The organism is Streptomyces sp. NPDC001868 (assembly GCF_040297125.1).
Classification (GTDB): Bacteria; Actinomycetota; Actinomycetes; order Streptomycetales; family Streptomycetaceae; genus Streptomyces.
Genome location: NZ_JBEOYO010000013.1, coordinates 1 through 56,769, shown reverse-complemented (window position 1 = coordinate 56,769; position 56,769 = coordinate 1). Strand labels below are relative to the sequence as shown.

Below are 56,769 nucleotides of genomic sequence, written 5' to 3'. Positions count from 1 at the left end.
GTGGCCCCTTCGGCGGTCACTTCGGCCTGTCCACCCGTGTAGGTGCGAAGGATGGTGGGGATACGGACGGAAACGCTCACGATGGGACCTCCGGTCAGGTGGTGTTTTTAGGGGCGCGGGGAACTGCGCGACCAGCCCCCACGGACCCGCAGACGAACGACTACCAGGCCTTACGCCAGACCGGCCGCACGGAACGAATCAAGGCTGGGCCGAATGGTCGCGGTCAGCCCGGTCCCGGCCACCGCGTCCAACGTCTTGAGCCCGTCCCCGGTGTTGAGAACAACCGTGGTCAGCGTGGGATCAAGAACCCCGTCCTCGATCAGCTTCTTCGCGACCCCGACGGTCACCCCACCCGCGGTCTCGGCGAAGATCCCCTCCGTCCGCGCGAGCAACTTGATCGCCTCGACGACCTGCTCGTCGTTCACGTCCTCCACGGCCCCACCGGTCCGCCGCGCGATGTCGAGCACATACGGCCCGTCCGCCGGGTTGCCGATGGCGAGCGACTTGGCGATCGTGTTGGGCTTCTGCGGCCGTACGACGTCGTGGCCCGCCTTGAAGGCCACCGACACCGGCGAACACCCCTCCGCCTGCGCACCGAAGATCTTGTACGGCTTGTCCTCGACGAGCCCGAGCTTGATCAGCTCCTGGAGCCCCTTGTCGATCTTCGTGAGCTGCGACCCGGAGGCGATGGGCACGACGAGCTGGTCGGGCAGCTGCCAGCCGAGCTGCTCGCAGATCTCGTACGCCAGGGTCTTGGAGCCCTCCGCGTAGTACGGCCGCAGGTTGACGTTCACGAAGCCCCAGCCCTCGCCGGCCGGGTCGCCGATCAGCTCGGAGCAGAAGCGGTTCACGTCGTCGTAGTTGCCCTCGATACCGACGAGCTCGCCGCCGTAGATCGCGGCCATGACGACCTTGCCCTGCTCCAGGTCGTGCGGGATGAACACGCAGGACCGGAAACCGGCGCGGGCGGCGGCGGCGCCGACGGCACCGGCCAGGTTGCCCGTGGAGGAGCAGGAGAGGGTGGTGAAGCCGAAGGCGCGGGCCGCCTCCAGGGCCTGGGCGACGACGCGGTCCTTGAAGGAGTGCGTCGGGTTGCCCGAGTCGTCCTTGATGAAGAGCTTGCCGGCGTCGACACCGAGCGCGGCGGCCAGATTGTCGGCCTTGACGAGCTGGGTCCAGCCGGGGTTGATGTTCGGCTTGTCGGCGACATCGGCCGGGACGGGCAGCAGGGGCGCGTAACGCCAGATGTTCGCGGGCCCGGACTCGATCTTCTTCCGCAGCTCCTCCGTGTCGTACGCGGAGTAGTCGTACGCGATCTCCAGCGGCCCGAAACACTCCTCGCACGCGAAGACCGGTCCGAGGGATACGCGGTGACCGCATTCCCGACAGCTCAGGGCAGCGGCGGGGCCGAGGTCTACTGTGGAGGTGGAGTCGGTGGTGCTTGCAACAGTCTGCGCAGCCATGGAGGCGAGGCCCTTTCTCCTCATCTTCCTCACGACGCACTTCGCCGTGAGACGGATTTGGCACCTTCCCGAGCCGGGAGCCTCACCACGACTACGTGGTCAGACCGGCTGGAGGGTTGCCGGGGCTTCATCGGGCCGTATCCCTCTGCCCCTCTGGATGAGCGGTATTTGGTTGTATACGCCGACGAGCAGCGACATGCGATGGTCACCAGCGTTGTCCAAGACTGTAACCGAAGGCCAGGACAGTTGAGAGAGCCGTCCGAACCGCGAGATGAACGCAGAGGAGCCGCGCACTGTGCTGAAGGAAGTCGAGCGCTGGCTGAGCACCCGCTCCTGGTCCATGACCGACCGCCCGCTCCACAGGATCATGGCCGCGAAACGCGCCACCGGCCAGTCGGTCACCGTCGTCCTGCCCGCGCTGAACGAGGAGGAGACGGTCGGCGACATCGTCGCGATCATCCGTCATGACCTCATGCGGCAGGTTCCGCTCGTCGACGAGATAGTGGTCGTCGACTCCGGCTCCACCGACCGGACGTCGCAGGTCGCGGCGGCTGCCGGGGCGAGGGTCGTCCACCGCGACGACATCCTGCCGCGCATACCCGCCGTGCCCGGCAAGGGCGAGGTCCTGTGGCGGTCGCTGATGGTGACGTCGGGCGACATCGTCTGCTTCATCGACGCGGACCTCAAGGAGTTCTCGTCCGACTTCGTCTCCGGGATCGTCGGCCCGCTGCTCACCGATCCCGGCGTCGATCTCGTCAAGGCGATGTACGACCGGCCGCTGGGCTCCGCCGCCGGGCAGGGCGGGCGTGTGACGGAACTCATGGCCCGGCCCCTGCTCAACATGCACTGGCCCCAGCTGGCCGGCTTCGTCCAGCCGCTCGGCGGCGAGTACGCGGCGCGGCGGTCCCTGCTGGAACAGCTTCCGTTCCCCGTCGGGTACGGGGTCGAGCTGGGCATGCTGGTCGACGCGCTGCATCTGGTGGGCCTCGATGCCCTGGCCCAGGTCGACGTGGGTGTCCGTAAACACAGGCACCAGGACGGGGCGGCGCTGGGCCGCATGTCGGCGGCGATCTACCGCACGGCCCAGCTGCGGCTGGCCCGCGGCCATCTGATCCGTCCCGTCCTGACCCAGTTCGAACGGGGGCGGGAGGGCTTTGAGCCGCGGACGTATTCGGTGGACCTGGAGGAGCGGCCGCCGATGGTGGACATCGAGGAGTACGTGGAGCGGAAGGCGGCGTGAGGGGGTGGGGGGTGCGGGTCGTCGGCGAGTGCGGCTCCGGTGGGGCTTCTCGCGCAGTTCCCCGCGCCCCTAAAAGATTCAGGCCCCGGGGGGCCTGAAAAAGCGACGGGGCTGTGGGGTGAAAAGCGTGGGGCGCAGCCCCGGCTTTCAGGGGCGCGGGGAACTGCTCGACCAGCCCCCACCGGGCCGCAGTCGCCACCCCACACGCACCCCCCACCCCCATAGGCGCTCCTGTATACGGCCGAACCGCACGTTTGACCGCCGAACCCAAGGGCTAGGTTGAGCCCTATGGCCTCAACACGCGGTGCACAGATCCTCGTCGCCTCCAACCGCGGCCCCGTCACCTACACACAGGACGACACGGGCGCCCTCACAGCGAAGCGCGGCGGCGGCGGCCTCGTGTCCGGCCTCTCCGCGATCGATCCGGCGTCGGGCGCCGTCTGGGTGTGCTCGGCACTGGGCGACGGCGACCGGGAGGCCGTACGCCGCGGCGTCGCCGAGCCCGGCGTACGCATGCTGGACATCCCCGCCGACATCCACCACGACGCCTACAACGGCGTGGCCAACTCCACGCTGTGGTTCGTGCACCACATGCTCTACCAGACCCCGCTGGAGCCCGCCTTCGACGCGGAGTTCCGGCGCCAGTGGGCGTCGTACGAGACGTACAACCGCGCCTTCGCCGAGGCGCTCGCGCAGGAGGCGGCGGACGGCGCGGCCGTGCTGATCCAGGACTACCACCTGACCCTGGCCCCCCGGATGCTGCGCGAACTCCGCCCCGACCTGCGGATCGGCCACTTCTCGCACACCCCGTGGGCGCCCGTGGACTATTTCCGGCTGCTCCCCGACGACATCGCGGCCCAGGTGCTCGACGGCATCCTCGGCGCCGACCGTGCCGCGTTCCTCACCCAGCGGTGGGCGGACGCGTTCACCGACTGCTGTCGCGCCGTCCTCGGCCCGGACTCCCCGTCCGGCACCCGGATCGGCGTGCACGGTCTGGGCGCCGACGCGGACTTCCTGCGGGCCCGCGCCCACCAGCCGGACGTCGACGAGCGCGTGACCGCGCTGCGGGAGCAGATCGGGGCCGCCCCCGACGGCACCCCGCGCCGCGCGATCGTCCGCGTGGACCGCACGGAACTGTCCAAGAACATCGTGCGCGGCCTGCTCGCGTTCCGGCACCTCCTCGACGACCGGCCGTCCTGGCGCGAGCGCGTCGTCCACGTCGCCTTCGCCTACCCGTCCCGGCAGGACCTCGCCGTGTACCGGGACTACATGGCCGAGGTCCAGCGGGTCGCGGACGAGATCAACGAGCTGTACGGGACGCCGGGTTGGACCCCGGTCATCCTCCATCTGAAGGACGACTTCGCGCGGTCGCTGGCGGCGTACCGGCTCGCCGACGTGGCCCTCGTCAACCCCATCCGGGACGGCATGAACCTCGTCGCCAAGGAGGTGCCGGTGATCTCCGAGGAGGGGTGTGTGCTGGTGCTCTCGCGGGAGGCGGGGGCGTTCGAGGAGCTGGGGGACGACTCGGTGGTGGTGAATCCGTACGACGTGGTGGGGACGGCGGCGGCGTTGCACGAGGCGTTGTGCCTGCCGGCGGCCGAGCGGGGGGAGCGGATGAAGAGGCTCGCCGCGGCGGCCACGGCGTTGCCGCCGACGCAGTGGTTCTTGGATCAGTTGCGGGCGTTGGAGGGCGCCCAGTAGCTCGGGAGTACGGGTTCGTTGGCGAGTGCGGGTCCGGTGGGGCTTCTCGCGCAGTTCCCCGCGCCCCTAGGGGGTTGCAGGGCCCCTTGCCTCCACGTGCTCGGCGATTGCCGCCAGCAGGTGGACGACCCCTGACGGGCCGTCGACCACCAGGTCCGCCCGCTCCGACAGCTCACTCACCTCCGTGCTGCCGCTGCAGACGAGGAGGCCGGGGGTGCCCTCGGTGCGGAGTTTTTCGAGGGTGGCGAAGGCGGGGAGGTCGCCGAGGTCGTCGCCGGCGTAGAGGACGGATTCGGCGGCGGTCTCGGTCAGGTAGTCGCGGAGGGCGACGCCCTTGTCCATGCCCGGGGGGCGGAGTTCGAGGACCAGGCGGCCGGGTTCGACGATGAGGCCGTGGCGGGCGGCGAGGTCGGTGAGGGGGGCCCGCAGGGCTTCGAAGGCGGCCTGGGGGTCGGTGGCGCGGCGGGTGTGGACGGCGATCGCGCGGCCCTTCTCCTCGATCCAGGTGCCCTGCCGGGCGCCGACGCCGTCCAGGAAGCCGGGCAGTTCCGCGCGGACCGCCGCGACACCGGGGTGCGGGGCGGGGGCGCTGACCGTGCCGGTGACGGCGTCCCAGCGTTCGGCGCCGTAGTGGCCGAGGACGACGAGGTGTTCGAGTCCGGGGACGTCGGCGAAGCCGCCGTGGCGGACGGCGACGGCCGCCGGGCGGCCGGTCACCACGGCGACGGAGGCGACCTTGGGGGCGAGTGCGGCGAGCGCGGCGACCGCGTCGGGGTGGGCGCGGGCCTGTTCGGGGTCGGGGACGATCGGGGCGAGTGTGCCGTCGAAGTCGAGTGCGATCACCGTACGGCCGGGGCGGTCGAGGATCGCGGCGAGCGCGTCCCGTCCGGCCGGGGTCACGGGTGTCGGCAAGGTGGCCTTGGGGTTCTCTGCGTCCTTGTGGCTGCCCATGTCTCCGACCCTATCCGTCCTTCTGTCATCGCTCGGTCCGGCGGGCCTCCCGGACTCTCCGCAGCCGGTTGACTGTGACCGGGTCGTGGGCGAGGGCGCGGGGGTCGTCGAGGAGGGCGTTGAGCAGTTGGTAGTAGCGCACCGGTGCGATCCCGAGCCGCTCCCGGATGGCCCGCTCCTTCGCCCCGGGCCCGGCCCACCCCTGCCGCTCCACAGCGAGAATCGCCTGCTCCCGGCCGTCCAGCGTGTCCATGAGACGACGGTAACGGACGGCTATGACATTCGACCGCGGCCCGGTGGGGCTTCTCGCGCAGTTCCCCGCGCCCCTAAAGATTCAGGCCCCTGCGGGCCTGAAAGACCACGGCCCCGGGGGCCTGAAAAGCGACGGGCTGCGGGGTGAAAAGCACGGGGCGCAGCCCCGGCTTTCAGGGGCGCGGGGAACTGCGCGACCAGCCACAACCCACCCGCACCCGCCGACGAACCAGAACCCCCGAGCTATAAGGCGCCCTCATTCCCCCCGATCCGCAACCGTCGCCGTCTGCTGAAGCTCCCGCAGCACAACCCCCGGCTTCCCCCCAGGCCGAACCGCCCGCCCCACCTGCTCCTTGACCGCCGCACTGACATCCGCCCAGGACGTCTTCCCCACGGGATACAGCGCCGCGTTGGGCAGCTCGTCGAGGAACGGCCCGAGCCCCGCGTCGGACGAGGACGCCGCCATCTCCTCGGACGCCGACGCGGTCACCGGCAGCAGGTCGTACTCATGGGAGAAGTCGAGCACGTTCTCGTCGCTGTAGACGAAGTCGAGGAAGTCCCCGATCTCGTCCTTGTGACCGTTCTGCTTGAAGGCCATCATCCAGTCGGACACCCCCATGGTGGCGTGCTCCCGCCCGTCGAACCCGGGCATCGCGGCGGTCCCGTACTCGACCCCCTGGTCCGCGGCCATCCGCATCAGACTGGGATGCCCGTTGAGCATGCCGACCTCCCCACGCGCGAACGCCGTGAACGCGGCGGCGCGGTTGAGGTCGGCGGGCGCGGTCGGCCCGGTGAGGCCCTTGTCGACGAGCTTGTCCTTCAGCCAGGTGAAGGTCCGGACGTTCTCCTCGGAGTCGAGCCGGTAGGTGCCGACGGCGTCCGTGTAGCCGCCCCCGCCGCTGAGCAGCCACTGCATGGTCTCGGCCTGGGCCTCCTCGGGCCCGAGCGGCAGCGCGTACGGGGTCTCGACACCGGCCTTGTCGAGGGCCTCGGCGTCGGCCGCCAGCTCGCTCCAGCTGCGCGGGGCACTGTCGATGCCCGCCTCGGCGAAGAGCTTCTTGTTGTAGAAGAGGACGCGTGTGGACGCGGCGAACGGCATCCCGTACGCGACCCTCCGCACCTTGCCCGAGTCGGCGAGCTGGGGCAGGAAACCGGCCTGGACGGGGATGGAGAGCAGGTCGTCGACCTCGTAGAGCCGGCCGGCCGAGGCGTAGTCGGCGTAGGTGCCCGCCTGCGCCAGGTCGGGGGCGTCACCGGCGGCGACCATCTCCTTGACCTTGCGGTCGACGTCGTTCCACGAGTAGACGCTGACGTCGACCTTGACGCCCGGGGTCTTCTTCTCGTACGCCTTCACGACCGCGTCCCAGTACTTCTGGGAGCTGTTCGCCTTGGAGTCGCCGTAGTCGGCGGCGACCAGTTTCAGGGTGACGCCTGGGCCGCTCGACCCCGAGGCACCGCAGCCCGCAAGCGTCGCCATCAGTCCCAGCGCGGACAGCGCGGCCACTGCCGCCGCCGTTCCGCCGTTCCCGAAGCCGGTCCTCGTCCGCCGCTGCCGCTGTCCCACTCGTACTGCCCCAACCTGTTGTACGGCCCCGCGCACAGCAGCCTGGATCACCGGCCCTGTGTTCAAGGCCGTCAATCTCTCAACTTCTCGAACTTCTCCATAAGGTCTACACCACGTAAGTGGACTAGACCTCTCGCGGGTCAAAGGGTCACACTGTTCTCCGTGAGACATGTCATCGCCCTCGATGTGGGCGGCACCGGGATGAAGGCCGCGCTGGTCGGGGCCGACGGCGAGCTGCTGCACCAGGCGCGCCTGGCCACCGGGCGCGAGCGCGGGCCGGACGCCGTCGTCGCGTCGATCCTCGGCTTCGCCGCCGAGCTGCGCGCGTACGGCGAGCGGCACTTCGGCGAGCCCGCGGCGGCCGCCGGGGTCGCCGTGCCCGGCATCGTCGACTCCGAGCAGGGCATAGCCGTCTACGCCGCCAACCTCGGCTGGCGCGACGTCCCGCTGCGCGCGCTCCTCGCCGAGCGCCTCGGCGGCGTCCCGGTCGCCCTCGGCCACGACGTGCGCACCGGCGGGCTCGCGGAGGGGCGCGTGGGCGCGGGCCGGGGCGCGGACCGCTTTCTCTTCGTGGCGCTCGGCACCGGGATCGCCGGCGCGATCGGCGTCGACGGCCGGGTGGAGGCGGGCGCCCACGGCTTCGCGGGCGAGATCGGCCATATCGTCGTACGGCCCGGGGGCCTCCCGTGTCCCTGCGGGCAGCACGGCTGTCTGGAACGGTTCGCCTCGGCGGCGGCCGTCAGCCAGGCCTGGGCGGACGCCTCCGGCGACCCCGGGGCCGACGCGGCGGACTGCGCCAAGGCCGTCGAGTCGGGCGACCCGCGCGCCGGAGCCGTCTGGCAGCACGCCGTCGACGCCCTCGCCGACGGCCTCGTCACGGCCCTCACCCTCCTGGACCCCCGCACCCTCATCATCGGCGGCGGCCTCGCGGAGGCCGGTGAAACCCTGTTCACCCCCCTGCGCACCGCCGTCGACCACCGGGTCACCTTCCAGAAAGTGCCCACCATCGTCCCGGCCGCCCTGGGCGACACCGCCGGCTGCCTGGGCGCCGGCCTGCTGGCCTGGGACCTCCTCACCCCCACACACCCCACGGCCCCCCAGGCCCCTTCGGAGGTAACCACCTGATGGCCCCCGCACTATCCGACAACGGGCCCGACACCAGCGCCTCGTCAGCCACCGGCTCCGACAGCAGCGCCCCGTCGGGGGCCGCGCGTCCCGCCGCCGGGTCCGGCAGCGCCCCGAAAGGGGCGCGGGGAACTGCGCGACCAGCCCCCACCCACCCGCAGCCGCCGAACCCCGCACAGCCGTACGTCCTGGAAGGCGCCAACGTCGTCCTCCCCACCGGCACAGTGAAGAACGGCCGCCTCACCATCCACGGCACCAAGATCACCGCCGACGCCCCCGAGAACGCCCACACCATCGACGTGAGCGACCACTGGGTGGTCCCCGGCTTCATCGACATCCACAACCACGGCGGCGGCGGAGCCTCCTTCACCTCCGGCACCGTCGCCGACGTACTCCACGGCATCCACACCCACCGCCTCCACGGCACCACCACCCTCGTCACCTCCACGGTCACCGACGACATGGACGGCCTCGCCCACCGCGCCGGCCTCCTCTCCGAACTCGCCGAGCAGGGCGACATCGCCGGCATCCACTTCGAGGGCCCGTTCATCTCCCCCTGCCGCAAGGGCGCCCACTCGGAGGAACTGCTCCGCGACCCCGACCCGGCGGAGGTCCGCAAACTGATCGACGCCGCACGCGGCCGGGCCGCCATGGTCACCCTCGCCACCGAACTCCCCGGCGGCCTCGACTCCGTACGCCTCCTCGCCGAACACGGCGTCATCGCGGCGATCGGCCACACGGACGCGACGTACGAACAGACGGTTCAGGCCATCGACGCGGGCGCGACCGTGGCGACCCACCTCTTCAACGCGATGCCCCCGCTCGGCCACCGTGAGCCCGGCCCGATCGCGGCGCTCCTGGAGGACGGCCGGATCACGGTCGAGCTGATCAACGACGGTACGCATCTGCACCCGGCCTCCCTCCAGCTGGCGTTCCGTCACGCGGGCGCCGCCCGGGTCGCGTTCATCACCGACGCCATGGACGCGGCCGGCTTCGGTGACGGCCTCTACACGCTCGGCCCGATGGCGGTCGAGGTCGCGGACGGCGTGGCCCGCCTCGTGGAAGGCGGCTCGATCGCCGGTTCGACCCTCACCCAGGACCGCGCCTTCAAACGCGCGGTCACCGTCGACCGCCTCCCGGTCGAGGACGCCGTAGCCGCGCTCTCCGCCAACCCGGCGAAACTCCTGGGCCTCTACGACCGCGTCGGCTCCCTGGAGCCCGGCAAGGACGCCGACCTCGTCCTCCTCGACGCGGACTTCGACCTCAAGGGCGTGCTGCGGAAGGGCGAGTGGGTGGTCGACCCGTTCGGTGACCAGCCCTCACAAGCTCAACTGACCTGATCCGTCCGTTTGTTGGCATGCGGTACGGAGTGCGGCGGTTGGTCCGGGGGACTGGGCCGACCGCCGCTCATTTGGCATGATCGAGCCTCCGCAACAGCTTCCGGCGCTCGCATTCTGGTCAGTGCGGACCGAACGCGCGCCGAGACCCAAGGGGGTAGGCCCAGGTGATCCTCACGGTCACACTGAACACCGCTCTCGACATCACCTATCGCGTACGGGACCTGAGGCCCCACGCCACGCACCGGGTGACCGATGTGACCGAACGCCCCGGCGGCAAGGGCCTGAACGTGGCCCGCGTCCTCGCGGCGCTCGGCCACGAGGTGACGGTCACCGGTTTCGTCGGCGGCGCGACCGGCTGGGCCGTACAGGACCACCTCACGCACACACCGGGTGTGGTGGACGCGCTGATGCCCGTGGAGGGCGCGACGCGCCGCACGGTCGCCGTGGCCGACGCGAGCGGTGACACGACTCAGCTCAACGAACCGGGCCCGCACATCACACCCGCCGAGTGGTCCGCCTTCCAGGAGACGTACGTCGATCTGCTGCGCTCCGCCTCGGTGGTGGCCCTGTGCGGCAGTCTGCCGCCGGGGGTGCCGGTGGGGGCGTACGCGGGTCTGGTCCGTACGGCCCGCACGCTGTCCGTGCCGGTCCTGCTGGACACCAGCGGAGAGCCGTTGCGCCGTGGTGTGGCGGCCCGCCCCGACCTGGTGAAGCCGAACACCGACGAACTGGCCGAACTGACCGGCTCCCACGAGCCGTCCCGCGCGACCCGGGACGCTCGCCGCCGCGGCGCCCAGGCGGTCGTCGCCTCCCTCGGCCCCGACGGTCTGCTCGCCCACACCCCCGAGGGCCACTGGCGTGCCACCCCGCCCCGCCGTCTGCGCGGCAACCCGACCGGGGCGGGCGACTCGGCGGTGGCCGGCCTCCTGTCGGGCCTGGTCGACCGCCTCTCCTGGCCCGACCGCCTCGCCCGCGCGACGGCCCTGTCGGCCGCGACCGTACTGACCCCGGTGGCAGGCGAGTTCGACCGCCAGGCGTACGAGGAGCTGGTGGGTCAGGTGGCGGTGACGGGGGAGGTCACGGCGGCGTGAGCGAAGGCGCTCAGCCTTCCTCGTTGGCCCCCGTCAGGTACAGCTGATCGAGGTTCGCGTCACACTGGTTGCCCTCGTTGCACGCGATCTTGATCTCGTTCGTGCCCTTGTTCAGGGAGACGAGGGCCCAGGTGTTCTGCCAGCCCTTCGCGTAGTCACCCTTGGGGGACTTGGAGAAGTTCTCCAGGTTGAGCGGGCGGCTCTGGGCGGTGCCGTTCACCACGAGCGTCGCGTTGGCATCGACACCGGGGACGCCGTACTGCACGTACAGGCGGTACTTACCGGCCTTGGCGAGGTTTTCGATCTTCCATGTCACCGAAGAACCGACCGAGTTGAAGTTGCCGACGTAGAACCCGCCCTCCGACTTCGCGCCGGGGACGTCGGACGCGATCGCCGCGGTGCCGCCGAGGAGGAGGGTCTTGGCATCCGCCTTGGGGAGTTCGGCCGAGTCCGCTTCCTTGGACTTGCTGGCCGACGGGCTGGGGTCGGCGCTCTCCCCGGTGGTCGGGGTCGTGGACGCCCCGGTGTTGTCGCCGGAGGCGTCGTCACCGTCGTCGCCGCCGAGCATGGCGACGCTGATGCCGATCACCACGGCCGCCACGACCGCGATCGCGCCGATGAGGAGGCCCTTGGTGTTGGGGCCACGGCCACGGCCGCCCCCGCCATTGCCGTGTCCTTGCTGACGCGTCGTCTGGGGGCCGCCACCGGAGAAGCTCTCGGGGGCCTGGTAGTGCGCGTTCGGCTGGCCGGGACCGCCCTGCGGCTGGCCGTACCCCTGCTGCGGGACCTGCCCGTACTGCGCGGTGCGGGCCTGCGGAGCCTGCTGGGTCTGCTGCCCGTACTGGCGTTCACCGACCGGTCGCGCCCGGTTGACCGCGTTCGGGTAGCCGTAGCTCCCGCTGGGCGGCTGGGCCCCTCGGGCCTGCCCGTCGGCGTAGAGGTAGCCGAACGGGTCGTCGTCCTCGGGCGTGCTCGCGCCGTTGTTGCCGGGCGTCATCCCTAGGTCTCCTCAGCGGTGCGGTACATACACGTACGGGTGGCGGGTTATTGCGTGGGGGTGTAGGAGAGCGAGCCTACCCGCTCGCGCTGGTCCAAACGGGTGACTCGGACCTCATCGCCCGCCCGGCCCCCCGTCCACCAGGCACTTTCCAGCCGTGATCCGGCTCTGACCTGGGCCGATCTCGTCATGTCACGGGCGTCACTCCGGGCGCTATCCGGCCCGCCTGTGCTGCCTGGGACGAGATCGTTTCTCGACGTACATCCGCTCGTCAGCTGATTTCAACACCTCGTCCGCCGTCATTCCGCAGTGCGCCCATCCGATGCCGAAACTGGCGCCGACGCGCATCGCGCGGCCGTCCACACGAATCGGCTGGATGATCTCGTTGCGGAGGCGTACGGCGAGGTCCTGGGCGTCCGCGCGGCCGAGGCCGTCAGCGAGGACGACGAACTCGTCGCCGCCGAGCCGGGCCACCGTGTCGCCGTCGCGCACGCCCCGGCTGAGCCGCCGGGCCACCTCGATGAGGACGGCGTCGCCCGCGTTGTGCCCGAACCGGTCGTTGATCGACTTGAACCCGTCGAGGTCGCAGAAGAGCACCGCGAGCCCCTTGGTCCCGTCGTCCCGCTCGTCCTCGGGCGCGACGGTGTGCACATGGTGGTCGAAGGCGTCGAACGGCCCGCCGGAGGTGTGGAAGTCGAAGGCGTGGCCGCCGTGCCCCGCGGCCTCGTAGTCGTCGAACGACGGATGCGGCAGCCGCGCCGGCTGCTCGCCGCCCCCGAAGTCCCCATGCTCTCCGTGCTCCCCGAACTGCCCGTGTTCCCCGAACTGCCCTTGTTCCCCGAACTGGCCGTGCTCGCCGAACTGCCCGAAGGCCGCGTTCATCGAGTCGGCGGCCTCGCCGGCCGGGAGGGACTGGGGGCGCTGGCAGAGCCGGGAGGACAGGCGCGAGCGCAGCTCCGCGGAGTTCGGCAGCCCGGTGAGGGCGTCGTGCGAGGCGCGGTGCGCGAGCTGCAGCTCACGCCGCTTGCGCTCCTCGATGTCCTCGACGTGGGTGAGCAGGAAACGGGGCCCGTCGGCGGCGTCCGCGACCACGCTGTTGCGCAGCGACACCCAGACGTACGTCCCGTCGCGCCGCCCGAGCCGCAGCTCCGCGCGCCCGCCCTCGGCGGAGGTCCGCAGGAGGGTGCCTATGTCCTCGGGGTGGACGAGGTCGGAGAAGGCGTAGCGCCGCATGGCGGAGGCGGGGCGGCCGAGCAGACGGCAGAGCGCGTCGTTGGTCCGCAGGATCCGGCCGTGCTGGTCGCCGCCCATCTCGGCGATGGCCATGCCGGAGGGGGCGTACTCGAAGGCCTGGCGGAAGGATTCCTCGCTGGCACGCAGCGCCTGCTGCTCCCTTTCGAGCCTGACCAGTGCACGCTGCATGTTGGCGCGCAGCCGAGCGTTACTGATCGCGATGGCGGCCTGGAAGGCGTACATCTGGAGCGCTTCGCGTCCCCATGCGCCCGGCCGCCGACCGTTTCGCGGCCGGTCCACGGAGACGACGCCGAGCAGCTCGCCGCAGGAGGCGCCGCCGGCGCCCGGGGTGTACATCGGCGCGAAGAGCCGGTCGGAGGGGTGCCACTCGTCCTCGAAGCGGGGCTCGGGGCCGTCGGTGTACCACTGGGGCACGTCGTCCTCGTCCAGCACCCAGCCCTCGGTGTGCGGTATGAACCGCAGGTCGCCCCAGGCCTCGCCCATGTTCAGCCGGCGGTCCCAGGAGGCTCGGGAGCCGACGCGGCCGCTGATCAGGGCCTCGGCCGCGCTGTTGCCGGAGAGGGCGGCGACGACGAGGTCGCCGTCGGGGCGGACGAGGTTCACGCAGGCCAGTTCGTAGCCCAGGCCGTTGACCACACCGTCGGCGACGGTCTGCAGCGTGTCGGCCAGGCTGCGCGCGGTGTTCATGTCCGCCATCACCTGGTGCAGCTGCCGCAGCGTCGTCAGACGGACGTAGGGCTCCGACTCGGTTTCCATTCACCCTCCCCCCGAGATCTCGTGGCAGCTCCAGGCTCCAGGTAACCTGCTCAACCTGCTTAACTCGCGGGCTTACAACCGCTTACAGTTCCCGCTTACAGCTTGCAGCATCCCCGCCACTGAATCACAGCGCGAAGCCCACTCGGTACACAGGGTCAACAAAATATGGCTCCTGTGACTCAAGTCACAACAGAAGATGAGCAATTGAGTGGAGTTTGTGCGTTTCTCTCATGCGCTTCCTGAACAGAATTCAGAACTCTGTGTAGGCACTGTGAGCGGGGCCGATCGGGGCCGATCGGGTCGGGCGAGACCGGGCCGGGTGACGGGGATGGCCCCCGGGCGGGGCGCCCGGGCTGGGCGCCCTAGGTCGTAGGTCGGGGTCGTGGTTCGGGCCCTGGCCCGATGTGGCGGCCGGTCGCCGGAGACTAGCGTGCGGACGTGACCGTTCCTCCCCTTTCCCCGGTTTCTCTTTCTCCGGTTTCTCTCGCAAATCCGTCGGTGGCGGCCGAGGGCACCCCGGGCGTCCCCGGTGCCGTGTCCGGCGGGCATGCTGAGGGGGTGAGCGAAGACGAGTTCCGGGCCGCGATGTCCCGACTGGCGGCCGGTGTGGTCCTGGTGACCGCGCACGAGGCGGCCCTGGATCCCGAAGGTCCGCGCGGCGAGGACGTCGGCATGACGGCCACGTCCTTCATGTCCGTGTCCCTGGACCCGCCCCTGGTCATGGTCGGCCTCCGCGAGGGCTCCCGTATGGACGACCTCCTCGCCGAGCAGCCCCTGTGGGCCGTCTCCGTCCTCTCCGACCACCAGCGCACCGCCGCCGCCCGCTTCGCCATGAAGAACCGCGTGAGTGACCGCCTCCTCTTCGAGGACCTCCCCCACACCCGAGGCGCCATCACCGGCGCCCCCCTGATCACCGGCGCCCTGGCCACCCTCGAATGCCACACCGAACAACGCGTCACCGCCGGCGACCACACCCTGGTCATCGCCAGAGTCCTGGCCTCGACCTCCCCGACGACACCCGGATCCCCACTGACGTACTTCCGGGGCCGTTACAGGCAGTTGGCCCAGTAAACCCGCGCCCGTCAGGGGCGCGGGGGCCTGCGCCCGTCAGGGGCGCGGGGGCCTGCGCCCGTCAGGGGCGCGGGGAACTGCGCGAGAACCCCCACCGAACCCGCGGATGGGGGTCGAAGGGGCGCAGCCCCTTGAGGATGGGACGGGTAGGGGCGGCGGGGGCGAGAAAAGAGCCGCCAAGCCGACCGCACCCCTCACCCCCAGTCCCGCCCCGACCGCCCCCGCTTCGTATCGGACCGCTGCTTCTTCTCCCGCAACCGCCGCTCGTTGATCCCCCGAGGAATCCGCGTAGCCCGCCGAGGCTTCGGCGGCGGCGCGGTAGCCTCCGCGAGCAACGCCGCGAGCCGCACAGCAGCGGTCTCCCGATTACGCCACTGCGAACGATGCTCGGACGCCCGCACACTCACGACCCCGTCGACGAGCCGCCCAGCGAGCCGCTCCAGCGCCCGCGCCTTCCACACCTCGGGCAACGCCTCGGTGTTCGCGAGATCGAACCGCAGCTCGACCTGCGAGTCACTGGTGTTGACGTGCTGCCCACCGGGACCGGAGGACCGCGAGAAACGCCAGATCAGCTCGGCCTCGGGAAGCGAGACGGAGCCGCGGATGACGTGAGGACCGGACATGCCCCCATGGTCGCGCGAATGTCCGGTCCACGTCACGCCCTTTTCACCGCCTCCGCCCGGACTCGACCAGGACGGCCCCGAGTAAAGAAAGTAAAAACCGCTGGAACCTCTGGCGCCCCTCCAAACGTTCATAGGGGTACAGGTAGCTTCGTCCCCGGCACGAAGCCCGTAAGGCACGTACGCAACGAGGGAAGGACTCCCAACCATGGCTGTAAGCCTGTCCAAGGGTGGCAACGTCTCGCTCACCAAGGAGGCTCCGGGCCTGACCGCCGTCACCGTGGGCCTCGGCTGGGACGTCCGCACCACCACCGGCACGGACTTCGACCTCGACGCCTCGGCGATCGCGGTCAACCCGCAGGGCAAGGTCTACTCGGACGGCCACTTCGTCTTCTTCAACAACAAGCAGACCCCGGACCAGACCATCGTCCACACCGGCGACAACCGCACGGGTGAGGGCGCGGGCGACGACGAGGCGATCAACGTCAACCTGGCGGGTCTCCCCGCCGACGTCGACAAGATCGTCTTCCCGGTCTCGATCTACGACGCCGAGAACCGCTCGCAGAACTTCGGCCAGGTCCGCAACGCCTACATCCGCATCGTCAACCAGGCCGGCGGCGCCGAGATCGCCCGCTACGACCTCTCCGAGGACGCCGCCACCGAGACGGCCATGGTCTTCGGCGAGCTGTACCGCAACGGCGCCGAGTGGAAGTTCCGCGCGGTCGGCCAGGGCTACGCCTCGGGTCTCGTCGGCATCGCCCAGGACTTCGGCGTCAGCGTCTGAGGTCCTGACCCCGGGGCCGACGCCCCGCACCGCACCACACCACCGAAGGCCCCACCGCGACACCACCGTCGCGACGGGGCCTTCGGCCGTGCTCATGGCGGCCCGGATCCAAGCGATCCGAATCCGGGCGATCCGCACCCGGGCGATCCGCACCCGGGCGATCCGGATCCCGATGGGCCGGCCCGCCCGGTCTCACACGCGCCACTCGGCGGAGTACTGGATGTGCAGCGGGGAGACAACTCGTCGCCAGTTCCGCACCCGTGACCAGGGCCCCGCGCCGAACTCGACACAGAAGTGCCCGGCGTGCGGGTACCGGTACGGGAACGACGGGGCCTCGTCGACGAGGCCGCGCAGGACGGTGCCGTACTCACGGAACGCGGTGGGGCTGCCGACGACGAAGAGCGTGTGCGCCACGATGTCGAAGGAGAGATGGTCGCGGTACGTCCGGTACTGCCGCCGTGGGTGATGGGCGGCGGCCCGGTCCGAGAAGTCGTGGTCCGGCGTGTCCGACGTCTGGGGCCGGCCGGCGTCGAGCCGTGACCGCAGTTCCTTCCACGAGGCGGTCGGGAAGCGCAGGCTGTGGTGGACCAGGACCAGGTCCAGCGCCACGGGTTCGCCTTCGCCGACGCCGCCTTCGGGAGCGGGGTTGGCGCGGATCGGCAGATGGACCAGCGACCGGACGGACCGCGCGGCGAGCGCCCACAGGGCGACGAGTTGTTCCGCGCCGGCCCGGTCGGCATACATCGACAGCCAGTGCCCGTCGTCGCGCAACGCCAGCCGTGCCGGGGCCGGGGCCGGCCGGATCACCCGGAACTCGTCACCGCCCAGCCGCGCCCTGTGCACCCGCACCCGCTGCTCCACACGCCTCCTCAACTCCCGCCGTATTCGAGGAACTTTAGGTCCCCTGATCGATACCGTGCGGGGCATGCTGCTGTCAGAGCCCCTCCGCACGGCCGAGGACGGAACCATCCCCGGCCCCCTCCTCGCCGAACTCACCGCCCTCCACGCCTCCAACCGCGACTTCTACGCCCTGAGCGGTGACTTCCCGGACGCGAACGACATCCGTCCCGAACAGGTGGCCGCGGCACTCGCCGTGGAACTGGCCAACCCGGACGTGGAGATCCTGCTCGCCCGCGAGAGCGACGACAGCGACGGCGACAGCGACAGCGACAGCGACGGCAGCGATCGTGGTGGCGGTCGTGGTGACCGGGACCGGGACCGTGACCCCGGCCATGGCCGACTCGTCGGGATCGCCATCACCCTCGCGCGCCATCCCGATCCGGCCGACCCCGATCCGTGGATCGGGCTGCTGCTCATCGACGCCACGGCTCAACGGCGGGGGTACGGACGGCGGTTGGCGGCCCTCGTCGAAGAACGGTTCCGGCGGGCCGGGCGTACCGCCGCACGGCTGGCGGCACTCGACAACAACCCCGGTGCCCTGGCGTTCTGGACGTCCCTCGGTTACGAGGTCGTCGAGCGCCGACGCGACCGCCAATTGGGCCGCCCCTGCACGGTGTTGCGCAAGACGCTGCGCCGGACGCGCCTGGCCGCACGGGTCGCCGTACTCGATCCCGAGGGTGCAGTCTTCCTGTTCAAGTACGACAACGACGAGGTGGGCGCGCACTGGGCCCTGCCCGGCGGCGGTCTGGAGGCGGACGAGACACCGCGCGAGGGGGCCCTGCGGGAGCTGCGCGAGGAGACGGGCTGGACGGACGTGGAGCCGGGCGCCTTCCTCCTCACCTGGGAACACGACTTCACCCGCGCCGACATCCCCGTACGCCAGATCGACCACATCTACGTCGCCCGGGGCCCCCGCCGCGAACCGGTCGGCGGCCTCCTCGCCACCGCCCGCGCCGAGGAGGGCATCCTGACCTGGCGCTGGTGGACCCCCGCGGACCTCGCCGACCCGGCGGCCGAGCCCGTATGGCCGCCGGAACTTCCCCGGCTGCTGGCGGAGTTCGGGGCGGGCGACAGTGCGGACGGGAGCCCTCCGCCGTCACCGGCCGACATCACCGGTTGACCGACCGGCCGACATCACCCGTTGACCGACCGGCCGACATCACCGGAACCGGGCCAGCCTGGCGACCGCTTCCCTGAGCCGTTCCTCCGGGGCCAGCAGACTCACCCGTACGTAACCCTCGCCGTGCTCCCCGAACCAACGGCCCGGCGACACCGCCACCTTCGCCCGGCCGAGCAGCGCGTCGGCGAAGGCGACGGAGGGCTCGCCGGCGGGGGTCGGCAGCCAGGCGAAGACGGACCTGGGGACGTCGATGTCCCAGCCCGCGTCCCGCACGCCGGACACGAAGACGTCCCGTCGGCGTTCGTAGGTCTTCGAGAGTTCGTGGACGCAGTCCTGGGGACCGGTCAGGGCCGTGATCGCCGCGCGCTGGATGAAGGGCGGCAGCGAGACGAAGTAGTGCTCCTGGAGGAGGTCGATCGCGGCGACCACCTCACGGTTGCCGACGACGGCGCCCACCCGCCAGCCGGCCATGTTGTAGATCTTCGACAGCGAGATGAACTCGACGCCCACCTCCTTCGCCCCGTCGGCCCGCAGGAACGACACCGGGGCCTCGCCGTCGAAACTCAGCGCCCCGTAGGCGAAGTCGGACGCCACGAGCACCCCGTGCCGGTCCGCGAACCGGACCGTGTCGGCGTAGAACTCCGGCGGTGCCGTCACCGAGGCGGGGTTGTTCGGGTAGTTGAGGAACATCAGCCGGGCCCGCTCGCGCGTCGTCCGGTCGAGGGCCGTGTAGTCGGGCAGGAAGCCGTTCGCCCGGCGGAGCGGCAGGGGGTGCATCCGCGCCCCGGCGAGGGCGACGCCCGCCCAGTAGTCCGGGAAGGCGGGGTCCGGCATCAGGCACACGTCGCCCGGGTCCAGGAAGCACTGGCTCAGCTCCACCAGTCCGGCCTTGGCGCCGAACAGGATCGCGACCTCGGTCTCCGGGTCCAGCTCGACCCGGTGGTGCGTGGCGTACCACCGGGCGATGGCGGCCTTGAGTTCGAGGAGGCCGGAGAAGGAGCCGTACCGGTGGGTGGCGGGGTCGAGGACCTCCGTGCGCAGCGACTCGACGATGTGCGGTGGGGTGGGCAGGTCGGGGTTCCCCTGGCAGAGGTTGACGACGTCCTCGCCCGACCGCACGAGCCGGTCGATCCGGGCCACGGTCGTCGCGAAGGAGTTCCTGGGCAGGTCCCGGAGCCGGCGCGCGGACTCAATCCTCACGGTCGGCCACTTCCACGCGCCGGGCCCCGGACCCGGACCCTGCCCCGGACCCGGACCCGGACCCGGGCCGGGGCTCGGGCCGGGGCTCGGCCCGCTGCTCCTCGGCGGGGGTTCCCGCGTCACGCCCCCGTGCCCATTGGCCCAGGCCGCAGGCGGCGAGTGTGATGCCCGCGCAGACGAAACCGACGGCGGAGAAGCCGTACTCGGTGAACAGCGGTCCGAGCAGGGCGGCGCCCAGGGCCACCGCGAGGTTGGTCGCGAGGGTGTAGAAGGCGAGGATCGTGCCGCGGTGGCTCGGCGAGCACTCGCTGAGCAGGGTGCTCAGGAGCGTGACGACCAGGCTCTGCATCGCTCCCCACAGGAAGAGGCAGAGCACCAGCAGCGGGGTGAGATGGTCGACCAGCGGGATCACCGCCAGCGCCGGGACCAGCCCGGCCAGGAGGCCGACGAGGACCCGCTCCTTGCCCAGGTCGTCGGCCCACTTCCCGGTGACGAAACTCGTCGCGAAGCCGAGTCCGTACAGCAGGATCATCAGAGAGGTCGAGGAGCTCTCGTCGCCGAACCGGTACTGCAGCGCGCTGCCGAGGTACGTGTACATGCCGTAGAAGCCGAGCATGTTGAGGAACGTCGCCAGGACGTACACCAGCACCTTCGGCGCGCGGAAGGCCTGGACGACCGAGCGGCTCCAGCCGCCGTCGCCCTGCCGCGCCGGTGTTCCCACGCCGTCGTCCGGCGTCCGTACGGCGTCGTCCGGCGGGCCGGCGGGTACGGGCCGGGCGGATCCACCGGCCCGGAACAGCACGCCGATCACGAGGACGCCCAGCACGGAGAGCAGCCCGAAGGTCCACCGCCAGCCGATCCGCTGTCCGACGAAGTCCCCCATCGGCACGCCCAGGACGAGGGAGAGCGACCAGCTCGACACGACGATGCCCATGGCCCTGGCCCGGTGGCGGTACGGGATCTGGTCACCGACGAAGGCGTACGCGGTCGGTACGAAGGCGCCCGTCGCCAGACCGGCCAGCGCCCGCCCCGCGAAGAACACCCCCAGCGAGCCGGCGGACGCGCACAGCAGAGTGCCCAGGACGAACACCGTCATCCCGGTCACCAGTCCGACCCGCCGCGGCACCCGGTCCCCGAGCGGGGCGAAGATCAGGGCGCCGACCGCCGTACAGACGCCGTAGACGCTGACCGACAGCCCCATCACGGCGACCGATGTGTCGAACGACTCCGACATGTCCGGGAGCAGCGGGGACACCACCAGCTCCTCCGAGCCGACGGCGAAGATCCCCGCCATGAGTGCGAGGACCGTCAGCAGGGGGAACCCCGCCGAGCGCTGTCCGCCGTCCAAGCGTTCCGCCACTCCAGCCAACCTTTCCTGCCCGTGTGCGCTGTCGCTCACTTGCTCTGTTGTGCCCATTGCCCGTCCGCTCGCCCGCGGCCCGCTCAGACGGCCGTGTATCCGCCGTCCACGGTGAGCGCGGCGCCGGTGATGAAGGACGATCTGTCGGAGGCGAGGAAGAGGATGGCGTTCGCGACGTCCTCGGGCGTGCCCAGGCGGCCGATCGGATTCAGCTTCGCCTTCGCCTCCTTGACGGCGGCGTCGTGCCCGATGGACGCGTCCGTCATGGGGGTGTCGATGATGCTGGGGCAGACGCAGTTGGCCCGTATGCCGTGCCGCGCGTACTCGACGGCCAGGGACTTCGTCAGCATCAGCACACCGCCCTTGGTGGTGTTGTAGGCGGCGATACCGGGCCAGGCCACCAGCCCGCTGACGGAGCAGACGTTCACGATCGCCCCGCTAGCCGCCGCCATCATCGGGCGCAGCGCGTGCTTGGAGCACAGGAACATGCTCTTCAGATTGGTGTCGAACAGCCGGTCCCACTCGGGCACCGACATCTCGTGGATCGGGGTGGATATCTCGATGCCGACGTTGTTGACCAGGACGTCCACCCGGCCGGTCCGCTCCGCGGCGACGGCCATGAGGTGCTCGCAGTCCGCCTCGGCGGTCAGGTCGGCCCGGACGAAGACCGCCCGGTGCCCGTCGCTCGTCAGCTTGGCGACGACCTCGGGTCCGTTCGTCCCGTCGACGTCCGCCACGACGACCGTGGCGCCCTGCCGGGCGAACTCGACCGCCGTCCGCTTCCCGATCCCCGACGCGGCACCGGTGACCACGACGACTTTGTCCTCGAACAAGACTCGGTCCCTCCTCACACACTCTTCAACTGGCCGCCATCGGCCGAGATCTGCTGGCCGGTGATGTAGGACGCCTCGTCGGACGCCAGGAATCCGATGAGGGCGGCGACCTCGTCGGCCTGCCCCGGCCGGTTCATGGGGATCGCCCGTACGAGACGGTCCTCGACCTCGGGCTCGGGGACACCGCCGTCCCGGCTCAGGTGGTGGACGGCCCGGTCGTAGCGCGGGGTCCGGATGGTCCCGGGGTGCACGCAGTTCACCGTGACGTTGTGCGCGGCGTACTGGTTCGCCAGATATTTCCCGGCGTTCGCCATGGCCGCGTTGACCAGACCGGAGAGGAACATGCCCGGCATGGGCTCCCTTCCGATGTTTCCGACGACATTGATGATCCGGCCGAATTCGTTCCTCGCCATCAGGGGAGCGACGGATCTGATGAGATCCAGATACGGCACCAGTTTCTGATGCATCGCGGCACACACGTCGTCGGTCACCCGTACCTCGTCGAACGGGCCCGGCGCCGGCCCGGGCCCGTTGTTGACCAGCACATCGATCCGGCCGAATCGGCGTTCCACCTTGTCGACGAGTTCGGCCCGGAATTCCGGCGAGGTGATGTCACCCGGAACGACATACGTGTTCCGTTCGGACCCGGATTCCCGCGCGACCTTCTCCAGCGCGTCCCGGCCGCGGGCGCTGAGGACCGTCGTATACGCCCCGGACAGCAGCCGCAGCGCGGTCGCCCGGCCGATACCGCTGCCGGCCCCCAGCACGATCGCCACGCGCGCCACCGTTCTCCTCCGCCGGCCGTCTACTTGGGGACCCGGTGGTACCGGGGCGGGATGAAGATGTTCAGGGAGCGCGCCACACTCGCGTGGGGGTTCGCGGCACCATGGCCCTCCTGGCTCTCGCAGAAGTAGGTGGCGCCGAAGACGAGTTCGTGGGTCGTCTCCTCCACCGTCATGTCGTAGCGCCCTTCCAGACAGATGCCGATCTGTTCGTGGGAGTGCTTGTGGTACGGCATCTCACCGCCGCCCGGAATGTCGGCGATCATCAACTCGATCCAGTTCTCCAGAAAGAACGTGACATCCATTCCGACGAACTTGCGCGACTCGATCGGGCCGAGGAAGTACTCGCTCGGCGCGGTGTACGTCTCACCCGGCTTGTAGCGCTTGATGTCGAGCGCGACGGTCTCCTCCGAGGTGGGGTTCACCGCCGAGTGCTCGACATGGGAAGGAGCGATGTACACGTCCTTCTCGGCTCGCATCAGCCTGGTCACCCCACCGACCGTCATGGAGAGTTCGCCCCGGACGACCATCCCGACCTGCGCCTCCTTGTGGGAGTGGGGCGCCACGACGGCACCGGGCGGGATGTACGACACCAGCACCTCCGTGTCGCCGCGCCGGTAGGACTCCATGCGGATGCCGTTGTCGTGGAACACCACGGCGGAGTCCGGGAAATAGGGACGCTCATACACGTGCGTGGTCATCGCGGTCCTTCCTTTTCGATTCTTTTCGAGAAGACGGTCCACGTCATGGGGATCGGTGAGAACCGGTAGACGAACTTGAGATTGTGCTGTCTCGCCGCCTGTTCATTGGTGATGGCGATGTTGTAGAGACCGTCGGCCACCTGGCCGGCCGCCTGGCTCGTGGAGGTCGTCGTGACCAGCTTCACGGGCCGGTCGAAGTAGTACTCCAGTAGCGGAATGGGCGCCGGATGAGTCACCACGGTGTCGGTGAAGAGAAGTTCCTCATGAAAGACGAAGTCGGACCGTGCGGCCAGCCCGTATTCCGGCGTACTCCCACGGAAAACTATCGACGGCTCCAGCAGCGGATTCATGTAGAAGGCGTTGATACGGGCGTAGGCGTGAGGCACCAGCGCGAGATCTATGCGCTCCTCGGTGAGCGCGTCCATGCAGTGCTCGAAGGTCTCCTCAAGAACGATGTCGAAGCGTCCCCGGTCACCGAATAATCGCGCCATCACCCGGGCCACGTACTCACTGCTGGTCCCCTCGGGACCCAATGTGCCGAGTCTCACGGAATGTTGCGACCGGTCCCCCACGAGCGCGATCAGCGCCCGTTTCTCGTCACCGGAGATGCGGAGCGTCTCCATACTTCCCACGTCACCTTTCCCCCAGAGACAGCACAGGCGAGCAGGCGTAAGCCTCACGAAGGAGTGTTTCCACCGGATTCCATTCACGGAACGACAAGTTAATCCAGCGATCGCGCCGTCGATTTTCGGCCTGCCCTCAGGTATCGGGAGTGAATCAATTTCGCCACGAATAACCGGTGCCGAAACGGACGAGAGTCCCCCGGTTCTCACCGGGGTCCCGCCTGACCTCGGCGGAATCGGAGCACGCGAAAGCCGACGGACTGTCGTGACGGTGGGATCAAGCCAGCGGAGGCTTTCCGTCCCCGTACAGCCAGTCGTCCCAGACCTTCGTCAGGTTCGCGCCCGGAGCCGCCTTCTCCGCGAACTCCTCGGCGTACGCCGTGAAGTCGGCCGTGTCCGCGTTGCCGTGGCGGTGCGCGGTCGCCCAGCCCCGGATCAGCTCGAAGAAGGCGTCGTCGCCGACGGCCTCACGGATCCTGTGCAGGACCATGGCACCGCGCTCGTACACCGGACTGTCGGAGATCCGGTCGGCGCCCGGCGGCTCCGCCGGCGGGAAGTCCCAGACGGCCTCGTTCGACTCGGCGTCCGGGAAGTAGTCGCCCTCGTACAGCGCGTCGAAGATCTCCTGGGCGCTGTCACCGCCGTGGTCCTCCTCCCACAGCCACTCGGCGTACGTCGCGAACCCCTCGTTGAGCCACATGTCCCGCCAGCTCTTCGGGGTCACGGAGTCGCCGTACCACTGGTGCGCCAGTTCATGGACCAGCAGCGAGATGCCGGGGGCACCGGGAAAGACCGGACGGTTCTGCGTCTCCAGCGCGTACACGACGTCCTCGGGCCGGTCGACGATCGCACCGGTGGAGGAGAAGGGGTACGGACCGAAGTACCCCTCCGCCCACCCGACGACCTCGGGAATCCGGCCGAGCACCGCACGGCTGCCCTTGACCTGCGAGGGATCGACGGCGACGTACACCGGAATCCGGCCCGCCCCCTCGCCCGCCGTCGAGCGGGAGATCTCGTACGCGCCGATCGCGAGCGTGGCCACATAGCTCGCCATCGGCTCGGCGGTGTGCCAGGAGTACGTCGTACGGCCGTCCTCGGTGGACTCGCTCTCCAGCTCCCCGTTGGAGACGGCCCGCAGGCCCTCCGGGACGGTGACCCTGATGTCGTAGGCCGCCTTGTCGGAGGGGTGGTGGTTGCCGGGGAACCAGGTCATCGAGCCCGTGGGTTCACCGAGCGCGAGGACACCGTCGGCGGTCGGCAGCCAGCCCTCCCGGGAACCGTCCGGGTCGGTGATCGTCTCCGGGACCCCCGAGTACCGCACGGTCGTACGAAACGTCTCCCCCTCCCCGAGCCCGCCCTCGGGAGTGACGCTCAACTCCTGCCCCGCCCGCTCCCACCGCGCCGCCACGCCCCCGACGGCGACCGACTCGACGTCCATCCCTTTGAGGTCGAGGTTGAAGGAGTCGAGCTCGCGAGTGGCCCGAGCGGTGACGACGGCGACACCACGCAACCGACCGTCGGCGCCGGAGGGGGATTCGTCTGAGGATTCGTCTGGGGGTTCGTCCGGGGGTTCGAAATCGAGGGCGAGGGTGTAGTGGGTGACGTCGTAGCCGCCGTTGCCGAGCTTGGGGAAGTACGGGTCCCGCAGACCGGCGGAGCCCCGGGTCCCGTCGGCCGCGCCGCCGCCTCCGGTGCACGAGGTGAGCGTGAGTGCCAGCGTGACGGTGACGGCGGTGAGCAGGGCGGCGGCGGGGACAACCGGTGCGGATCGGGACACGTCGGGGATCCTATGAGGACATGACACCATCGCCTACGTGCTCGACATCGGCTACGCCCTCTCCAACCGCTTCCCCGACCCGCCGCAGACGGACTACCGCCGTGCCGACGTGTACGCGCTGCGGCACGACCTGTTCTGCGGTGACGTGTACCTCGCCGACACGAAGGCGGACCGGGAGCTGTCCACAGCCTGGGGATGGGTGCCGGTGCTGGACTTCGCGTGGGCGCTGTGCGACATCGTGGAGCGGATCGACCAGGACCCCGCCGGGTCCCGTGCCTCCCGGCCCCAGTACGCGGAACTCGACTTCACCGAGTCCACCGACCGCATGCTCTTCGAGCGCCGCTTCGGATGGGTGGACGTCGAGGCCGACTGGATGCCGGCGGAGGAGCCCCCGCTGACCTTCTCCCACGCCGAACTCCGCGGCGAGGCCCGCGACTTCCTGCACGACCTGATCGCCGACCTGTGCGATCTGCATGAAGACCTGGCCGAAAACCCCGCAATCTGGACCCTCCAGTCCCGCTTCCCCAGAACCCCGTAACCCACCATCTACACCCGCGGCCCCGGTGGGGCTTCCCGCGCAGTTCCCCGCGCCCCTAAAGATTCAGGCCCCTGCGGGCCTGAAAGACCACGCGCCCGCACGCCCGAAAGGCAACCGGCACCACGAGCCTGGAAGCCGACAGGCCGATGGGTTGGCGGGCCAGCGGGCCGGCGGGCGACGGGCGGGCCGGAAGGCGACCGGTGGGCCGGTGGGTCAGTGGGCCAGTGGGCCAGTGGGCCGGCGGGCCGAAAAGCAGTGGGCGCAGCCCCTGCTTTTCAGGGGCGCGGGGAACTGCGCGAGAAGCCCCACCGAACCCGCACCCACCCACGCACCCAAACCACCCCCCACCCCCAATCAACCCACCCACCCCAAGCCCCCCACGGGGTCGAAGGGGCAGCGCCCCTGGGGATGGGACGGGTAGGGGCGGCGGGGGCGAAAAGGCACCCCCAACCACCGAAGGTCACCCCTCCACCCGAATCCCCATCTCCCCCGCCAACACAGGCGCCAACTCCATCAACTGCCCCGCACTGATCACCGCCCCCGACAACCGATCCACCCCCCGCGAGATCTCCACGGCCGCGGCCCCCCGCAGATCCACATCCACCAACCTCACCCCACTCAGATCCGCCCCCTTCAACGCACACCCCACAAACGCCACCCGCTCCAACCGCGCACCCCCAAAATCCGGCTCAACCAGCACACAGTCCTCAAAGACCACATCCTTCAGCCGAGCCTCACGCAGATTGAGGTAATCGATCTTCCCCCCACGCACCAGCACCCGCTCCAGCACAGCCCCGTGCAACTGCACACCCCCCAGCCGCGCATCCACCAGCTCCACATCCCGCAACGTCGCCTCGCCCAGATCCGTCCCCACCCCCCGCACCCCCGTGAGCACGGAGTCCAGAAACCGAGCCCGACGCAACCGGGTCTCATCCAGCGCACACCCCGTCACCGCGCAGTCCATGAACCGCGCACCCCCACCGTCCTGCCCGCCGAAGTCCTCCTCCCGGAACTCCAGCCCGTCATAGTCCCCGTCGGGCTCCAGCCCCCCGCCCGCGAACGCCTCCAGCACCGGCAACCGCACCTCCGGCCGCCGCGCCGCCTTCACCACCGACTTAGCCCTCGCCATGCCCCCATCGTGCACCCCACCACCGACAATCCCCCCGACCTGCGCAAACACACCCCCACCCCCTCCCCCACAGCCCCATGTCACATTCCGGCGCCCTCGACCTGTCGTACACGCGGACAGCCACCCACCCGGCCGCCACCACCCCGAGGGAGCCCAGCCATGCACACCCCCCGCACCGGACCACGCACCCTCACCCCCACCCAGGCCACCTCCACCCAAGCCACCCGCACTCCCACCCGCACCCCAACCCCCCTCACCGTCATAGGCGGCGGCTTCGCCGGCCTCACCGCGGCGATCACCGCCGCCGAGGCGGGCGCACGGGTCACCGTCTACGAGGCGCACCACACACTCGGCGGCCGGGCACGCACCGCCGAGGGCCCGTACCGGACGAACGAGGGCCCGCACGCCCTGTACAGCGACGGCCCGCACTGGACCTGGCTCGGACAGCGGAACCTGATCGGACCACTCGCCCCCCTCCCACCCCTGGACGCCACCCGCCTGCGCCTGCACCACAGGGGCACCCTGCGCCGAACCCCACCGTTCGCGATGCTCAAGCTCCTGCGCCCACGCCGTACGGGCCGACCCGCGCCCGTCGACGTCGACTTCCTCACCTGGGCGACCGGCCAGGCCGGCGAGGAGGCCGCCCGCGCCGCCGCCAACTACGCGGCGGTGGCGCTGTTCCACCACGACCCGGGCTCCCTGTCCGCCGCGTTCGTGCAGGAACGGCTGCGCCGGGCCACGAAGTTGCCCCCGGAGGCGCGCTACCCGCGCGGCGGCTGGGCGAGCGTCATCGACCGGATGGCGGCCCGCGCCTGGAACCTCGGCGTCCGCATGGAGACCCTGAGCCGCGTCGACAGCCTCGACACCCTCACCAGCGGCATCACCACCCCCACCACCGGCAAGCGCACCGGCACCGGCCCGATCATCATCGCCACCTCCCTCGACGCCGCCCGCCGCCTCCTCAAGGACGACTCCCTGACCTGGCCGAGCGGCCGCACCGCACTCCTCGACCTCGCCCTACGCACCCGCCGCGGCGACCCGTTCGCGGTCTCCGACCTGGACGCGCCCGGCTGGATCGAGCGCTTCACCGCGCAGGACCGCACACTCGCCCCGGCGGGCGAGCAGTTGCTCCAGGGGCAGTTCCCGATCGGTCCGCACGAGTCCCGCGCGGACGGTGTCGCCCGCGCCGAGCACCTCCTCGACCTGGCCTTCCCCGGGTGGCGGGACCGGACCACCTGGCGGCGCGAGGCGACCGCGAACGGCCGTACGGGCGCGGTCGATCCGCCCGGCACCAGCTGGCGCGACCGCCCGGCCGTGGACCGGGGCGACGGCGTGTACCTCGCGGGCGACCAGGTCGCGGCGCCCGGCGTGCTCTCGGAGGTGTCGTTCAACAGCGCCCTCGCGGCCGTCTCGCTGGCGCTGGGAAGGACGTCGAAGAACACCCTTGACCTCAAGCATGCTTGAGGTCAGAGGCTGGTCTCACCAAGCGAAACCAGGCGAACACACGCCAGGACACACGCCTGAACGCGCGCCCGAGCGCACGCCAGGGCACATGCCTGACCGCGCGCCTGACGGCACGCCCCACGCAACGTGAGACCGTCCAAGGGAGCCCCTCCATGCACGCCATCCGTCTGCACACCTTCGGCCCGGCGGAGAACCTGACGTACGAGAAGGTCACGGACCCCGAACCCGGCCCGGGCCAGGTGCGTATCGCCGTCGCCGCGGCCGGCGTACACCTGCTGGACGCGGCCCTCCGCGAGGGCGTCCCAGGCCCCGGACCGACACCGGAACTGCCCACGATCCCCGGCCGCGAGGTCGCCGGAGTCGTCGAGACGCTCGGGGAGGGCGTCCCGGAGCTCTGGCTCGGCAAGCGGGTCACCGCCCACCTCGGCTTCGTCCCCGGCGGCTACGCCGAACTGGCCGTCACCGAGGTCGAACGGCTGCACGAGATCCCGGAGAACCTCGACTTCGCCGAGGCCGTCGCGATGATCGGCACGGGCCGTACGGCGATGGGCATCCTGCTCTTCGCCGAACCCGGCCCGGACGACGTGGTCGTGATCCCGGCCGCGGCCGGCGGCCTCGGCACGCTCCTCGTGCAGTACGCCAAGAACGCGGGCGCCACGGTCGTCGGCCTCGCCGGCGGCCCCGAGAAGACGGCCCGGGTGGCGGCGAACGGCGCCGACCTCGCCGTCGACTACACGGACCCGGCGTGGCCGGAGAAGGTCGCGGCGTACCGGGGGAAGGCCACGATCGTCTTCGACGGGGTCGGCGGGGCGGCGGCACGGGAGTCCGTCGCCCTCCTCGCCCCCGGCGGCAGGCACCTCGTCTTCGGCTGGTCGGCGGACGGCATCAAGGACGGCGGCCCCTACGTCGTCGAGGGCGTCACCGAGACGGTCCTAGGCGAGGAGATGCGCCGCCGCGCGGGCGGCCCCGACCCCATCCGCACCCTCGAACTCCGCGCCCTCTCCGAAGCCGGCGCCGGCCGCCTCACCCCCGCCGTCCACCGCTTCCCCCTCGCCGAGGCGGCCGCCGCCCACCGAGCCCTGGAGAACCGGGGCACCACCGGAAAGGTGGTGCTGGAGCCGTGACCACACCCACGAGGCGCCCCGGCCGGGACTCACCCGAGCCCGGGACCGGGGCCGAGCCCCAGCCCACGCCCGCGCCCGGGACCGGGTCCGCGCCCCCGACGGACACCCGCACAACCCCCGCTCCCGCCCCCGCCCCCGCGACGGACACGCATCCCGCCCCCGACCCCCGCCGCTGGTGGGCCCTCGTCGTCATCGCGCTCGCCCAGCTGATGGTGATCCTGGACGCGACGATCGTGAACATCGCGCTGCCGTCCGCGCAGCGGGACCTGGGCATGTCGGACGGCAGCCGGCAATGGGTGATCACCTCCTACACGCTGGCGTTCGGCGGACTGCTGCTCCTGGGCGGCCGGATCTCGGATCTGGTCGGCCGCAAGCGCGCCTTCGTCATCGGGCTGGCCGGCTTCGCCGCGGCCTCCGCGCTCGGCGGCGCGGCCGGCACGTCCGGGACGCTGTTCGCGGCCCGCGCCCTCCAGGGCGTCTTCGCCGCCGTCCTCGCCCCCTCGGCCCTCAGCCTCCTCACCACCACCTTCGCGGACCCGGCGGAACGCGGAAAGGCGTTCGGCATCTACGGGGCCATCGCGGGCGGCGGTTCGGCGATCGGCCTGATCTCGGGCGGACTGCTCACCGAGTACCTGGACTGGCGCTGGTGCCTGTACGTCAACGTCCCCATCGCCGTCGTCGCCCTCGTCGGCGCGACCGTCCTGCGCCACGACCGCCCCCACCGCACCGGCGCCCGCCTCGACATCCCCGGCGTCCTCCTCGGCTCCGCCGGCCTCGTCGCCCTCGTCTACGGCTTCGCCGAGGCCGAGCCGCGCGGCTGGACGGACACCGGGGTCCTGGCCCTCCTCGCGGCGGGCACCGCCCTGCTCACCGGCTTCGTCCTGTGGCAGCAAAGGGCCCCGCACCCCCTGCTCCCGCTCCGCATCGTCAAGGACCGCGACCGGGCGGGCTGCATCCTGACGATCTCCCTGGCGACCGTCGGCATGTTCGGCATGTTCCTGTTCATGACCTACTACCTCCAGGTCGTCCTCGCCTACTCACCCGTCCGGACGGGCCTCGCCTTCCTCCCCCTCACCGCCGCGATCATCACCGGCTCGACCCAGATCGCCGCCCGCCTGATGCAGCGCGTGCCACCCCGGCGGCTGATGGTCCCGGGAACGCTGCTGGCCGCGACCGGCATGCTGATCCTGACCCGGCTCACAGTCGACTCCTCGTACACCACCGGCATCCTCCCGGCCCTGATCCTGATGGGCCTCGGGATGGGCATGACCTTCATGCCGGTCTTCTCCACCGCCACCGCCGGGGTCGCCCCGCACGACGCGGGCGTCACCTCCGCCACCGTCAACACCGCCCAGCAGGTCGGCGGTTCCCTCGGCACGGCCCTGCTGAACACCATCGCCACCACCACCGGCACGGCCTACCTCGCGGCCCACGGCCCCACCGCCGTCCGCGAGAGCGTCGTCCACGGCTACACCGTCGCCCTCTGGTGGGCCGCCGGCGTCCTCCTCCTCGCGGCCACCGTCGCCGCGACGATGATCACGGCGAAGGCCCCGAAACACACCACCACCTGACCCCGAGCCCACAAGCCGCCCACAAGCCGGTGGCCCCCGCCCGGACCGGGCGGGGGCCACCACTCATGTCACCGTCGTCGCTACCGCCCCGCCACCCGATCCGCCAGCCGCGCCAACCGCGACGACCCGGCGCTGTTCGAGGCGGCCTCCCGCCGGTCGGCGGTGCGATACGTCGCGTACATCCCCTGCACCCCCACCCAACGCAACGGCTCCGGCTCCCACTTGCGCACCCGGTGGTTCACCCACGGCAGCGAGGTCAGCTCGGTCGCCCCGCCCTGCCCGGAGTCCCGCAGGACCAGATCACGGAGCGTACGGGCGGCGAGATTGGTGGTGGCGACTCCGGAGCCGACGTAACCACCGGCCCACCCCAGCCCCGTAGCCCGGTCGAGGGTGACCGTGGCACACCAGTCCCGGGGAACCCCGAGCACACCGGACCAGGCATGGTCGACCTTCACCCCCGTCAACGAGGGAAAGAACCGCACGAGGATCCCGTACAACGCCTCGATCGTCGCCGTCTGCGTACGCCCGTCGTTGTCCGTCCGCGACCCGAAGCGGTACGGCACCCCGCGGCCACCGATCGCGATCCGGTCGTCGGCGGTGCGCTGGGCGTACATGTACGCGTGCGCCATGTCGCCGAGCGCCTCACGGCCCTCCCAGCCGATCGTCGCCCACTGCCCGGCGGTCAGCGGCTCGGTGGCGATCATCGACGAGTTCATCGGCAGCCAGGTCCGCCGCTGCCCCTTGAGGTTCGCCGTGAAGCCCTCCGTGCAGCGCAGCACATGGGGCGCCCGGACGGTCCCGTACGGCGTGACCGCGCGCCCCGGCCGGATCTCGGTGACCGGCGTCAGCTCATGCACGACGACCCCCAGCCCCTCCACGACGTCCGCAAGGCCCGTCACCAGCTTCACCGGATTCAGCCGCGCCCCGTGCGGCGTCCACGTCGACCCCACCGCGTCCGCGACCCTGATCCGCTCGGCCGTCTCCCGGGCCCCGTACAGCTCGCGGTCGTCCTCCCCGTAGGCCACCTCATGCTCATGAAAGGCCTTGAGCCGCCCCAACTGCGCCGGGGTATAAGCGACTTCGAGCACCCCACCCCGATGAACATCCGCCTCGACCCCCTCCTCCCCCGCCACCCTCACGACCTCGTCGACGGTCTCGTTCATGGCCCGCTGCAACCGCACGGCGGCCTCCCGCCCGTGCAGCCGCGCATACCGGTCCCGCCCCGCGACCCCGTTGTAGAGCCACCCACCATTACGCCCCGAAGCCCCGTACCCACAGAACTTCTGCTCCAGAACGACGACCCGCAGCCCGGGGTCGGCCTTCTTGAGGTAGTACGCGGTCCACAACCCGGTGTACCCACCCCCCACGATCACCACGTCGACGGACACGTCCCCCGACAACGGCTCCCTGGGAACCGGAATCCCGGCCTGCGCGTACCAGAAGGAGATCCCACCGTTGACGGCACCGGCGACCGCGTCCGAGGGGGCCTGCGAGGTGCGCTGCGAGCTGCTCATGGCCGGACGCTAACCCCTGTCGGCGGGCCCTGTCTCCTACGGATTCCGCAGCGTACGACCGCCCCCGACCCGGAAATCCAAAGGAATCCGGGACAGGCCGCGCGTAGGGTCGCCCGCATGATCGATGTTCCGGAGGAACTGGCCGAGACTCAGACAGAGATCAACGGAGAGGCGGGCCGGAAGTTCGTCGCGGACCTCCCGCGCCTGACCGCCGACTTCCTGGCCCGCTGGGACCTACGCCTCGACGGCCACCCCATGCACGGCATGTGCGCCCTGGTCCTCCCCGTGATCCGGACGACCGACGACACCCCGGCGGTCCTCAAACTCCAGATCCTGGACGCCGAGAGCGAGGGCGAGCCGGTCGCCCTGCGCCTCTGGGACGGCGACGGCGCCGTACGACTCCTGCGCCACGACCCCGACACGGGCACGATGCTGCTCGAACGCCTCGACCCGGCCCGCATGCTGTCCCACGAGCCGGACACCCGCGAAGCCGTCCTGGTCATCGCCCGCCTGCTGGCCCACCTGACCGCCACACCCGCCCCGCCGAACCTGCGCCGCCTGTCCGACATCGCCACGAACATGCTGGACCGCACGCCCCCCGTACTGGCCCGCATCCCGGACCCCGCCGACCGCCGCCTGATCGAGGACTGCGCGGCGGCGCTCCGCGAGGTCATGCCGGACCCCGGCGACCGCCTCCTCCACTGGGACCTGCACTTCGACAACGTCCTCGCCGCCGACCGCGCCCCCTGGCTCGCCATCGACCCCAAACCCCTGGCCGGCGACCCCGCCTTCGAACTCTGGCCCGCCCTCAACAACCGCTTCGACCCGGCCGACATCCCCTGGCGCTTCGACGCGATGACCGACGTCCTGGCCCTCAACCGCGACCGGGCCCGATCCTGGACCCTCGCCCGCCTCCTCCAGAACGCCATCTGGGAAATCGAAGAGGGCCGCACCCTCGACCCGAAAGACCTGGAACTCGGCCACCGACTCCGCTGACCCACCCCACCCCCACCAACAAAAAATCCCGGGCCGCCATCACGACCCGGGATCCCGGAGCCCCCTGTCGGATTCGAACCGACGACCTACGCATTACAAGTGCGTTGCTCTGGCCAGCTGAGCTAAGGAGGCATGGCCCCTCGCGGGGGCGCCCGTGCAGTGTACCCACGTCACAGGGCCTGCTCGTCGAAAATTTCCGCGAAGTTCACAGCGGCCCAGGTACTGACAGACCAGGTGAACGGGAGGTACCGTCCTGACCCAATCCACTCCCGTGGACTACACCACCTCGGCGCAGCCCTGGTGGATCACCACCTTTACAACGGATCGTCCGGCACGTTCCTGCCGGTGAAGGGGGCCTACGACCCATGGCCACAGTTACGTTCGACAAGGCGACCCGGATCTACCCGGGTTCCACGAAGCCCGCCGTCGACGGTCTCGACATCGAGATCGAGGACGGCGAGTTCCTCGTCCTGGTCGGCCCGTCCGGTTGCGGCAAGTCCACCTCGCTCCGCATGCTCGCGGGGCTCGAGGACGTCAACGGCGGCGCCATCCGCATCGGTGACCGCGACGTCACGCACCTGCCGCCGAAGGACCGGGACATCGCCATGGTGTTCCAGAACTACGCGCTGTACCCGCACATGTCGGTCGCCGACAACATGGGCTTCGCGCTCAAGATCGCCGGCGTCAACAAGGCGGAGATCCGGCAGAAGGTCGAGGAGGCCGCGAAGATCCTCGACCTCACCGAGTACCTGGACCGCAAGCCGAAGGCCCTCTCCGGTGGTCAGCGCCAGCGTGTCGCCATGGGTCGCGCCATCGTGCGTGAGCCGCAGGTCTTCCTCATGGACGAGCCGCTGTCGAACCTCGACGCCAAGCTCCGTGTCTCGACCCGTACGCAGATCGCGTCGCTCCAGCGCCGCCTCGGCATCACCACCGTCTACGTCACCCACGACCAGGTCGAGGCCATGACGATGGGCGACCGCGTCGCCGTGCTGAAGGACGGTCTGCTCCAGCAGGTCGACACCCCGCGCAACATGTACGACCGCCCGGCCAACCTCTTCGTCGCCGGCTTCATCGGCTCCCCGGCCATGAACCTGGTCGAGGTCCCGATCACCGACGGCGGTGTGAAGTTCGGCAACAGCGTCGTCCCGGTCAACCGTGAGGCCCTGAAGGCCGCCTCCGACAAGGGTGACACCACCGTCACCGTCGGTGTCCGCCCCGAGCACTTCGACATCGTCGAGCACGACGGCAGCGTCGCCTCCGCCCTGTCGAAGGACACCGACGACGCCCCGGCCGGCCTCGCCGTCACCGTCAACGTCGTCGAGGAGCTCGGCGCCGACGGTTACGTCTACGGCACCGCCGAGGTCGGCGGCGAGACCAAGGACCTCGTGGTCCGCGTCAACGGCCGTCAGGTCCCGGAGAAGGGCGCGACGCTGCACGTCGTGCCGCGTCCGGGCGAGAACCACGTGTTCTCGACCTCCACGGGCGAGCGTCTCTCCGACTGAACCGGACACGGCGCGTCCGTGACCGTTCGCGAAACCACCAGCCCGGGATAAATCACCCAGGTTGACGAAGAAGGCCCCGCAAACATCCGCGGGGCCTTTTTCCTTGCCCCCAACTACCCCGGCAAACAGGTTCATTTCGACCAGTGTGCGTCAACCTGCCACCCGGAAAACGGCGCTTCGACATCCCCCATACCGGTGACCCAATGTCGCCATATCACTACCCCGCGCTACCCTCACTCGCGTGAAGCACACCCACACCCACACCCAACGGACGCGGCACGGCCGCGGCCCCGCCCGCCGGATCGGCCGCTCCCTGGCCCTGGTCCTGCCGGTCGTCATGGTCCTCTCCGGCACCCTCGCGGTCACCCGGGTCAACTGGTCGGGCGCCGAGCCCGCGGAGTCGGTGCTCGCCGCCTCCGAGGTCTCCCAGCGCGCCAAGACCCGCGCCCCGCACGAGGTGCTGCGCGACAAGCTCCTCGTGGAGCTCCAGGAGGAGGACCCGGGCGTCGCCCTCACCCACCTCCAGCAGGCGGTGAACGGCCGGCCGTCGCTGGCGAGGCACTGCACGTCCATCGCCCGCGCCCTCGGCCGCGCCGCCGTCCGCGCCTACGGCCCCACCCGCGCGCAGTCCTTCGCCCGCCCGGTCTGCGACACGTCCTTCGCGACAGGAGTGGCCGCCCAGTACAGCTGAGGACTGCCCAGTACGGCTGAGGACTGCCCGGTACGGCTGAGGACCTCCCAGTACGGCTGAACGCCGCGCGGCACAGCCGAGGGCCGCACAGGGCGCCGCCGAGGGCTCCACAGGGCCGCAGAGGCTCCCCGACGCCTCCCGGAGTCTCTGAGGCGTCCCCGGCGTCCCCCCAGCACCCCAGCCATCCCAGCGGCTCCGCAGGATCCCCCAGCGGCTCCGCAGAACCCCCAAGGGCTCCAGGGCTCCAGGGCTTCATGGGTCCATGGGTCCAGGGCTCGCCCCCCGTATACCGCCCCGCTTCCACTCCGTATACCGATCCCAGGGCCGTGCTCCCACGAACGGGGCGCCACGTACAGTTCGGTCATGACCGATCCGAACGCCGCGTCGCGCCCCGTTCAAGCCGTGGTCCTCGCCGGTGGCCAGGGCTCCCGGCTGCGTCCGTACACCGACGACCGGCCCAAGCCCATGGTCGAGATCCCCGGTACGGGCACCCCGATCATCGGCCATCAGCTCACCTGGCTCGCCGAGGAGGGCGTGACCGACGTGGTCGTCTCCTGCGGCCATCTCGCCGATGTCCTGCAGAAGTGGCTGGACTCGGCCGACCTGCCGGTCCGCGTCACCACGGTCGTGGAGACGGAACCCCTGGGCCGCGGCGGAGGCCTCAAGTACGCCGCCTCCCACCTCCCCCACCCCGACCAGCCCTGGTACGCCACCAACGGCGACATCTGGACCCGCTTCTCGCTCCGCGACATGGCGGACTTCCACACCGAACGCGACGCCCTCGCCACGCTCGCCCTGGCCCGCCCCCGTATCCCCTGGGGCGCGGTGAAGACGGACGGCTTCGGCCGCGTCACGGACTTCATCGAGGCCCCGCCCACGACGTACGAGATCAACGCCGGCGTCTACGTCTTCTCCCCCGACTTCGCCGACCTCCTCCCCACCCTCGGCGACCACGAACGCACCACCTTCCCCCGCCTGGCCCGAGAACGCCGCCTCGCGGGCTTCCCCATCCCCCAGGGCGCCTACTGGCGAGCCATCGACACGGCCAAGGACCTGACAGAGGCCGCGAAGGAACTGGCGGCGCTGGGCCGTTAGAGGACCACTGAGGCGTTAGAGGGTCGATGCGGGCGTTGGAGGTTGCCGGGTCGTTGAGGCCCGCAGCCGCATCAGGGCGCCGAACAACCCCCGGCCCCCTCCTCCCAAGGGGCGCGGGGAACTGCGCGACCAGCCCCAACGCACCCGCACCCGCACCCGCCAACCCACCCGCACCCCCGAGCCCTCAGGCGCCCCGAACAACGCACCGCACGCACGGCAATGGGCCCCGCAACCAACCCGCGGGGCCCATCTCCACATCAGCCGGCACAGCCGACGCGACCTACCCGAGCAGCCCCCCAACAAGCCCAGGCTGCCCACCCGAGGAACTCCCCCCGGTAGACCCCCCGGTGGACCCGGTAGCCCCACCGGTCGTCCCGCCGGAGGCACCCCCACTGGAGCTCGGCCCCGCAGTCGTACTGGGCACCTGCTGCTCAACCGGCGAGGACTGCCGCGGCGGCACCTGCCCGGCCGTCGCCCCCTGCGTCTGACTCGGCTCCCCCCCGGTGACCGCCCCGGTGTCCCGCGTGGCCCCCGGCGTAGTCGCCTCCTGCGAAGGCTCCGCCGAAGTCGCGCCCGCGGTGGGCGAGTTGGACGCCGAGGGGCTGTTCTCGCGCCGCTTCGTCGGCTCACCCGGCAGCGGCGACCCCGGCAGTTCGTTGCGCGGCGCCTCCCCCGGCCCGGGAACGACGATGCGGTCGGCGTCCCGTACGGCCCCGCCGAGCACGGACCCCACGAGCAGCGTCAGCCCGACGACGATCGCGGTGATCAGCGCGCCCCGGCGCAGTACGTAGCGCCGCAGCTCCCAGATGTCGGCGCGCGGCCCGAGCGTGCGCCAGGCGCCGCCCGCGAGCCGCCCGTCGACGGAGTACACCGGCGCGCCCGCGATGATCAGCGGGGACCAGGCGGCGAGGTAGATGATGTCGGGCGTCTCGTAGACGGGGACGGTCTTCCAGCTGACCGTGACGAGCAGCGCGGCCGACAGCAGTGCCCCGACGCCGGCGGCGACCCGCTGCCAGAGTCCGAGGACGGTCAGCACACCGACGATGACCTGTGCGAAGGCGATGACGAGCCCGGAGCCCACCGGGTGTTCGAGGGCGAACTGCCGCAGTGGCTCGGCGACTTCCCATGGGTGAAGGGTGTTGAGCCACTTCACCATGGAGCCGCGCTTGCCGCCGTCGAAGTAGTGCGGGTCGCAGAGCTTGCCCATGCCGGCGTAGACGGAGATGAAGCCGAGGAAGACGCGCAGCGGCAGCAGCACCACGCCGAGGTTCATCCGGCGGCCGGGGTAATAGGCGTGCCGGACGGGCTCGTTGCCGGCCCGCCGCCCGCTCCGCTCGCCGCCGCCCTCGCCGCCGTCGCCGTCGCCGTCGTACGAGTCCGCGAACTCCCCGTCGGCGTAGGCGTCCTGGCCGTACCGCGCCTGCTCGTACCGGGGTTCGTCGTACGCGCTGTCGACCGTGCGCATGGTGGGCAGCAACCGGGTCCCGTCGGCGGCGTGGTCGCCGTGGGTGCGCTGGCTGCCGACGATGGGCGTCTCGACGGTCTCGACGGTCAAGTCGGCGCCGTAGCGCCTGCTTTCGTCGCCGTACCGGCCGCTCTCGGTGTCGTAGCCACCGCTGCCCGGTCCGTCGACGCGGGGGATGACCTGGGTCGAGCCGGTGTCGCTCAGCGGGTCGGGGGCACCGCCGACGACGCCGCCGCGTACCGCCTGGAGGAGGCGGTGGGCTCCGGTGTCGTCCGGCGCGGACTTTCCGCTCCAGACGACCGGCGCGCGCCGGCGCCCGGCGGCGGGCGCGCCGGAGCGCCCCGCCGTGCCCACGACGGGGATGCGCGTGGTCTCGTCGGAGGCGCTCAAGTGCCGTGCGATGCGCGGGGACGCACGCGTGGAAACGCCCAACTGAACGCGGAAACTCGCGTGGTTGACGATGACCTGCGCCGGATCGCTCGGCACCTTCACCATGCTCAGCGCGGGAGCGTCGTCGAATCCCGAGTCGAATCCCGACGAACGGTCCCCCGTGGGTGTGCGGGGTGTTCTGGTGTCCACACTCATCTAACCGAGTGACGTGTCGTTAGGACACTGCTTTGACCGCCCCGATCTGTCCGGACCCCGTCAAGGTGATCCAGAACAGATCCAGAACATCCCGAACCCCCAGCTAGGACGCGTTTTACGCCCGGCGCCGAGCCGCCTCGTACAGCACAACTCCCGCCGCGACACCCGCGTTCAACGACTCCGCCCCACCCGGCATCGGAATCCGCACCCGGTGGTCGCAGGTCTCGCCGACGAGGCGGGACAGGCCCTTGCCCTCGCTGCCGACCACGATGACGACCGGGCCGCTGAGGGCCTCCAGGTCGCCGATCTCGGCCTCGCCGTCGGCGGCGAGGCCGACCACGACGACGCCGGCCTTCTTGTAGGCCTCCAGCGCGCGCGTGAGGTTGGTGCAGCGGGCGACGGGCGTACGGGCGGCCGTGCCGGCGGACGTCTTCCAGGCGCCGGCGGTCATGCCGGCCGCGCGCCGCTCGGGTACGACGACGCCGTGGCCGCCGAACGCGGAGACGGACCGGACGACGGCGCCGAGGTTGCGCGGGTCGGTCACCCCGTCGAGGGCGACGATCAGCGGGTCCTCGCCCTCGTCGAACGCGGCGTTCACCAGGTCCTCGGGGTGCGCGTACTCGTACGGCGGGACCTGGAGGACGAGGCCCTGGTGGTTGAGCCCGTTGGTCATGCGGTCCAGCTCGGGCCGCGGCGCCTCCATGAGGTTGATGCCGCCGCGCTCGGCCGCGAGCTGCAGCGCCTCACGGACCCGCTCGTCGTTGTCGATGAACTGCTGGACGTAGAGCGTGGAGGCGGGCACGCCCTCGCGCAGCGCCTCGACGACCGGGTTGCGGCCCACGACCATCTCGGACGTGCCCTTGCCGCCCCGGCCACGCGGCGTGGGGCGGCGTGCGGCCTGCTTCGCCTTGGCGTTGGCGATGCGGTTCGCCTTGTGCTTCTTGCGCATCTCGGCGGGCGGGGTCGGGCCCCTGCCCTCGAGACCCTTGCGCCGCTGGCCGCCACTGCCGACCTGCGCGCCCTTCTTGCCGGACATGCGGCGGTTGTTAGCGGCCATGACCTACCCGTCTCTGCGAAGCGTGCGTGTGTACGTAATCAAGTGCGCTCAATCAAGTGCGCTGAATCAAGTGTGCTCAATGCAGTGTGCCGCCCGGACGGCCGGGCGGCACAATCGATCAAGGTGACCGGAGGTGATTCGTCCGGCTCAGCGCGGGCCGAGCGTCCAGCGCGGGCCGTCCGGGCTGTCCTCGATGACCAGACCCGACTGGTTGAGCTGGTCGCGGATGGCGTCCGCGGTGGCCCAGTCCTTACGGGCACGGGCGGCCTCGCGCTGCTGGAGGACCAGTCCGACGAGCGTGTCGACGACCCCGTGGAGGTCCTCGCCGCGGTCGCCGCCGTCACCGGCCCAGTGCGGGTCCAACGGGTCGAGGCCGAGTACGCCGAGCATGGCCCGCACCTCGGCGAGCCGTGCCACGGCCTCTTCCTTGTCGTCGGCGGCCAGCGCGCTGTTGCCCTGCCGGACCGTGGTGTGGACGACGGCGAGCGCCTGCGGCACCCCCAGGTCGTCGTCCATCGCCTCGGCGAACGCCGGCGGCACCTCGGCCGCGGGCTCGACGACGCCGCCGGCCTTCTCGATGACCCGCTGGATGAACCCCTCGATACGGGCGAACGCCGACTCGGCCTCGCGCAGGGCGTCCTCGCTGTACTCGATCATCGAGCGGTAGTGCGGGGTGCCCAGGTAGTAGCGGAGGACGATGGGCCGCCAGTGCTTGACCATCTCGGAGACCAGGACGCTGTTCCCGAGCGACTTGGACATCTTCTCGCCGCTCATGGTGACCCAGGCGTTGTGCACCCAGTACTTGGCGAAGTCGTCGCCGTACGCCTTGGCCTGCGCGATCTCGTTCTCGTGGTGCGGGAAGATCAGGTCGAGGCCGCCGCCGTGGATGTCGAAGGCGCTGCCCAGGTACTTGTGCGCCATGGCCGAGCACTCCAGGTGCCACCCCGGGCGCCCGCGTCCCCAGGGCGTCTCCCAGGTCGGCTCTCCCGGCTTCGCCGACTTCCACATGGCGAAGTCACGCGAATCGCGCTTCCCGGTCTCTCCCTCGCCCGAGGGCTGCAGGAGGTTGTCGAGCTCCTGGTTGGACAGCTGCAGATACTCGGGGAACGACCGCACGTCGAAGTAGACGTTCCCGTCGGCCTCGTACGCGTGCCCGCGCTCGATCAGGCCGCGCATCATCTCGACCATCTCGGTCACATGCCCGGTGGCACGCGGCTCGTAGGTCGGCGGCAGGCAACCGAGCACGTCGTACCCGTCGTTGAACGCGCGCTCGTTCTCGTACCCGATCGACCACCAGGGGCGGCCCTGGTCGGCCGACTTCGCGATGATCTTGTCGTCGATGTCCGTGACGTTCCGGACGAACGTCACGTCGTACCCGCGGTACTCGAACCACCGGCGCATGATGTCGAAGTTGAGCCCCGACCGGATGTGCCCGATGTGCGGGGCCGCCTGCACCGTGGCGCCACACAGGTAGATCGAGACACAACCCGGCGTGAGCGGGGCGAAGTCACGAATCTGCCGGGCGCTGGTGTCGTACAGGCGAATAGTCACGCTTCCCAGGGTAGTGGGCCAGCGGCCGTGCCCCGAGCCCTTACCCCCAAGGACAACAGATTCGTGACGTACGCACACCGGCCGCCCTTTCGAGGGCCGCAGGCCCATCGAAGGGGCGCGGGGAGCGGCGCGAGAAACCACGACGCCCCCGCACCCGAACGGCTCACGTCACCCCGTCCGCACAACCAGAGCCGTGGCCACCGCCATCAGCCCCTCCCCCCGCCCGGGAAACCCGAGCCCGTCGGTCGTGGCCCCCGATACCGACACCGGCGCGCCCACGACCTCGGAGAGCACCTTCTGCGCCTCGTCCCGCCGCTTCCCGATCTTCGGCCGGTCCCCGACCACCTGCACGGCCACGTTCCCGATCACGAACCCGGCGTCCCGCACGATCCGCGCGGCCTCCGCCAGCAGCGTCACCCCCGAGGCCCCGGACCACTCGGGCCGTCCGGTCCCGAAGTGCTGTCCCAGGTCGCCGAGACCGGCGGCGGAGAACAGCGCGTTGCAGGCCGCGTGCGCCACGACATCCGCGTCGGAGTGCCCGGCCAGCCCCGGCCCCTCGCCCTCCCACTTCAGCCCGGCGCACCACAGCTCCCGCCCCTCCTCGAAGGCGTGGATGTCGGTACCGATCCCGACCTGCGGCAACACGACGGCCCCCGGCACGGCCACCGGCGTCGTCTCAGAACCCATCGTTCAGCCTCCTGCGCGCCAGAACCGCCTCCGCGAGCACCAGATCCAGCGGCCTGGTCACCTTGAACGCCTCCTCGTGGCCGGGCACGACCACGACCCCCAGCCCGAGCCGCTCCACCATGCTCGCGTCGTCGGTCACCTCCCCGGTGACCGTCGTGTGCGCCCGGATCAGCGTCTCCCGGTCGAACCCCTGCGGCGTCTGCACGGCCCGCAGCCGCGCCCGCGACGGCGTGGCGACGACCGGCTCCGGCGCACCCGGCGCGTCCGCGGGCTCGACCTCCTTGACCGTGTCGGCGAGCGGCAGCGCGGGCACCACGGCCGGCGCCCCGTCCCGTACGGCCTCGATGACGGCGTCGACCGTGTCGACGGGCACGAGCGGACGGGCCGCGTCGTGGACGAGGACGATGTCGAAGCCGGGAGGGAGGGCGTCCAGGCCGAGTTTCACCGACTCCTGGCGGGATTCGCCCCCGGGGACGACGAGGAAATCGGTCCGCTCGGGCAGGGCGTGCGCGTCGAGCAGGGTCTTGACCTCGGGCGCGCCGTCGGGCGGCGCCACGACGATCACGAGGGAGACGGCACGGGACGCGGCCATGGCCCGCACCGCGTGGATCAGCATCGGGGTGCCGTTCAGCGCGCGTAGCGCTTTGGGGGCGCCCGGACCGAGGCGTACGCCCCGGCCGGCGGCCGGAATCACGGCCGCCGTACGGGTTGCCGTACCGGTTCCGGAAGGCGAAGGGCGCGAATCGTCAGACATCGGTTCCTGTCAGGTTTGTGTGCTCGGCCTACGTGGGTATGGCCACAGCGTGCCGGGCGCGACACCTTGACCGGACCCTTCCGTGACATCTGGTCGAGCCAGCTGCCCGGGCCCGGCACGCCAAGTACGAGTAATCGGTGGTTCAGTACTGAAGTACCGAATCGAAGTACCGATGAGCACCGGGGCATACCGGGTATCGCCAAGTATCGGGGACCCCATTCAGGCGTACGGCATCCGGGTACGAACATGCCGCAGCGCCCGGCGACAATACGTACGTCATCGGGCACCGCGGCATTTCGATGTGCTGCTGCACTGAACGGCTGAGCGGGCTGGCTGCCTGCCCCAGGTCAGTTCGAGGATGCAGTCAGTTCAGGACGCGAGGACCTCGTCGAGCAGGGCCTCGGCCTTGTCCTCGTTCGTGTTCTCCGCGAGGGCGAGCTCGCTCACCAGGATCTGGCGGGCCTTGGCGAGCATGCGCTTCTCACCGGCGGACAGTCCGCGCTCACGCTCTCGACGCCACAGATCGCGCACAACCTCCGCGACCTTGATGACATCGCCGGAGGCGAGCTTCTCCAGGTTTGCCTTGTAGCGACGCGACCAGTTCGTGGGCTCCTCGGCATACGGTGCGCGCAGCACCTCGAAGACCCGGTCCAGGCCGTCTTGACCGACCACATCACGTACGCCGACGAACTCCGCATTGTCCGCTGGCACACGCACCGTCAGGTCGCCCTGAGCGACCTTGAGCACCAAGTAGGTCTTGTCCACGCCTTTGATCTGGCGAGTTTCGATGGCCTCAATCAGCGCGGCCCCGTGATGGGGATAGACCACGGTGTCGCCAACCTTGAACGTCATGTGACAGGTACCCCTTCCGTGGCTATCCAGGGTAACACGGAAACGGCGTGTTCTGAATGGCGTTTTCGCAGGTCAGGGCGCATCTCGGGGCTTGACAACTGCGACAGGAACGTGCTGCGGGGACCGAACGGAAGAGGGTATTCGCAGGTCGGAGCGGCTGTCCGGGCGGAGTGAAACGCGTACGTTACACGCATCCGGAGGGCTCCACGAGCGACCGAACGTCCCGCTTTGTCCGAGCCCAAGTGTGCGACTTACGCTACTCCGTTCGGTGAGCGGAGTCGGGTACGAGACGAATCCGGAATTGATCAAGGAGTTCGATCCGGGGGTCCTGTTCCGCCGTTACCGGATCGTGTTCTGAGGCTGTTCCGGCGGCTGATCGATTTCCCCTACCTCCCCTCATTCCTGAGCGGAAATCCAGGGCCCGGCGGCGGCAAGTCGGATGGTGGTTATGTGAATGCCGGACAGGCGTGCGGGCGGTGCTCCGCCAATTGCCTCGCGTGCCTCCCGTGACTTGCTCGCGTGCCTCCCGTGACTTGCCGGGGACTTGGGGAGGGTCGGGTGCGGCGGCGGCGGAACGGCTCGGTAACCTAAGGCCGCTACAGACCACGTACCGCCCACGTTCTAGGAGTTGCCGCCGCCGTGAGCAGCAGCCTTCGACGCGGCGCCCTCGCCGCCGCCGCCATCGCGTTCTCGATCGCCTCACTCGCCGCGTGCGCCGCCGGCAACAACGCCCAGACGCTGGAGATCAAGCCGGACAACGCGGCCACCAGCGTCGGCGACATCAAGATTCAGAACGCGATCGTGGTCACCCAGCCCGGTACCGAGACCAAGGGTCCCGCCGTGGTGTCCGCGACGCTTTTCAACACCGCCACGACCGACCAGATCCTGGACTCCGTCACCGTGGACGGCGCCGGCTCCGCCGAGCTGACGCCCGCCAAGGGCGAGGGCAAGGGCGGCAAGGTCGTCGTCCCGGCCGGCGGCTCCGTGATCCTGGGCGGCGAGGGCAACGCCTCCGCGGTCCTGACGGACGTCACCGACACGGTCAAGGACGGCAACGCCCAGCAGGTGACCTTCAGCTTCAGCGAGACCGGCGAGGTCGGCCTGCGCGCCTTCGTGGTCCCCGCCGAGCACTACTTCGAGAAGTGGGGCCCGAGCGACATCCCCGAGGCCCCCGCCACCTCCGCCGCGCCGTCCGAGGAGACCACCGGCTCCCCGTCGCCGTCCGGCACGGGCTCGCCGTCCGCCGAGGAGGGCACCACCGAGGAGGAGGGCACCGCCGCCGGCTCGACGGCCTCCCCGTCCTCCTCCAGCGGGGCCTCCGAGGAGACCGCGGGCCACTGAGCCCCGCCGCACCCGTACGTACGCCGAAGGGCGGCACCCCTGAGAGGGGGTGCCGCCCTTCGGCGTACGGCGAACCCGTGACGGCAGACCTGCGGCGTGACCGCGGACCCTCGGCCTACGGCTCGAACTTGTAGCCGAGGCCGCGCACCGTCACCAGGTACCTCGGGGCACCCGGGTCCGGCTCGATCTTGGCGCGGAGGCGCTTGACGTGGACGTCGAGGGTCTTGGTGTCGCCCACGTAGTCGGCGCCCCAGACGCGGTCGATGAGCTGCATACGGGTCAGGACGCGGCCCGCGTTTCGCAGCAGCATTTCGAGCAGGTCGAACTCCTTGAGGGGGAGGTCGACCTTGGAGCCCGAGACAGTGACCACGTGACGGTCGACGTCCATACGGACGGGGCCGGCCTCCAGCGCGGCCGGGGTGACCTCCTCGGGCTCGCCGCGGCGGCGCAGTACGGCCCGGATACGGGCGACGAGCTCGCGGGAGGAGAAGGGCTTGGTGACATAGTCATCGGCTCCTATTTCCAGGCCCACGACCTTGTCGATCTCGCTGTCCTTGGCGGTCACCATGATCACCGGGACATTGGAACGGCCGCGCAGCTGACGGCAGACCTCGGTGCCCGGCAGGCCGGGCAGCATCAGGTCGAGGAGGACGAGGTCGGCTCCGTTGCGCTCGAACTCGTCGAGGCCGTCGGGCCCGGTGGTCGCGATGGCGACCTCGAAGCCCTCTTTGCGGAGCATGTAGGACAGGGCGTCGGAGAAGGACTCCTCGTCCTCGACGACGAGCACTCGGGTCACGGAAGGACCTCCGGGGCGGGAAGCGGGTCGTACGGTCCGTACGGGGATGGGTCGGGGTGAGGCTGTCCGTCCTCGTCGTCGAGGTCCGGGTGCGGGTCCGCGCGGTCGCGGGACGCGCCCGCCTCCGGCAGCCTGAGGGTGAACGTGGAGCCTTGTCCCTCCGAGCTCCACACCGTGACCTCCCCGCCGTGCGAGGCGGCCACGTGCTTGACGATCGCGAGACCGAGACCCGTACCGCCGGTCTGGCGGGAACGGGCCGGGTCCACGCGGTAGAAGCGCTCGAAGATGCGCTCCTTGTCCTTGTCCGAGATGCCGATGCCCTGGTCGGTCACGGCGATCTCGATATGGTCCCCGCCGGGCGCGGTCACCCGGCGCGCGGCTATGCCCACGCGGGTGCGGGCCGGGGAGTAGTTGACGGCGTTCTCTACGAGGTTGCCGAGGGCGGCGGCGAGCTGGCCCCGGTTGCCCCAGACGCGCAGCTCGGCGGTGCCACCGGCGGCCATGGTGATCTGCTTGGTGCCGGCCTGGTGGCGGCAGCGGTCGACGGCCTCGGCGACCAGCTCGTCCACCCGGACGGGCTCGGCGTCCTCCAGCGGGTCGTCGTTCTGCACCCGGGAGAGGTCGATGAGCTCCTGCACGAGGTTGGTGAGCCGGGTGGCCTCGATCTGCATACGCCCGGCGAACCGTTCCACCGCCTCGGGGTCGTCCGACGCCCCCATGACGGCCTCGGAGAGGAGGGAGAGCGCACCGACGGGCGTCTTCAGCTCATGGCTGACGTTGGCGACGAAGTCCCGTCGTACGGCCTCTATCCGGCGGGCCTCGGTGAGGTCCTCGACGAGGAGCAGCACGAGCCGGGAGCCCAGCGGGGCGACGCGCGCGGAGACGGCGAGCGCCTCGCCGCGTCCCGTGCCGCGCCGGGGCAGGTCCAGCTCGACCTGTCGTATCTCGCCGTCCCGGCGGGTGTCGCGGGCCATCTTGGACATCGGCTCGACGGCGAGCTTTCCCCCGCGCACCAGACCGAGGGCGTACGCGGCGGAGCTGGCCTTGACGACGGCGTCGGCCTCGTCGAGCACGACGGCGGAGGAGCGGAGCACGGACAGCACGGTGTCGACGCCCGGCGGCAGCACCGGGTCCGTGTGCAGAGAGGTTCTGGTGGGACGCTTCTGCTCGCGCTCGCTGACACGGAACGCCAGCATGGCGATGACGCCGGTAAGTACTCCGGCGATCGCTGCCGCTGCGGCGACCGCCGCGTTCACGTCCATGCATCCAGGTTAGGCACGAGGTCGGACATCCCCACAGCGATCGGAGGGCGACCTCGAACACTCGTCGCCCAGAGTTCACCTTGGAGCCAGTGTTGGTTCATTTGAGATGGCTGAAACGGACGCGTACGGGCCGGAACGTGGGAGCGTGGGGTTCATCCGGGCCCCCGGTCACCGTTCACCGTCGGTGTTCAGTCGGCGTTCGGTCGTCCTGGCCTGGCGGAACGGCTTTCGGCAGGGCTTTTCTGGTTACCCACGAGCAGACGTACGTAAGAGAGGGACACCCTGATGCGGGACGCGTACCACGAGGAACTTGACTCGATCGGTGAGGGCCTGGTCGAGATGGCCCGACTGGTCGGGTCGGCTATCGGGCGCGCCACGACGGCGATGCTCGACGCCGACCTGAAGCTGGCCGAGAGCGTGATCGAGGCCGACAAGAAGGTCGACGACCTGCAGCACGACCTGGAAGCCCGCGCGATAGCCCTGCTGGCGAGGCAGCAGCCGGTGGCGACGGATCTCCGGATCGTCGTGACGTCGCTGCGCATGTCGGCCGACCTGGAGCGCTCCGGCGACCTCGCCCAGCACGTGGCCAAGCTGACCCGGCTCCGCTTCCCCGAGCACACGGTCCCGCGCGACCTGCACGCCACGATCCTGGAGATGGGCCAGCTCGCCCAGCGTCTGATGGCGAAGGCCGCCGAGGTCATCATCACCAAGGACGTCGACCTCGCGCTCCAGCTGGAGAGCGACGACGACGCGATGGACCTCCTCCACCGCACCCTCTTCCAGCACCTCATGGACGACCGCTGGAAGCACGGCATCGAGACCGCCGTCGACGTCACCCTCCTCGGCCGCTACTACGAGCGCTTCGCCGACCACGCCGTGTCCGTCGCCAAGCGTGTGGTGTACCTGGTGACGGGCGAGCACGCGGACGAGCTGCAGGCGGACATCCAGCCGGTGCAGCCTGTTCAGCCGATCGCGGGGGTGGAGGAGGCGTAGGTCTCCCCGGCGGGGGGCTTCGGCGGGCGGTGCGTGGCCGGGCTCGGTGGCCCGGGCTCCGGCGCTGGATGGTCCGGCGGGGCGTGTGGACGCCTCCATGCGCCGTTGATGCGCCCGGCCGAACGGGCGTGCAATGGGGCGACCAAGGGGCACGGGCATCGGCGTTCGATGCCGTACGGCCTTGATCCGATGCCGTACGGCCTTGCTGCGTGCGCTGCCCATGCCGCGCTTGCCGCCTCCAGTCGCCTTTGACGCCTTTGCTGCCTTCGAGGAGGGACCATGGCCGAATCCCCCGCCAGCTCCAGCCCCAGCACCCCGGACCCGACACAGGTCCGGGACACCCATCAGCCCACCGACATCAAGACCCTGCCCCTCTTCGGCGCCTGCGGCTGCGGCTCTGGATGCGCGTGCGGGTGCCAGTCCGGGAACCCGTGCCAGTGCGGGTGACTGGTACGCGGTCGCTCTCGTACGTGGCGTAGCGGGCGTACATGGCGTACATGGCGCACGTGGCGTAGTGGGCATACGCAGGAGAAGGGGGCCTGTCACTTGTGACGGGTCCCCTTCACTCATGTGTGCGCCGGGCTCCGGACGGCGACGCCGTTCCTCCGCGGGGTCGCCCGGACGGCCGTACGGGCGCAGCATGAAAGGAGAGAGGGAGAGCGAGGAAGCGAAAAGGAGCGCAAGGGGAGAGCAAGGGGAGCAAGGGGGCGGAAGGAATGAGGAGGCGCGAGCGATGACCAAGTTCATGGACGTCCACCACGGGATGAAGGGCATCACCGAGGACCAGCTGCACGCCGCCCACAAGGCCGACCTCGACATAGAGAAGGACGAGAACGTCCACTTCGAGCGCGCCTGGGCCGACCCCCAGTCCGGCACCGTCTACTGCCTCTCCGAGGCCCCGTCCGCCGAAGCCGTCCAGCGCATCCACGAACGCGCCGGCCACAAGGCGGACGAGATCCACCCGGTGCCCCTGACGATCTAGGGCGAGCGAACGAGCAACAAGCGCGCGAGCGCTTCCGGCAGTCGCGCCGCACCTCCACACGCCCTGCCGGGCGAGCCCCGGCGGATGGAACGATCCCCATGCCGATACGGGTACCGGCACAAAGGGGGATTGCGCATGTCCATTGTGATGTCCATGCACTGGCCTGAGGTGACTCCGGAGCAGTACGACACCGTGCGGGACGCGGTCGACTGGGAGGAGATCCCGGCGGCCGGCGGCCAGATCCACGTGGCCTGGTTCGACGACCAGGGCCTCCACGTGACCGACGTCTGGGAGTCCCAGGAAGCCTTCGAAACCTTCTTCGCGGAACGCCTGGCCCCCGCCATCCAGAAGGCCGCCCTCACGGGCACCCCCAACACCACGATCAACTCCCTCCACCGCCGCTTCATCGCACCCGACATCAACGGCGCGGCCTAGCAACGAGCCCCCTGCCTGCGGCGGGCTCGCGGGGAGGGGGCTCTTGTCCGGCAGTGGTTACTGAGGGGGTGCCGTTGGCAGCTGTGGCTCTCTGGTGCGACCGCATCGCGGTTCGCAGAGCTTCGAGTTCGGTTCGGGGAAACGGCCGGCCCCATCGGGCTTCGTAGCCTTCCTCGCCCTGCTCGTAGTCAATCCGATCGAAGGCCCGGACAGTGGACCGCCCGAGTGCGGTGACGGTGTGGCGGCCTGACCAAAGAACTACCCCTGAGCTTTCAGGAGCTTTGGCGTCGTCGGCCAGGACCAGACGGGCATCGACCACAGATCCGTCTCTGTGGAAGACCCACCGGTACACCTGTGGCTCTCCCTCAAACTCGGCGCGTGTGTCCTCGTCACCGAGGACGAGCCGGGCAACGGCGTAGAGGAACTCCTCGGGCGCGTCCGTGATGTAAGAAGCGATGGCCTCCGCCTCGCCATGATCATCAGCCACCTTGACGCTCGCCCAGCCGTGACTGCCCAACGTCCATGTGATCCCTAGAGACGACATCTCCCCCTCCTCCAGGATGAACTTATGAACTCAGGCGCGGTGCGGCAGTGCCCCGCTCCCTTCACGTGATTCCCCTCTGTTCCCCGCTCGTTCTGGTGCGCTTGTTGTGCGGTGTCCAGAGCGCGGCTGCCTCAACTCAGTCTTCAGAGGAGGCGCCACTCCCAGCACCACGGCTCCCAGTGGCCGGCTGGTCTCTCCGTGTGTCCGGCTGCACGCTTGATGACCACTTGCTGGCCTTGGCGGTGAACCTGGTCTCCAGTGAGGAGCAGCATGGGACGGTCCAACTCGTAAACGGCGTCTGGATCGAACCGCAGCTCGTTCAACAGCAACGCCCTGACCGCCACCACTGGTTCGCCTTGCAGCCTCATGTACCCATGATGCGATGGCTTCGGAAGAACGCTGCTCTAAAGCGGTTCCCGCCGGTCGAGATCACCTTGCCGTGGAAGGTGGCGGACGTCACGGGCCGTGTGGCGGGCCTGAGCCCCGAACCGTGAGGTCTGTGGGCGGTGCGGCAGGATGCTCGGACCTGGTTACTTCGGGAGGGAAACCATGGACTCCACGGATGGCGTCGTCGATCTGATCCACTTGGCCGACAGACCCGGCACCAGCGGTCACAGTGTCTCCGTGCGCGTCGTGGGCCGACATCAGCCTGGAATCCTGACCGGCCACGACCTCCTCGACTGCGAGATCGTCATCGTGGCGGACTCCGTCAACGCCACCTTCTCAGTGACTCTCCTCCCTGAGGACCTGGAGGACTGGGAGGACGTCTTGACGATCCTGGAGTCCGGTCGATTCGCCATGTGGCTCAACTCCGGGCGGACTCCCTCGATGAAGTTCAAGCCTGACGAAAGCCGCGGTCTCTGTGTGTCTGTTCACGACGGGCCGTCGTCAGGGGTCACGGTCACTGTCCCGCTGTTCGCACCATCGGGAACATGGGCCGGCGAGCAGCGTGACCTACTCGCCCGAGTGCGCGAGGTCTTCCCTCGCGAGGTCATCGAGACATCACCTGGTGCCTACGAATGGCGGCGTGCCGGAAACGCCTGACGGCCCGGCCAAGCAACTGACGGCCCAGGGACGGCCCAGCCCCACCACAAAGCCCCCTACCAGCAGAGAACTCGCAGGTAGGGGGCTTGTTCGGCGCTGCTTACTTCTTCTTGCCCTGGGTCTGGCGGGCCCGTTTTTTGGCCCTGGTCAGGGGGCTAGTTACCCCAACTGACCTGCGTTCGACCCGTCGTTGGTGGTCGTTGTCTGTCGTCGTTGGTCGTCCTCGGAGGTGCCAGAGAGGTTCCGGGACTAGGCCGCTTCGTTCGGATCACCGAACGCTTGGCATGTGAGGGTGATCGTCGAGTCCGGCGCCTCCGGCGGCCTCTGTAGCCTGGCGGTGCTGTAGGTCGGGGGGAGCTGACCGTGGAGAACATCCTGGCCGTGGCCATCGGGGCCGCTATCGGCCTCATAGGGGCGGTGTTCGGTTCGTGGTTCACCGCGCGCCGACAGGACCGCATGTGGCTCCGCGAGCAGAAGCTCAAAGCGGGGATCGGCTTCAACACGGCCGTAGTTCAGCTGCTGGACTACCTGAAGGAAACACAACTGAGTGACGACGGTCCCGGAGCCAACGAGTTGGCGAACCAGATGCAGGAAGCACGCTCAGCCCTCTACCTGCTCTGTGCCAGCGACACCGTCGATCTCGCCGATGCTCTCGCGCGTCGGGTCTGGAGCACCCGGCCCACCGACGGCAGGGACGACCGCCGGGCCGAGTTCCGAGAGACGCTAGACCTCCTGCGTCGCTACACCCACCAGCTCCGGCAAGAAATCGTCAGATCGTAGTCCCTCGCCGTGCCCGGGCTAACCCACGGGCCTGGTCCACTTGTCGCTTGTCTTGTCGCTTGTCGGCTCGCAGGTCAGAGCCTGCTCCGGACTACCCCTGCAGTACGGTCCCGTCTTGTCACGACAAGCGACAAGCGACAAGGGCATGAGCGTGTCGGCGCGCCGGGGGAGGAAGGGCAAGAAGGAGCGGCCTACGGCCGCGCGTCTTCGAGGCGCCCACCCGCATCCGTCGCGTGCGATGTCGGCGAAGTACCGCCAGAGCATCGCATCGAGACGCCTCACCCCGCCCTGACGGTCGTCTGACACCTGACGCCGTTACGGCCCCCTGACACCCAACCCCCTAGGCAAACGCGGGTGTCACCCGTTCTAACACCCGCCTGACACCTGACGCTGACACCCTCTGACACCCCGGCCTGACACCTTGCCCCGTACGCGTCCGAGGACGGCATTCCAAGGGCCAGACGGCAGACCAGCGGGCGCGCCGTCGGGCCTCTACCGCTCCGGGGGCTTCTGGAGGCTTTTCCGCAGGGGGCAGGACGGCCGTGCCCACCGCGCCCCTGCCCCCGCCGGAAAAGCCGTCCCTCCTCCCACTACTAGAGAGTTGAGGGAAAACAGCGTCCCCAGCGTCCGCCGGTCCTCTCTTACCGCCTCTGAACTGCACTGTTCCTGTGGACGCTAAACAAAATGTGTAGCGTCCGCCAGTGTCCGCAGCGTCCGGCCACCGCCTGTTACTAGGAGCAGGTTTCCGCAGGTCACGGCGTGCTCTTAGTAAGGGGCGGGTGAGGACGCTGCGGACGCTGCGGCAGTCCGAAGGAAAAGAGACCACCCCCGCGCCGCCGGGTGGTCTTCGTCCTCAGCCGCGCCAAGTCGGGCTCGCGCTGCGAGCAAGAGGAGCACCGCGCGCCATGGCGTGCTCTTCTTGCTCGTAACACCGGCCGATGGGGCCTCGGGCCCCTCAGAGGGCCGAAGAACGTGCTCTGACCTGGGATGCGACAAGCGACAAGCGAGACGACAAGCGCCCGAGCACTCGGGAGCTCCCGCCCGACGTCTCGTCACACCGTCACACGTGATGGCCGCGTCACACCCAAACCCCTAGGCAGATCCGCTGCGACGAGGGCGGCACACCCGCCCAGAAGGGCCCCGGTCCTAGCCCGGACACCAGGGAACAAGTATCCCAACGGTAGGTTTTTCTCACGCTGGCCACAGCCTGCGTCGCGGCGGCGGGCATGGACCTCCCGCCCGTCACCGAAAAACGAGGGAGCAACGCTGATGGTCGCCTTTCGCGGAAGACCGTCGCACGTGGCAGGCGCCGCACTGGTTCTCGCACTGGCCACGGCCTGCGGCCCGGCGGACGACGAGGACCTCCCGCCCGTCACCAGAAACCAGGTCATCGGCCACTGGAAGGGGGACTGCGCGGGGACGGGGGCCACGCTCGACCTCGCCGCGGACGGCACCGTCAGTGCCACGAAGTTCCTTGTCCACACCGACGGCATAGAAAATGAGCCACGGCGGGTCGACGGCACTGGCGAGTGGTACCTCTTCGAGGGCGTCGAGGGTGTCACCCCGCAGACCCTCGACCTGAAGCTGGGCAACCGCATCCAGTCACTGGATTACGTCCCCGACGGGAGCGAGCTACGCCTGCGGCTCATCGTCGACCCTGACGCCGGGCTCGACTGCAACTTCGAGAAGGCGGGCCGGCGCCCGGCTCAGCCGACGTCGTAGAACTCCGGGCAGGCAGACCCGCTGTGACGCCGCGTCACATCACCTCTCACCTGCCCATCACGCCCGCCTACCGGTCAGCGCCACACTTCGGGTAGACCAGCGGAAGCGCGCGACGGAGCCCAGCGGCTAGGGCGGCCGCCGCCCGCGAGCACGGCATGCACGCGCTGCGGCACTTCTACGCGTCCGTGCTCCTGGACGCCGGGGAGAGCATCAAGGCCCTCGCGGAGTACCTCGGTCACTCGGACCCAGGGCTGACGCTGAAGGTGTACGCGCACCTCATGCCGAGCAGCCGGGAACGGGCCCGAAAGGCTCTCGGACAGGCTCTCCGGCCGCAGGATCACAGGGACTGAGGTTCCAGAGAGGTTCCATGGCATGAAAACGCCCCTGAGTCGCGCCGTATGCGCAGCTCAGGGGCATGATCACAAAACCTACTTCTTCTTTCCCTGGGTCTGGGGGGCCCGTTTTTCGGCCCTGGTCAGAGGGGTGCGTACCTCAACTGACCTGCCATCAAGCGGTCGTTGGTGGTCGTTGCCTGTCGTCGTTGGTCGTCGTCGGAGGGCCCACAGAGGGCCCAGCGACGGGGCCCGATCTGCCGCTATCGGGGCGGGCCGCCGGAGCGGGCCGTCTGCCGTCGTGTGGGGAAGAGCTAGAAGGAGCGGCCTACGGCCGCGCGTCTTTCGGCGCCCACCCGCGTCTGTCGCGTGCCACATTGGCGACGTGCCGCCAGGACATCGCACCCGGAAGCCTCGCCCCGGCTTGACGGCCGCCTGACACCCTCTGACAGTCAGGGGCCTCTGACACCCAAACCCCTAGGCAAACGCGGGTGTCACCCGCTCTGACACCCTCTGACACCCGGCTCTGACACCTGCCCCATACGCGTCCGAGGACGGCAGTCCAGGGGGGGCGGACTCCTGCCCGCCCGCCTGGAATGCCGTCCTCGGGGCCTTCCAAGCGGCAGGCGGCAGACCAGCGGGCGCCGTCCGGGCCTCCACCGCTCCGGGGAGCCTCTGAGGGCTTTTCAGGAGGCAGGACGGCCGTACCCACCGTGCTCCTCCCCCCGCCTGAAAAGCCGTCCCTACTCCCATTACTAGAGAGTTGGGGGAAGACAGCGTCCGCAGCGTTCGGCGGGTCTCTAGTACCGCCTCTGACCTGCACTGTTCCTGTGGACGCTAAACAAAATGTGTAGCGTCCGCCAGTGTCCGCAGCGTCCGACCACCCCCCGCTACTAAGAGCTGGTCTTCGCAGGTCACGGCCTGCTCTTAGTAAGGGGCGGGTGCGGACGCTGTGGACACTGGGCGCCTGTAGGGCCTGACGCGTCAGGCGGGTGTCAGACGCGTCTGACAGCCCTCGCGCGCACGTATGACCCGCGCGTTGGGCCGGTCACTGCGTCAGACGCGTCTGACGCGTCAGGCCGGTGTCAGCCCTGAGACGGTCCGGACGTGAAGAGACCACCCCTGCGCCGCCGGGGTGGTCTCTTCGTCCTCGCCCGCGCTAACTGTTTCTAACAAAACCTGTTGATCATGTGACTGTTGGCATCAAGCGTGGCCGTGGCCCGGCGCCCTTTCCGTGGCATGTGCCGGTGTTGGCTCGACGCGATGTCCTAGAGCGTGTCGGGTATGGCGGCGATCCAAGATTCGGGCCGGGTCGGCGTGGCTGAAATGGACGCGAAGCAGGTCGTTGGCTCTCCTCGCTGAGCGCGGCCGGCGGGGACATCGCAGCGCGGGGGATCAGGAGGTGATGACCGTGTCCTCAATGCGTGCGTACGGGGACCGGCCAGGGGCGGTGGGCAGGTGCCCCCGGCCGGAGCGAGAGCGCGATGGTTCGCTTCGGGCAGGGAACCGGAGCGGAGACGGTCAGTTGCAGGCGTGGCCCCAGCCCATTTCGGGGCGCCAGGTCTTGGTGCTCGCGGTCCCGCCCTGCTTCTTCCAGGTGAACTTCGCCTGTACCTGGAAACTGTTCGTCGGCCACCTGCACGGGTTGACCGACGAGGTGCCTGCCAGGTCTTGGGTGCGGTGCCAGCCGTCGTCGTCCTTGGCGGACTTCACCGTCAGCGTCCTGGTGCCGTTGAAGCGCAGGAGCTTCACGTCGTTGACCGCGACCGTGTAGTTGCCACCGCCAGCGACGTCGGTGATCTTCGCCCGTGCCCGGTATGTGTCGGCCTCGTCGTCCCACCATACGGTCGCACAGCGCTTGACCTGCTTGCCGTAGCACTCCCAGGTGCTGTCCGCGGACGCCATGGACGGTGTGAAGACGATCGATGCGCCCACCGCTGCGACGGTGAGCCCACCAGCCGTACCGATCCGGCCGAGTTGCTTGAGCCTCATGAGGTTCCCTTCCAATGTCCCGCGGCCGTTGGACGGCCGCCGGGTCTCCAGCGTTGGCGACGGGAACGCTAGCCGGGAATCCGGGGTGAACCGTGGGGCGTGCGGTGCTGTTGCGCAGCCGTGACAACGTCCGGATTCGGCTGCCGCCGCCAGCCGACCGAGCCCCAGATCTTCCAGGACGCGAGCGACGGTCGGCCAGGAGGTGACGTCTGGGCAGTACCCGGTGCGGTGGTTGGTGACCTCACTCTCAGCCCACCGGTCTGCCTTGCGAACGAAGCTGACGTCAGCGGCGCGGTTTGCGCGCCCCGCGTTTGGGTTCGGGCCCGGGGACGCAGCCTTCTGGGATGGCGCGTAGAAGGAGAAGGCCCGCAGTGAAGTTTCCCCGTGATGCTGGACACTCGATGCTTACGCTGTGAGGGCGTGTCCTTGTTCGTGTCGCTGCCTGATCTCCAGCGGGGTGAGGTAG

52 protein-coding genes, 1 tRNA gene, 1 pseudogene and 1 riboswitch (1 of these 55 only partly in view) are annotated in these 56,769 nt (G+C 70.1%); of the genes and pseudogenes, 25 read left to right on the top strand and 29 right to left on the bottom strand.

Annotation, left to right across the window (positions count from 1 at the left end; genetic code table 11):
- A protein-coding gene (locus ABT147_RS17615) for a MoaD/ThiS family protein (protein WP_338897549.1) crosses the window boundary here: on the bottom strand, nt 1-80 show its beginning. It extends 196 nt beyond the left edge of the window; 80 of the gene's 276 nt are visible here — the first part of the coding sequence; it begins with the start codon at nt 78-80; its stop codon lies beyond the left edge, outside the window.
- A gap of 90 nt (nt 81-170) precedes the next feature.
- Nucleotides 171-1,463 carry a threonine synthase gene (gene thrC / locus ABT147_RS17610; RefSeq protein WP_351406850.1) on the bottom strand — a complete coding sequence of 431 codons (1,293 nt, stop codon included), beginning with the start codon at nt 1,461-1,463 and terminating at the stop codon, nt 171-173.
- A 17-nt stretch (nt 1,464-1,480) separates the two neighbouring features.
- A riboswitch (SAM riboswitch) is annotated at nt 1,481-1,627 on the bottom strand.
- 131 nt (nt 1,628-1,758) lie between these two features.
- On the opposite strand from thrC, the gene ABT147_RS17605 reads away from it, so the two are divergent.
- Nucleotides 1,759-2,703, top strand: a complete 945-nt coding sequence (locus tag ABT147_RS17605) for a glucosyl-3-phosphoglycerate synthase (RefSeq protein ID WP_351406848.1) — start codon at nt 1,759-1,761, stop codon at nt 2,701-2,703.
- A 288-nt stretch (nt 2,704-2,991) separates the two neighbouring features.
- Nucleotides 2,992-4,404, top strand: coding sequence for an alpha,alpha-trehalose-phosphate synthase (UDP-forming) (locus ABT147_RS17600; RefSeq protein WP_351406846.1), 1,413 nt, complete (start codon nt 2,992-2,994; stop codon nt 4,402-4,404).
- Between the two features lie 66 nt (nt 4,405-4,470).
- On the opposite strand, the gene otsB is transcribed toward ABT147_RS17600, so the two are convergent.
- The 3 genes from otsB to ABT147_RS17585 form a co-directional block, all read right to left on the bottom strand.
- Nucleotides 4,471-5,355, bottom strand: coding sequence for a trehalose-phosphatase (gene otsB / locus ABT147_RS17595; RefSeq protein ID WP_351406845.1), 885 nt, complete (start codon nt 5,353-5,355; stop codon nt 4,471-4,473).
- A gap of 25 nt (nt 5,356-5,380) precedes the next feature.
- Nucleotides 5,381-5,608: a DUF3263 domain-containing protein gene (locus tag ABT147_RS17590; RefSeq protein ID WP_351406843.1), complete on the bottom strand. Its 228-nt coding sequence runs from the start codon at nt 5,606-5,608 to the stop codon at nt 5,381-5,383.
- A gap of 255 nt (nt 5,609-5,863) precedes the next feature.
- On the bottom strand, nt 5,864-7,171 hold the full coding sequence (locus ABT147_RS17585) for an extracellular solute-binding protein (RefSeq protein WP_502983099.1): 1,308 nt from the start codon (nt 7,169-7,171) through the stop codon (nt 5,864-5,866).
- A gap of 162 nt (nt 7,172-7,333) precedes the next feature.
- On the opposite strand from ABT147_RS17585, the gene ABT147_RS17580 reads away from it, so the two are divergent.
- From ABT147_RS17580 to ABT147_RS17570, 3 genes are all read left to right on the top strand, one after another.
- Complete coding sequence (locus tag ABT147_RS17580) at nt 7,334-8,296, top strand: ROK family protein (RefSeq protein ID WP_351406841.1); 963 nt, start codon at nt 7,334-7,336, stop codon at nt 8,294-8,296.
- Complete coding sequence (gene nagA, locus ABT147_RS17575) at nt 8,296-9,636, top strand: N-acetylglucosamine-6-phosphate deacetylase (RefSeq protein WP_351406839.1); 1,341 nt, start codon at nt 8,296-8,298, stop codon at nt 9,634-9,636. Before ABT147_RS17580 ends, nagA begins: the two co-directional genes overlap by 1 nt.
- A 164-nt stretch (nt 9,637-9,800) precedes the next feature.
- Nucleotides 9,801-10,727, top strand: coding sequence for a 1-phosphofructokinase (locus tag ABT147_RS17570; RefSeq protein WP_351406837.1), 927 nt, complete (start codon nt 9,801-9,803; stop codon nt 10,725-10,727).
- Nucleotides 10,728-10,737: 10 nt separating this feature from the next.
- Here ABT147_RS17570 and ABT147_RS17565 read toward each other — a convergent pair whose 3' ends face one another.
- Together ABT147_RS17565 and cdgB are read right to left on the bottom strand one after the other, a co-directional pair.
- Nucleotides 10,738-11,724 (bottom strand): CBM35 domain-containing protein, encoded by a 987-nt coding sequence (locus tag ABT147_RS17565; RefSeq protein ID WP_351406835.1) that lies wholly within the window; start codon nt 11,722-11,724, stop codon nt 10,738-10,740.
- 213 nt (nt 11,725-11,937) lie between these two features.
- Nucleotides 11,938-13,734 carry a diguanylate cyclase CdgB gene (gene cdgB, locus ABT147_RS17560; protein ID WP_351406833.1) on the bottom strand — a complete coding sequence of 599 codons (1,797 nt, stop codon included), beginning with the start codon at nt 13,732-13,734 and terminating at the stop codon, nt 11,938-11,940.
- Nucleotides 13,735-14,292: 558 nt separating this feature from the next.
- Here cdgB and ABT147_RS17555 point away from each other — a divergent pair.
- Nucleotides 14,293-14,805 (top strand): flavin reductase family protein, encoded by a 513-nt coding sequence (locus tag ABT147_RS17555; RefSeq protein WP_351406831.1) that lies wholly within the window; start codon nt 14,293-14,295, stop codon nt 14,803-14,805.
- A gap of 194 nt (nt 14,806-14,999) precedes the next feature.
- Here ABT147_RS17555 and arfB read toward each other — a convergent pair whose 3' ends face one another.
- On the bottom strand, nt 15,000-15,428 hold the full coding sequence (gene arfB / locus ABT147_RS17550; protein WP_351406829.1) for an alternative ribosome rescue aminoacyl-tRNA hydrolase ArfB: 429 nt from the start codon (nt 15,426-15,428) through the stop codon (nt 15,000-15,002).
- Nucleotides 15,429-15,633: 205 nt separating this feature from the next.
- Between arfB and ABT147_RS17545 the strand changes: the two genes are divergently transcribed.
- Entirely contained in the window at nt 15,634-16,209 is a 576-nt protein-coding gene (locus ABT147_RS17545) for a TerD family protein (RefSeq protein WP_086762889.1), read from the top strand.
- 192 nt (nt 16,210-16,401) lie between these two features.
- On the opposite strand, the gene ABT147_RS17540 is transcribed toward ABT147_RS17545, so the two are convergent.
- Nucleotides 16,402-17,070, bottom strand: coding sequence for a hypothetical protein (locus ABT147_RS17540; protein WP_351406827.1), 669 nt, complete (start codon nt 17,068-17,070; stop codon nt 16,402-16,404).
- A 64-nt stretch (nt 17,071-17,134) separates the two neighbouring features.
- Here ABT147_RS17540 and ABT147_RS17535 point away from each other — a divergent pair, with 64 nt between their 5' ends.
- Nucleotides 17,135-18,229 carry a bifunctional GNAT family N-acetyltransferase/NUDIX hydrolase gene (locus tag ABT147_RS17535; RefSeq protein WP_351406825.1) on the top strand — a complete coding sequence of 365 codons (1,095 nt, stop codon included), beginning with the start codon at nt 17,135-17,137 and terminating at the stop codon, nt 18,227-18,229.
- Between the two features lie 39 nt (nt 18,230-18,268).
- On the opposite strand, the gene ABT147_RS17530 is transcribed toward ABT147_RS17535, so the two are convergent.
- The 7 genes from ABT147_RS17530 to ABT147_RS17500 form a co-directional block, all read right to left on the bottom strand.
- The gene (locus ABT147_RS17530) at nt 18,269-19,429 is read right to left on the bottom strand and encodes an aminotransferase class I/II-fold pyridoxal phosphate-dependent enzyme (protein WP_351406823.1); all 1,161 of its coding nucleotides are present in this window, start codon (nt 19,427-19,429) and stop codon (nt 18,269-18,271) included.
- The gene (locus ABT147_RS17525; RefSeq protein ID WP_351406821.1) at nt 19,419-20,789 is read right to left on the bottom strand and encodes an MFS transporter; all 1,371 of its coding nucleotides are present in this window, start codon (nt 20,787-20,789) and stop codon (nt 19,419-19,421) included. The genes ABT147_RS17530 and ABT147_RS17525 overlap by 11 nt, the downstream gene beginning before the upstream one ends.
- An 83-nt stretch (nt 20,790-20,872) precedes the next feature.
- Nucleotides 20,873-21,622, bottom strand: a complete 750-nt coding sequence (locus ABT147_RS17520; RefSeq protein ID WP_351406819.1) for an SDR family NAD(P)-dependent oxidoreductase — start codon at nt 21,620-21,622, stop codon at nt 20,873-20,875.
- A gap of 14 nt (nt 21,623-21,636) precedes the next feature.
- The gene (locus tag ABT147_RS17515) at nt 21,637-22,398 is read right to left on the bottom strand and encodes an SDR family oxidoreductase (RefSeq protein ID WP_351406817.1); all 762 of its coding nucleotides are present in this window, start codon (nt 22,396-22,398) and stop codon (nt 21,637-21,639) included.
- Between the two features lie 29 nt (nt 22,399-22,427).
- The gene (locus ABT147_RS17510) at nt 22,428-23,105 is read right to left on the bottom strand and encodes a cupin domain-containing protein (protein ID WP_351406815.1); all 678 of its coding nucleotides are present in this window, start codon (nt 23,103-23,105) and stop codon (nt 22,428-22,430) included.
- Nucleotides 23,102-23,728, bottom strand: coding sequence for a type 2 periplasmic-binding domain-containing protein (locus ABT147_RS17505; RefSeq protein WP_351406813.1), 627 nt, complete (start codon nt 23,726-23,728; stop codon nt 23,102-23,104). The genes ABT147_RS17510 and ABT147_RS17505 overlap by 4 nt, the downstream gene beginning before the upstream one ends.
- A 277-nt stretch (nt 23,729-24,005) precedes the next feature.
- On the bottom strand, nt 24,006-25,535 hold the full coding sequence (locus tag ABT147_RS17500) for a M1 family metallopeptidase (RefSeq protein WP_351406811.1): 1,530 nt from the start codon (nt 25,533-25,535) through the stop codon (nt 24,006-24,008).
- A 7-nt stretch (nt 25,536-25,542) separates the two neighbouring features.
- Between ABT147_RS17500 and ABT147_RS17495 the strand changes: the two genes are divergently transcribed.
- Complete coding sequence (locus ABT147_RS17495; RefSeq protein WP_351406808.1) at nt 25,543-26,043, top strand: hypothetical protein; 501 nt, start codon at nt 25,543-25,545, stop codon at nt 26,041-26,043.
- Nucleotides 26,044-26,503: 460 nt separating this feature from the next.
- Here ABT147_RS17495 and ABT147_RS17490 read toward each other — a convergent pair whose 3' ends face one another.
- Nucleotides 26,504-27,172 (bottom strand): pentapeptide repeat-containing protein, encoded by a 669-nt coding sequence (locus tag ABT147_RS17490; protein WP_351406806.1) that lies wholly within the window; start codon nt 27,170-27,172, stop codon nt 26,504-26,506.
- 159 nt (nt 27,173-27,331) lie between these two features.
- Here ABT147_RS17490 and ABT147_RS17485 point away from each other — a divergent pair, with 159 nt between their 5' ends.
- From ABT147_RS17485 to ABT147_RS17475, 3 genes are all read left to right on the top strand, one after another.
- Nucleotides 27,332-28,636: an FAD-dependent oxidoreductase gene (locus ABT147_RS17485; RefSeq protein WP_351406803.1), complete on the top strand. Its 1,305-nt coding sequence runs from the start codon at nt 27,332-27,334 to the stop codon at nt 28,634-28,636.
- A 152-nt stretch (nt 28,637-28,788) separates the two neighbouring features.
- Entirely contained in the window at nt 28,789-29,760 is a 972-nt protein-coding gene (locus tag ABT147_RS17480) for a zinc-binding dehydrogenase (RefSeq protein ID WP_351406801.1), read from the top strand.
- A 191-nt stretch (nt 29,761-29,951) separates the two neighbouring features.
- Complete coding sequence (locus ABT147_RS17475) at nt 29,952-31,331, top strand: MFS transporter (protein WP_502983108.1); 1,380 nt, start codon at nt 29,952-29,954, stop codon at nt 31,329-31,331.
- 80 nt (nt 31,332-31,411) lie between these two features.
- Here ABT147_RS17475 and ABT147_RS17470 read toward each other — a convergent pair whose 3' ends face one another.
- Nucleotides 31,412-32,845 carry an NAD(P)/FAD-dependent oxidoreductase gene (locus ABT147_RS17470; RefSeq protein ID WP_351406796.1) on the bottom strand — a complete coding sequence of 478 codons (1,434 nt, stop codon included), beginning with the start codon at nt 32,843-32,845 and terminating at the stop codon, nt 31,412-31,414.
- A 117-nt stretch (nt 32,846-32,962) separates the two neighbouring features.
- Here ABT147_RS17470 and ABT147_RS17465 point away from each other — a divergent pair, with 117 nt between their 5' ends.
- Nucleotides 32,963-33,841 (top strand): aminoglycoside phosphotransferase family protein, encoded by an 879-nt coding sequence (locus tag ABT147_RS17465; RefSeq protein ID WP_351406794.1) that lies wholly within the window; start codon nt 32,963-32,965, stop codon nt 33,839-33,841.
- A gap of 58 nt (nt 33,842-33,899) precedes the next feature.
- Here ABT147_RS17465 and ABT147_RS17460 read toward each other — a convergent pair.
- Nucleotides 33,900-33,973 (bottom strand) — tRNA-Thr (locus tag ABT147_RS17460).
- 233 nt (nt 33,974-34,206) lie between these two features.
- On the opposite strand from ABT147_RS17460, the gene ABT147_RS17455 reads away from it, so the two are divergent.
- The 3 genes from ABT147_RS17455 (at nt 34,207) to ABT147_RS17445 (ending at nt 37,129) form a co-directional block, all read left to right on the top strand.
- Nucleotides 34,207-35,343: an ABC transporter ATP-binding protein gene (locus ABT147_RS17455; protein ID WP_351406793.1), complete on the top strand. Its 1,137-nt coding sequence runs from the start codon at nt 34,207-34,209 to the stop codon at nt 35,341-35,343.
- 241 nt (nt 35,344-35,584) lie between these two features.
- Nucleotides 35,585-36,034: a hypothetical protein gene (locus ABT147_RS17450; RefSeq protein ID WP_351406790.1), complete on the top strand. Its 450-nt coding sequence runs from the start codon at nt 35,585-35,587 to the stop codon at nt 36,032-36,034.
- A 363-nt stretch (nt 36,035-36,397) separates the two neighbouring features.
- Complete coding sequence (locus ABT147_RS17445) at nt 36,398-37,129, top strand: nucleotidyltransferase family protein (protein ID WP_351406788.1); 732 nt, start codon at nt 36,398-36,400, stop codon at nt 37,127-37,129.
- Nucleotides 37,130-37,409: 280 nt separating this feature from the next.
- Here the strand turns inward: ABT147_RS17445 and ABT147_RS17440 are convergent, their stop codons facing one another.
- From ABT147_RS17440 to ABT147_RS17415, 6 genes are all read right to left on the bottom strand, one after another.
- Complete coding sequence (locus ABT147_RS17440) at nt 37,410-39,173, bottom strand: DoxX family protein (RefSeq protein ID WP_351407106.1); 1,764 nt, start codon at nt 39,171-39,173, stop codon at nt 37,410-37,412.
- A 121-nt stretch (nt 39,174-39,294) separates the two neighbouring features.
- The gene (gene rlmB, locus ABT147_RS17435) at nt 39,295-40,236 is read right to left on the bottom strand and encodes a 23S rRNA (guanosine(2251)-2'-O)-methyltransferase RlmB (protein WP_351406786.1); all 942 of its coding nucleotides are present in this window, start codon (nt 40,234-40,236) and stop codon (nt 39,295-39,297) included.
- A gap of 147 nt (nt 40,237-40,383) precedes the next feature.
- A complete protein-coding gene (gene cysS, locus ABT147_RS17430; protein ID WP_351406783.1) occupies nt 40,384-41,787 on the bottom strand; it encodes a cysteine--tRNA ligase in 1,404 nt (467 codons plus the stop codon).
- Between the two features lie 168 nt (nt 41,788-41,955).
- Nucleotides 41,956-42,474, bottom strand: a complete 519-nt coding sequence (ispF, locus tag ABT147_RS17425) for a 2-C-methyl-D-erythritol 2,4-cyclodiphosphate synthase (protein WP_351406781.1) — start codon at nt 42,472-42,474, stop codon at nt 41,956-41,958.
- Nucleotides 42,464-43,228 (bottom strand): 2-C-methyl-D-erythritol 4-phosphate cytidylyltransferase, encoded by a 765-nt coding sequence (gene ispD / locus ABT147_RS17420; RefSeq protein WP_351406779.1) that lies wholly within the window; start codon nt 43,226-43,228, stop codon nt 42,464-42,466. Before ispD ends, ispF begins: the two co-directional genes overlap by 11 nt.
- A 369-nt stretch (nt 43,229-43,597) precedes the next feature.
- Nucleotides 43,598-44,080 carry a CarD family transcriptional regulator gene (locus ABT147_RS17415; RefSeq protein ID WP_003953493.1) on the bottom strand — a complete coding sequence of 161 codons (483 nt, stop codon included), beginning with the start codon at nt 44,078-44,080 and terminating at the stop codon, nt 43,598-43,600.
- A gap of 639 nt (nt 44,081-44,719) precedes the next feature.
- Here ABT147_RS17415 and ABT147_RS17410 point away from each other — a divergent pair.
- A complete protein-coding gene (locus tag ABT147_RS17410; protein ID WP_351406777.1) occupies nt 44,720-45,421 on the top strand; it encodes a copper chaperone PCu(A)C in 702 nt (233 codons plus the stop codon).
- Nucleotides 45,422-45,536: 115 nt separating this feature from the next.
- Here the strand turns inward: ABT147_RS17410 and phoP are convergent, their stop codons facing one another.
- Complete coding sequence (phoP, locus tag ABT147_RS17405; RefSeq protein WP_010985401.1) at nt 45,537-46,208, bottom strand: two-component system response regulator PhoP; 672 nt, start codon at nt 46,206-46,208, stop codon at nt 45,537-45,539.
- A gap of 5 nt (nt 46,209-46,213) precedes the next feature.
- The gene (gene phoR, locus ABT147_RS17400; RefSeq protein WP_351406775.1) at nt 46,214-47,479 is read right to left on the bottom strand and encodes a two-component system sensor histidine kinase PhoR; all 1,266 of its coding nucleotides are present in this window, start codon (nt 47,477-47,479) and stop codon (nt 46,214-46,216) included.
- 285 nt (nt 47,480-47,764) lie between these two features.
- Between phoR and phoU the strand changes: the two genes are divergently transcribed.
- The 3 genes from phoU to ABT147_RS17385 all read left to right on the top strand — a co-directional run bounded on the left by phoU (nt 47,765) and on the right by ABT147_RS17385 (nt 49,889).
- The gene (phoU, locus tag ABT147_RS17395) at nt 47,765-48,472 is read left to right on the top strand and encodes a phosphate signaling complex protein PhoU (RefSeq protein ID WP_351406773.1); all 708 of its coding nucleotides are present in this window, start codon (nt 47,765-47,767) and stop codon (nt 48,470-48,472) included.
- A gap of 733 nt (nt 48,473-49,205) precedes the next feature.
- Entirely contained in the window at nt 49,206-49,454 is a 249-nt protein-coding gene (locus ABT147_RS17390) for an SCO4226 family nickel-binding protein (protein ID WP_351406770.1), read from the top strand.
- A gap of 135 nt (nt 49,455-49,589) precedes the next feature.
- The gene (locus ABT147_RS17385) at nt 49,590-49,889 is read left to right on the top strand and encodes a hypothetical protein (protein WP_351406768.1); all 300 of its coding nucleotides are present in this window, start codon (nt 49,590-49,592) and stop codon (nt 49,887-49,889) included.
- Here ABT147_RS17385 and ABT147_RS17380 read toward each other — a convergent pair.
- Nucleotides 49,873-50,433, bottom strand: a complete 561-nt coding sequence (locus ABT147_RS17380) for a hypothetical protein (RefSeq protein WP_351406766.1) — start codon at nt 50,431-50,433, stop codon at nt 49,873-49,875. The genes ABT147_RS17385 and ABT147_RS17380 overlap by 17 nt on opposite strands.
- 200 nt (nt 50,434-50,633) lie before the next feature.
- Here ABT147_RS17380 and ABT147_RS17375 point away from each other — a divergent pair, with 200 nt between their 5' ends.
- From ABT147_RS17375 to ABT147_RS17355, 5 genes and pseudogenes are all read left to right on the top strand, one after another.
- Complete coding sequence (locus ABT147_RS17375; protein ID WP_351406764.1) at nt 50,634-50,927, top strand: hypothetical protein; 294 nt, start codon at nt 50,634-50,636, stop codon at nt 50,925-50,927.
- Between the two features lie 55 nt (nt 50,928-50,982).
- The gene (locus ABT147_RS17370) at nt 50,983-51,477 is read left to right on the top strand and encodes a DUF5959 family protein (RefSeq protein WP_351406762.1); all 495 of its coding nucleotides are present in this window, start codon (nt 50,983-50,985) and stop codon (nt 51,475-51,477) included.
- Nucleotides 51,478-51,840: 363 nt separating this feature from the next.
- Complete coding sequence (locus ABT147_RS17365) at nt 51,841-52,257, top strand: hypothetical protein (RefSeq protein WP_351406760.1); 417 nt, start codon at nt 51,841-51,843, stop codon at nt 52,255-52,257.
- Nucleotides 52,258-53,556: 1,299 nt separating this feature from the next.
- Nucleotides 53,557-53,979 (top strand): hypothetical protein, encoded by a 423-nt coding sequence (locus ABT147_RS17360; protein ID WP_286254234.1) that lies wholly within the window; start codon nt 53,557-53,559, stop codon nt 53,977-53,979.
- 134 nt (nt 53,980-54,113) lie between these two features.
- A pseudogene (locus tag ABT147_RS17355) lies at nt 54,114-54,329 on the top strand (tyrosine-type recombinase/integrase); the annotation flags it as partial.
- 1,503 nt (nt 54,330-55,832) lie between these two features.
- Here ABT147_RS17355 and ABT147_RS17350 read toward each other — a convergent pair.
- On the bottom strand, nt 55,833-56,303 hold the full coding sequence (locus ABT147_RS17350; protein WP_033528466.1) for a hypothetical protein: 471 nt from the start codon (nt 56,301-56,303) through the stop codon (nt 55,833-55,835).
- Nucleotides 56,304-56,769: the final 466 nt, after the last annotated feature.

What these genes read in the sequence shown, in the direction of transcription:
- ABT147_RS17500 (WP_351406811.1), bottom strand. Translation starts at nt 25,535, where the DNA reads ATGGTGTCATGTCCTCATAGGATCCCCGACGTGTCCCGATCCGCACCG.
- nagA (WP_351406839.1), top strand. Translation starts at nt 8,296, where the DNA reads ATGGCCCCCGCACTATCCGACAACGGGCCCGACACCAGCGCCTCGTCA.
- ABT147_RS17415 (WP_003953493.1), bottom strand. Translation starts at nt 44,080, where the DNA reads ATGACGTTCAAGGTTGGCGACACCGTGGTCTATCCCCATCACGGGGCC.
- ABT147_RS17470 (WP_351406796.1), bottom strand. Translation starts at nt 32,845, where the DNA reads ATGAGCAGCTCGCAGCGCACCTCGCAGGCCCCCTCGGACGCGGTCGCC.
- ABT147_RS17390 (WP_351406770.1), top strand. Translation starts at nt 49,206, where the DNA reads ATGACCAAGTTCATGGACGTCCACCACGGGATGAAGGGCATCACCGAG.
- ABT147_RS17350 (WP_033528466.1), bottom strand. Translation starts at nt 56,303, where the DNA reads ATGAGGCTCAAGCAACTCGGCCGGATCGGTACGGCTGGTGGGCTCACC.
- ABT147_RS17455 (WP_351406793.1), top strand. Translation starts at nt 34,207, where the DNA reads ATGGCCACAGTTACGTTCGACAAGGCGACCCGGATCTACCCGGGTTCC.
- ABT147_RS17490 (WP_351406806.1), bottom strand. Translation starts at nt 27,172, where the DNA reads ATGGCGAGGGCTAAGTCGGTGGTGAAGGCGGCGCGGCGGCCGGAGGTG.
- ABT147_RS17445 (WP_351406788.1), top strand. Translation starts at nt 36,398, where the DNA reads ATGACCGATCCGAACGCCGCGTCGCGCCCCGTTCAAGCCGTGGTCCTC.
- ABT147_RS17485 (WP_351406803.1), top strand. Translation starts at nt 27,332, where the DNA reads ATGCACACCCCCCGCACCGGACCACGCACCCTCACCCCCACCCAGGCC.
- arfB (WP_351406829.1), bottom strand. Translation starts at nt 15,428, where the DNA reads ATGTCCGGTCCTCACGTCATCCGCGGCTCCGTCTCGCTTCCCGAGGCC.
- ABT147_RS17535 (WP_351406825.1), top strand. Translation starts at nt 17,135, where the DNA reads ATGCTGCTGTCAGAGCCCCTCCGCACGGCCGAGGACGGAACCATCCCC.
- ABT147_RS17370 (WP_351406762.1), top strand. Translation starts at nt 50,983, where the DNA reads ATGGACTCCACGGATGGCGTCGTCGATCTGATCCACTTGGCCGACAGA.
- ABT147_RS17600 (WP_351406846.1), top strand. Translation starts at nt 2,992, where the DNA reads ATGGCCTCAACACGCGGTGCACAGATCCTCGTCGCCTCCAACCGCGGC.
- otsB (WP_351406845.1), bottom strand. Translation starts at nt 5,355, where the DNA reads ATGGGCAGCCACAAGGACGCAGAGAACCCCAAGGCCACCTTGCCGACA.
- ABT147_RS17385 (WP_351406768.1), top strand. Translation starts at nt 49,590, where the DNA reads ATGTCCATTGTGATGTCCATGCACTGGCCTGAGGTGACTCCGGAGCAG.
- ABT147_RS17505 (WP_351406813.1), bottom strand. Translation starts at nt 23,728, where the DNA reads ATGGAGACGCTCCGCATCTCCGGTGACGAGAAACGGGCGCTGATCGCG.
- ispF (WP_351406781.1), bottom strand. Translation starts at nt 42,474, where the DNA reads ATGGGTTCTGAGACGACGCCGGTGGCCGTGCCGGGGGCCGTCGTGTTG.
- ABT147_RS17380 (WP_351406766.1), bottom strand. Translation starts at nt 50,433, where the DNA reads ATGTCGTCTCTAGGGATCACATGGACGTTGGGCAGTCACGGCTGGGCG.
- phoU (WP_351406773.1), top strand. Translation starts at nt 47,765, where the DNA reads ATGCGGGACGCGTACCACGAGGAACTTGACTCGATCGGTGAGGGCCTG.
- ABT147_RS17545 (WP_086762889.1), top strand. Translation starts at nt 15,634, where the DNA reads ATGGCTGTAAGCCTGTCCAAGGGTGGCAACGTCTCGCTCACCAAGGAG.
- rlmB (WP_351406786.1), bottom strand. Translation starts at nt 40,236, where the DNA reads ATGGCCGCTAACAACCGCCGCATGTCCGGCAAGAAGGGCGCGCAGGTC.
- ABT147_RS17565 (WP_351406835.1), bottom strand. Translation starts at nt 11,724, where the DNA reads ATGACGCCCGGCAACAACGGCGCGAGCACGCCCGAGGACGACGACCCG.
- ABT147_RS17590 (WP_351406843.1), bottom strand. Translation starts at nt 5,608, where the DNA reads ATGGACACGCTGGACGGCCGGGAGCAGGCGATTCTCGCTGTGGAGCGG.
- thrC (WP_351406850.1), bottom strand. Translation starts at nt 1,463, where the DNA reads ATGGCTGCGCAGACTGTTGCAAGCACCACCGACTCCACCTCCACAGTA.
- ABT147_RS17465 (WP_351406794.1), top strand. Translation starts at nt 32,963, where the DNA reads ATGATCGATGTTCCGGAGGAACTGGCCGAGACTCAGACAGAGATCAAC.
- ispD (WP_351406779.1), bottom strand. Translation starts at nt 43,228, where the DNA reads ATGTCTGACGATTCGCGCCCTTCGCCTTCCGGAACCGGTACGGCAACC.
- phoR (WP_351406775.1), bottom strand. Translation starts at nt 47,479, where the DNA reads ATGGACGTGAACGCGGCGGTCGCCGCAGCGGCAGCGATCGCCGGAGTA.
- ABT147_RS17480 (WP_351406801.1), top strand. Translation starts at nt 28,789, where the DNA reads ATGCACGCCATCCGTCTGCACACCTTCGGCCCGGCGGAGAACCTGACG.
- ABT147_RS17510 (WP_351406815.1), bottom strand. Translation starts at nt 23,105, where the DNA reads ATGACCACGCACGTGTATGAGCGTCCCTATTTCCCGGACTCCGCCGTG.
- cdgB (WP_351406833.1), bottom strand. Translation starts at nt 13,734, where the DNA reads ATGGAAACCGAGTCGGAGCCCTACGTCCGTCTGACGACGCTGCGGCAG.